The organism is Micromonospora sp. NPDC005710, assembly GCF_040630995.1.
In the GTDB taxonomy this organism is placed as follows: domain Bacteria; phylum Actinomycetota; class Actinomycetes; order Mycobacteriales; family Micromonosporaceae; genus Micromonospora.
This window is the reverse complement of sequence record NZ_JBEXYP010000004.1, coordinates 172,529-230,199: the sequence shown is the minus strand read 5'-3', so window position 1 is coordinate 230,199 and position 57,671 is coordinate 172,529. Positions and strand designations below refer to the sequence as shown.

The 57,671-nt window shown below is 70.4% G+C and carries 40 protein-coding genes and 1 pseudogene (2 of these 41 running past the window's edge); 20 read left to right on the top strand and 21 right to left on the bottom strand.

Annotated elements, in window-relative coordinates:
* Both ABZ406_RS07455 and ABZ406_RS07450 read right to left on the bottom strand, forming a co-directional pair.
* Window positions 1-689: the 5' portion of an NAD(P)-dependent oxidoreductase gene (locus tag ABZ406_RS07455; protein WP_357756799.1), read on the bottom strand. The gene continues 238 nt to the left of window position 1, outside the view; 689 of the gene's 927 nt are visible here — the first part of the coding sequence; the start codon lies at window positions 687-689; its stop codon lies beyond the left edge, outside the window.
* Window positions 686-1,375, bottom strand: coding sequence for a sugar transferase (locus ABZ406_RS07450; protein ID WP_357757268.1), 690 nt, complete (start codon window positions 1,373-1,375; stop codon window positions 686-688). Before ABZ406_RS07450 ends, ABZ406_RS07455 begins: the two co-directional genes overlap by 4 nt.
* A 316-nt stretch (window positions 1,376-1,691) precedes the next feature.
* Here ABZ406_RS07450 and ABZ406_RS07445 point away from each other — a divergent pair, with 316 nt between their 5' ends.
* Genes ABZ406_RS07445 through ABZ406_RS07435 form a run of 3 tightly spaced genes read left to right on the top strand, consistent with a single transcriptional unit; the run spans window position 1,692 to window position 5,252 of the window.
* Window positions 1,692-2,735, top strand: a complete 1,044-nt coding sequence (locus ABZ406_RS07445; RefSeq protein ID WP_357756796.1) for a polysaccharide biosynthesis protein — start codon at window positions 1,692-1,694, stop codon at window positions 2,733-2,735.
* On the top strand, window positions 2,732-3,724 hold the full coding sequence (locus ABZ406_RS07440) for an SDR family oxidoreductase (protein WP_357756793.1): 993 nt from the start codon (window positions 2,732-2,734) through the stop codon (window positions 3,722-3,724). Before ABZ406_RS07445 ends, ABZ406_RS07440 begins: the two co-directional genes overlap by 4 nt.
* A 58-nt stretch (window positions 3,725-3,782) precedes the next feature.
* Window positions 3,783-5,252: an O-antigen ligase family protein gene (locus tag ABZ406_RS07435; RefSeq protein WP_357756790.1), complete on the top strand. Its 1,470-nt coding sequence runs from the start codon at window positions 3,783-3,785 to the stop codon at window positions 5,250-5,252.
* Between the two features lie 61 nt (window positions 5,253-5,313).
* On the opposite strand, the gene ABZ406_RS07430 is transcribed toward ABZ406_RS07435, so the two are convergent.
* From ABZ406_RS07430 to ABZ406_RS07415, 4 genes are read right to left on the bottom strand one after another with little or no spacing between them, the layout of a single operon-like run.
* A complete protein-coding gene (locus tag ABZ406_RS07430; protein ID WP_357756787.1) occupies window positions 5,314-6,564 on the bottom strand; it encodes a glycosyltransferase in 1,251 nt (416 codons plus the stop codon).
* Entirely contained in the window at window positions 6,561-7,748 is a 1,188-nt protein-coding gene (locus ABZ406_RS07425; protein ID WP_357756784.1) for a glycosyltransferase family 4 protein, read from the bottom strand. Before ABZ406_RS07425 ends, ABZ406_RS07430 begins: the two co-directional genes overlap by 4 nt.
* Window positions 7,745-9,172, bottom strand: a complete 1,428-nt coding sequence (locus ABZ406_RS07420; protein ID WP_357756781.1) for an oligosaccharide flippase family protein — start codon at window positions 9,170-9,172, stop codon at window positions 7,745-7,747. The genes ABZ406_RS07425 and ABZ406_RS07420 overlap by 4 nt, the downstream gene beginning before the upstream one ends.
* Window positions 9,169-10,134: an NAD-dependent epimerase/dehydratase family protein gene (locus tag ABZ406_RS07415; protein WP_357756778.1), complete on the bottom strand. Its 966-nt coding sequence runs from the start codon at window positions 10,132-10,134 to the stop codon at window positions 9,169-9,171. The genes ABZ406_RS07420 and ABZ406_RS07415 overlap by 4 nt, the downstream gene beginning before the upstream one ends.
* A 128-nt stretch (window positions 10,135-10,262) precedes the next feature.
* Here ABZ406_RS07415 and ABZ406_RS07410 point away from each other — a divergent pair, with 128 nt between their 5' ends.
* Window positions 10,263-12,332, top strand: coding sequence for a hypothetical protein (locus tag ABZ406_RS07410; protein ID WP_357756775.1), 2,070 nt, complete (start codon window positions 10,263-10,265; stop codon window positions 12,330-12,332).
* A gap of 27 nt (window positions 12,333-12,359) precedes the next feature.
* On the opposite strand, the gene ABZ406_RS07405 is transcribed toward ABZ406_RS07410, so the two are convergent.
* Together ABZ406_RS07405 and ABZ406_RS07400 are read right to left on the bottom strand one after the other, a co-directional pair.
* Window positions 12,360-12,878, bottom strand: a complete 519-nt coding sequence (locus ABZ406_RS07405) for an acyltransferase (RefSeq protein ID WP_357756772.1) — start codon at window positions 12,876-12,878, stop codon at window positions 12,360-12,362.
* A 162-nt stretch (window positions 12,879-13,040) separates the two neighbouring features.
* Window positions 13,041-14,249, bottom strand: coding sequence for a glycosyltransferase (locus ABZ406_RS07400; protein ID WP_357756769.1), 1,209 nt, complete (start codon window positions 14,247-14,249; stop codon window positions 13,041-13,043).
* 185 nt (window positions 14,250-14,434) lie between these two features.
* Here ABZ406_RS07400 and ABZ406_RS07395 point away from each other — a divergent pair, with 185 nt between their 5' ends.
* The gene (locus ABZ406_RS07395) at window positions 14,435-15,151 is read left to right on the top strand and encodes an acetyltransferase (protein WP_357757266.1); all 717 of its coding nucleotides are present in this window, start codon (window positions 14,435-14,437) and stop codon (window positions 15,149-15,151) included.
* On the opposite strand, the gene wecB is transcribed toward ABZ406_RS07395, so the two are convergent.
* Together wecB and ABZ406_RS07385 are read right to left on the bottom strand one after the other, a co-directional pair.
* Complete coding sequence (gene wecB / locus ABZ406_RS07390) at window positions 15,080-16,204, bottom strand: UDP-N-acetylglucosamine 2-epimerase (non-hydrolyzing) (RefSeq protein ID WP_357756766.1); 1,125 nt, start codon at window positions 16,202-16,204, stop codon at window positions 15,080-15,082. The genes ABZ406_RS07395 and wecB overlap by 72 nt on opposite strands.
* Window positions 16,201-17,496 carry a glycosyltransferase family 4 protein gene (locus ABZ406_RS07385; protein WP_357756764.1) on the bottom strand — a complete coding sequence of 432 codons (1,296 nt, stop codon included), beginning with the start codon at window positions 17,494-17,496 and terminating at the stop codon, window positions 16,201-16,203. The genes wecB and ABZ406_RS07385 overlap by 4 nt, the downstream gene beginning before the upstream one ends.
* 214 nt (window positions 17,497-17,710) lie before the next feature.
* On the opposite strand from ABZ406_RS07385, the gene gmd reads away from it, so the two are divergent.
* The 3 genes from gmd to ABZ406_RS07370 are packed head-to-tail and all read left to right on the top strand — an operon-like array spanning window position 17,711 to window position 21,062.
* Entirely contained in the window at window positions 17,711-18,724 is a 1,014-nt protein-coding gene (gene gmd, locus ABZ406_RS07380) for a GDP-mannose 4,6-dehydratase (RefSeq protein ID WP_357756761.1), read from the top strand.
* Complete coding sequence (locus ABZ406_RS07375; RefSeq protein WP_357756758.1) at window positions 18,721-19,941, top strand: glycosyltransferase; 1,221 nt, start codon at window positions 18,721-18,723, stop codon at window positions 19,939-19,941. Before gmd ends, ABZ406_RS07375 begins: the two co-directional genes overlap by 4 nt.
* A complete protein-coding gene (locus tag ABZ406_RS07370; RefSeq protein WP_357756755.1) occupies window positions 19,938-21,062 on the top strand; it encodes a DegT/DnrJ/EryC1/StrS family aminotransferase in 1,125 nt (374 codons plus the stop codon). Before ABZ406_RS07375 ends, ABZ406_RS07370 begins: the two co-directional genes overlap by 4 nt.
* A 48-nt stretch (window positions 21,063-21,110) precedes the next feature.
* Here the strand turns inward: ABZ406_RS07370 and ABZ406_RS07365 are convergent, their stop codons facing one another.
* Entirely contained in the window at window positions 21,111-22,367 is a 1,257-nt protein-coding gene (locus tag ABZ406_RS07365; RefSeq protein ID WP_357756752.1) for a hypothetical protein, read from the bottom strand.
* A complete protein-coding gene (locus tag ABZ406_RS07360; protein WP_357756749.1) occupies window positions 22,364-23,686 on the bottom strand; it encodes a hypothetical protein in 1,323 nt (440 codons plus the stop codon). Before ABZ406_RS07360 ends, ABZ406_RS07365 begins: the two co-directional genes overlap by 4 nt.
* Window positions 23,687-23,821: 135 nt before the next feature.
* On the opposite strand from ABZ406_RS07360, the gene ABZ406_RS07355 reads away from it, so the two are divergent.
* Together ABZ406_RS07355 and ABZ406_RS07350 are read left to right on the top strand one after the other, a co-directional pair.
* The gene (locus tag ABZ406_RS07355) at window positions 23,822-24,748 is read left to right on the top strand and encodes an NAD(+)/NADH kinase (RefSeq protein ID WP_357756746.1); all 927 of its coding nucleotides are present in this window, start codon (window positions 23,822-23,824) and stop codon (window positions 24,746-24,748) included.
* A gap of 163 nt (window positions 24,749-24,911) precedes the next feature.
* Entirely contained in the window at window positions 24,912-26,789 is a 1,878-nt protein-coding gene (locus ABZ406_RS07350; protein WP_357756743.1) for a nucleoside-diphosphate sugar epimerase/dehydratase, read from the top strand.
* Window positions 26,790-26,851: 62 nt separating this feature from the next.
* Here the strand turns inward: ABZ406_RS07350 and pgm are convergent, their stop codons facing one another.
* Both pgm and glgC read right to left on the bottom strand, forming a co-directional pair.
* A complete protein-coding gene (pgm, locus tag ABZ406_RS07345; protein WP_357756740.1) occupies window positions 26,852-28,489 on the bottom strand; it encodes a phosphoglucomutase (alpha-D-glucose-1,6-bisphosphate-dependent) in 1,638 nt (545 codons plus the stop codon).
* 31 nt (window positions 28,490-28,520) lie between these two features.
* Window positions 28,521-29,753: a glucose-1-phosphate adenylyltransferase gene (glgC, locus tag ABZ406_RS07340; protein WP_357756738.1), complete on the bottom strand. Its 1,233-nt coding sequence runs from the start codon at window positions 29,751-29,753 to the stop codon at window positions 28,521-28,523.
* 72 nt (window positions 29,754-29,825) lie between these two features.
* Between glgC and glgA the strand changes: the two genes are divergently transcribed.
* Entirely contained in the window at window positions 29,826-31,031 is a 1,206-nt protein-coding gene (gene glgA, locus ABZ406_RS07335; RefSeq protein ID WP_357756735.1) for a glycogen synthase, read from the top strand.
* Between the two features lie 16 nt (window positions 31,032-31,047).
* Here the strand turns inward: glgA and ABZ406_RS07330 are convergent, their stop codons facing one another.
* The 3 genes from ABZ406_RS07330 to ABZ406_RS07320 are packed head-to-tail and all read right to left on the bottom strand — an operon-like array spanning window position 31,048 to window position 33,260.
* Entirely contained in the window at window positions 31,048-31,995 is a 948-nt protein-coding gene (locus ABZ406_RS07330; RefSeq protein WP_357756732.1) for an inositol-3-phosphate synthase, read from the bottom strand.
* Between the two features lie 9 nt (window positions 31,996-32,004).
* Window positions 32,005-32,847: an ergot alkaloid biosynthesis protein gene (locus tag ABZ406_RS07325; protein ID WP_357756730.1), complete on the bottom strand. Its 843-nt coding sequence runs from the start codon at window positions 32,845-32,847 to the stop codon at window positions 32,005-32,007.
* Window positions 32,844-33,260, bottom strand: coding sequence for a nuclear transport factor 2 family protein (locus tag ABZ406_RS07320; protein ID WP_357756728.1), 417 nt, complete (start codon window positions 33,258-33,260; stop codon window positions 32,844-32,846). Before ABZ406_RS07320 ends, ABZ406_RS07325 begins: the two co-directional genes overlap by 4 nt.
* 100 nt (window positions 33,261-33,360) lie before the next feature.
* Between ABZ406_RS07320 and ABZ406_RS07315 the strand changes: the two genes are divergently transcribed.
* From ABZ406_RS07315 to glgB, 3 genes and pseudogenes are all read left to right on the top strand, one after another.
* Complete coding sequence (locus ABZ406_RS07315) at window positions 33,361-33,939, top strand: TetR/AcrR family transcriptional regulator (RefSeq protein ID WP_357756726.1); 579 nt, start codon at window positions 33,361-33,363, stop codon at window positions 33,937-33,939.
* Between the two features lie 225 nt (window positions 33,940-34,164).
* Window positions 34,165-36,105: pseudogene (locus ABZ406_RS07310) on the top strand (maltotransferase domain-containing protein); the annotation flags it as partial.
* Window positions 36,106-36,506: 401 nt separating this feature from the next.
* A complete protein-coding gene (gene glgB, locus ABZ406_RS07305; protein ID WP_357756724.1) occupies window positions 36,507-38,609 on the top strand; it encodes a 1,4-alpha-glucan branching protein GlgB in 2,103 nt (700 codons plus the stop codon).
* Between the two features lie 6 nt (window positions 38,610-38,615).
* Here glgB and ABZ406_RS07300 read toward each other — a convergent pair whose 3' ends face one another.
* Window positions 38,616-39,083: a hypothetical protein gene (locus tag ABZ406_RS07300; RefSeq protein ID WP_357756722.1), complete on the bottom strand. Its 468-nt coding sequence runs from the start codon at window positions 39,081-39,083 to the stop codon at window positions 38,616-38,618.
* A 134-nt stretch (window positions 39,084-39,217) separates the two neighbouring features.
* On the bottom strand, window positions 39,218-45,571 hold the full coding sequence (locus ABZ406_RS07295) for an RHS repeat-associated core domain-containing protein (RefSeq protein WP_357756719.1): 6,354 nt from the start codon (window positions 45,569-45,571) through the stop codon (window positions 39,218-39,220).
* A 380-nt stretch (window positions 45,572-45,951) separates the two neighbouring features.
* On the opposite strand from ABZ406_RS07295, the gene ABZ406_RS07290 reads away from it, so the two are divergent.
* Entirely contained in the window at window positions 45,952-50,406 is a 4,455-nt protein-coding gene (locus tag ABZ406_RS07290; RefSeq protein WP_357756716.1) for a LamG-like jellyroll fold domain-containing protein, read from the top strand.
* Between the two features lie 101 nt (window positions 50,407-50,507).
* Here ABZ406_RS07290 and ABZ406_RS07285 read toward each other — a convergent pair whose 3' ends face one another.
* Entirely contained in the window at window positions 50,508-51,503 is a 996-nt protein-coding gene (locus tag ABZ406_RS07285) for an alpha/beta hydrolase (protein WP_357756713.1), read from the bottom strand.
* 83 nt (window positions 51,504-51,586) lie between these two features.
* Between ABZ406_RS07285 and ABZ406_RS07280 the strand changes: the two genes are divergently transcribed.
* Window positions 51,587-52,234 carry a TetR/AcrR family transcriptional regulator gene (locus ABZ406_RS07280; protein ID WP_357756711.1) on the top strand — a complete coding sequence of 216 codons (648 nt, stop codon included), beginning with the start codon at window positions 51,587-51,589 and terminating at the stop codon, window positions 52,232-52,234.
* Window positions 52,235-52,241: 7 nt separating this feature from the next.
* On the opposite strand, the gene ABZ406_RS07275 is transcribed toward ABZ406_RS07280, so the two are convergent.
* Window positions 52,242-53,282, bottom strand: a complete 1,041-nt coding sequence (locus ABZ406_RS07275; protein WP_357756709.1) for a phosphatase domain-containing protein — start codon at window positions 53,280-53,282, stop codon at window positions 52,242-52,244.
* 148 nt (window positions 53,283-53,430) lie between these two features.
* Between ABZ406_RS07275 and ABZ406_RS07270 the strand changes: the two genes are divergently transcribed.
* The 4 genes from ABZ406_RS07270 to ABZ406_RS07255 form a co-directional block, all read left to right on the top strand.
* Entirely contained in the window at window positions 53,431-55,086 is a 1,656-nt protein-coding gene (locus ABZ406_RS07270) for a hypothetical protein (protein WP_357756706.1), read from the top strand.
* A gap of 65 nt (window positions 55,087-55,151) precedes the next feature.
* The gene (gene yaaA, locus ABZ406_RS07265; RefSeq protein ID WP_357756703.1) at window positions 55,152-55,949 is read left to right on the top strand and encodes a peroxide stress protein YaaA; all 798 of its coding nucleotides are present in this window, start codon (window positions 55,152-55,154) and stop codon (window positions 55,947-55,949) included.
* 106 nt (window positions 55,950-56,055) lie between these two features.
* Window positions 56,056-56,808 (top strand): hypothetical protein, encoded by a 753-nt coding sequence (locus ABZ406_RS07260; RefSeq protein ID WP_357756700.1) that lies wholly within the window; start codon window positions 56,056-56,058, stop codon window positions 56,806-56,808.
* Between the two features lie 53 nt (window positions 56,809-56,861).
* Window positions 56,862-57,671, top strand: the 5' portion of a protein-coding gene (locus tag ABZ406_RS07255; protein ID WP_357756697.1) for a TAXI family TRAP transporter solute-binding subunit. 147 nt of this gene lie beyond the right edge of the window; 810 of the gene's 957 nt are visible here — the first part of the coding sequence; it begins with the start codon at window positions 56,862-56,864; its stop codon lies off the right edge, out of view.

The window sequence follows — 57,671 nt, the reverse complement described above, 5'->3', positions numbered from 1 at the left end:
CGCGTCGCCACCGCCTTGCCGCTGCCCACGTTGAAGACCCGCGCGGGTCCCGGCCGGCACGTCGCCGCGGCGAGGACCGCCGTGGCGACGTCCCGCACGTCGACGAAGTCCCGGTACGTGTCGTGCAGACCCACGGCGATCTCCCCCGTTCCGGTGGCGACCGCCGACCTCACCATCGCGGTCACCCGGGTGAGCACGTTTCCCGGCGGCATTCCCGGCCCGACCGGGTTGAAGATCCGCAACACGATCGTGTCGAGTCGTCCGGCCCCGCCCGCCAGCTCCGCCAACCGGGTGGCGGCCAGGTGGCTGAGCCCGTACTCGCTGACGGGTGTGCCCGGGTACTCCTCGTTGACGGCGAGGCCGTGCGGCACGGTGCCGTACTCGGCGGCCGAACCGATCCGGATCAGACGGGCACCGGGCGCCGCGGCGGCCACCGCCTCGATCAGTTTCGCGGTGGCGACGACGTGCGCCTGCACGAAGTCGTACCCGGTGCCGACGATCCGTCCGGCCGCCGTCACCACAGAGTCCGGTCGCTCCCGGGCGACGAGTGCGGTCAGGTCGCGCAACTCGACCCGGACCAGGTCACACTCCGCCCGGGTGATCGACCGGACGGTGCTGTGGGCGGCCAGCGCCGTCCGGATGTGTCGGCCGAGGAAGCCGTCCGCGCCCAGCAGCAGGACCCGGTTCATCGCCGGTGGGCGGAGTCGTGGTCGGCGGTCGCCTGCGCTGGCGGGTTACCGGTGAACTCGTGCCACGTGGCCGCCCCCGGCGCGGAGATTCCCTGGCGGCTCAGCACCACCCAGACGGTGGCCAGGACGATCCGCAGGTCCAGCAGGAAGGACCGACGGTCGACGTACTCGACGTCGTAGGTGAACTTCGCGTCCCAGTCCAGCGCGTTGCGGCCACGCACCTGGGCCAGGCCGGTGATGCCCGGCCGCACGTCGTGCCGGCGGGCCTGTTCCGGGTTGTAGAGGCTGAGGTACTGGACGAGGTGCGGGCGTGGTCCGACGACGCTCATCTCGCCCCGCAGCACGTTCCAGAACTCGGGCAACTCGTCGAGGCTGCTGGCCCGCAGCCAGCGGCCCACCCGGGTCAGGCGGTCCGCGTCGCTGACCAGCCCGCGCTCCGGGTCGGCGTGGCGCATCGTCCGGAACTTGACCACCTCGAACAGCCTGCCGTGCAGCCCGGGGCGGGTGTGCCGGAAGAGCACCGGTCGGCCGTGCGCCACGAGCACGACCACTGCCACCAGGGCCAGCACGGGAGCGCCGAGCAGCAGGACGAGGAGAGCGCCGAGCACGTCGAGAAGCCGCTTCCAGCGATCGTAGGGTCGCCGTGTCGTAGTGCCGTCCGGAGGTGTTTCCCGACCGGTCCCCAGGTCGGAAACACCGGCGCGCGGGTGCGCCGTGTGGAGAGCAACTTTTGGCATGGAGTACGCATACCACCTTTCCAGAGCACCAACTCCGTCTTTAGCGCTAACGACTTTCGGCGCGTCGACAATGGGGGGCCGAACGGCTACTTCGGCAACGCCGAGCGTTGTTCGCGTATGTGTCGACGGGCCCTCGTGAACAGCGAACGCGATTCGAATTCCGTTTAGCCGAAGAGGTCACGGCGCCTCTTACGCAAGCGTAGGGTCGCGATCGACGAGAATCCGATTCCCGAGGATGGCACCCGGGAAACAGGCAGGAGAAGATGTGGTTTCCTCGCTTTCGGACCGGCGATTTCTGATCACCGGTGGCACCGGATCCTTCGGCCAGACGATGGTGTCCCGACTGCTCGACGCCGGGGCCTCCGAAGTGCGCGTACTCAGCCGTGACGAGTCGAAGCAGGACGCGATGCGGCACCGCCTCGGTGACGACCGGGTCCGCTACTACGTCGGTGACGTGCGGGACTACGACAGTGTGCTCAAAGCCGCGCGGGGAATGGAGTTCGTCTTTCACGCCGCGGCGCTCAAGCAGGTTCCCTCCTGCGAGTTCTTCCCGCTGGAAGCCGTGCGGACCAATGTGCTCGGCAGTGCGAACGTGGTGGACGCCTGCGAGCGGGTCGGCGTCGAGGCGTTGGTTCTGCTGAGCACCGACAAGGCCGTCTATCCGGTCAACGCGATGGGCATGACGAAGGCCCTGATGGAGAAGGTCGCGCAGGCGCACTCCCGCAACAATCCGCAGGCCCGCACCCGGGTCTGCTGCGTGCGGTACGGCAACGTCATGTACTCGCGTGGATCGGTGATCCCGCTGTTCATCGACCAGATCCTGCGGGGCGGGCTGCCGACTGTCACCGAGCCGTCGATGACCCGCTTCCTGATGTCCCTGCCGCAGTCGGTGGACCTGGTGGAGCACGCCTTCCGGTACGGCCAGCCGGGTGACGTCTTCATCCGCAAGGCCGACGCCTGCACCATCGGCGATCTGGCCACCGCACTGTGCAACCTGTTCCGGGTTCCGGCGAAGTTCAACGTGCTCGGCATCCGGCACGGCGAGAAGCTGTACGAGACCCTGGCCAGTCGCGAGGAACTCGCCCACGTCGAGGACCTCGGCGAGTTCCTCCGGGTGCCGGTGGACAGCCGCGACCTCAACTACTCCCTCTACTTCGAGGAGGGCGACGTGGAGAGCGGCAACATGGCCGACTTCCACTCGCACAATGCCCGCCGGCTGTCCGTACCGGAGATCGAGGCGCTGCTGCTGACGCTGCCCGAGGTGCGGGCGCAGGTGGAGGCCGCGGCGGCGGCTGTCGTAACGGCATGAGCACCGCTACCGGTGGCCGGCGACCGGACCTGGTCCCCCGCCGACGCAGCGGGCCCGGCGAGGAGGAGCCCCGAACGGGGCGACGGGTCCTCGTCGTCGGCGTCACCGGCATGCTCGGCCACGCCGTCCTCCGCGAGCTCAGCGACGCTCCCGACCTCGACGTGCACGGCGTCGCCCGGAGCATCGAGGACCGCGCGGGGTGGTATCCCCGGCGTCTGCTGGACCGGATCACCCCGGCCGTCGACGCGACCCGGTTCGACCGGGTCCGGCAGCTCGTCGACGATCTGCGACCGGACGTCGTGGTCAACTGCGTGGGTGTGATCAAGCAACGCCCGGACGTCCAGGACGCGGTGCAGACGGTCACGCTCAACGCGCTCTTCCCGCACCTGCTCGCCGACGCCTGCGGGCAACTCGGCAGCCGCCTGATCCACGTCAGCACCGACTGCGTCTTCTCCGGCCGACGGGGCGGCTACGTCGAGGACGACCTGCCGGACCCGCCCGACCTGTACGGGCGGTCCAAGCTGCTGGGTGAGGCGCGGGGGGTCTCTGCGCTCACCCTCCGTACCTCGATCATCGGTCATGAGCTGGTCACGAACCGCTCGTTGGTGGACTGGTTCCTCTCCCAGCGGGGGCAGGTACGCGGCTTCACCAGGGCCATCTACAGCGGCGTGACGACTGTGGAGTTCGCCCGCCTGCTCCGCACCGTGATCCTGCCCCGCACCGAGCTGACCGGGCTCTACCACGTGGCCGCCGAGCCGATCGCCAAATACGACCTGCTCCGCCTGATCGCCGAGGTGTACGGCTGGCCCGGCGACATCGTGCCGGACGACGAGTTCACCTGCGACCGGTCGATGAACGCGGACGCTCTCGCCCAGGCCACCGGTTACCGGCCGCCGAGCTGGCCGGACATGATCCGGGCGATGCACGCCGCCAAGGCCCGTTGGGCTGTCGAACCGGCCCAACCGGGCCTCCAGGACGTGCCTCACTGAGGGCGGTCCAGCCGACGACCGCCGGCCTCGCCAGCGGCCGGACTTCAAAGGACATCACGTGGAAAACCGGATGGGCCAACTGGGCCTGCTCGTCGGCGCGACGTGTCTCGTGGTGGTCACCACCATCGCGGCCATCACCGTTCCGCTCGTCGCCACCGGGTTGGTGGCGCTGGTGCTGCTGCTCGCCTTCAGCCGGCGGGTGGACGGCTGGCGGTGGATGCTGGCCCTGACGATGGGGCTCCTGGTCTGCGCCTCGTCCAATGTGCCGGCGCTCGTCGGAGCGAGCTTCTATCCCCGGTACGCGGCGGTCGCCGGCCTGGTCCTCTGGGGGCTCTGCCTGCCGGCCCGGACGCCGGCCCGCACCGATGTCTGGACCCGTGTGTTCGTCGCCGCGCTCTGGACGATGGCAGGCCTCGCCACGGTGAGCTCCGCCTGGTCGGTGGTGCCGATGGAGACCCTGCAGCGGGGTGTCGCGCTGCTGCTGCTGGCCGCCCTGGTGCACGTCCTCATCCGGCGTCGGTGGCCCGATCGGGCGGTCATGATGGCCGACCTGCGCGTGGTCTACCTGGTTCTCACCGCGTCCATAGTGGTCAGCCTCGGCATCGGGTTCGCCGACGGCACGCTCGTCGCGGCGACGTCGAGTGTCACCCGCTTCCAGGGGCTCTACAACAACCCCAACATGCTCGGCATCGTCTGCGCCCTGACGATCCCGTTGGGCTGGGCGGTCTACCGGCAGTCCCGGCGGCACGTCGCACTGCTCGGCATGGTGCCGGCCGCCGCGAGCGTCCTGCTGTCCCAGTCACGGACGGCGCTGATCGCCGTGCTCGTCGGCGCGCTCTGGCTGGTGCTGCGCTACGGGCTCGGTCGGACGGTTCAGCTGGCCGCGGGGGTGACCGCCGTGCTCCTGGTGGCGCACCTGCTCAACCTGCTGCCCACCATCTTCGGCGCACGGTGGATGCGCCAGTTCGCGCTGCGCTTCACCGACCCGAGCGGGGGCGACCTGTCCAACGGGCGGACCCAGATGTGGCAGGCGACCATCGACCTGTGGTGGCAGAACCGCCCCACGCTCGGCTTCGGGTACGCGTCGCGCAACCACCTGTTCGAGCTGGCCAGCGCCGACGACTTCTTCGGCACCACCGGCGTCAGTGTGGTGCACAACAGTTACCTGCAGTTGCTGCTGGAGTTGGGGCTCGCCGCCGTGCTGCCGCTGGTGGTGCTGCTGGTGGCCGCCGGTCGGGTCGTCCTGCGGGCGCCGGTACGCCGGGCCGACGCGGGTCTCGTCTGGCTCGTCGTCACCGGCCTGCTGATCCAGCTCACCGAGTCGGCCATGTTCGGCACCGGCCAGACCTACCCGTACGTGTTCTGGACAGTGGTCGCCGCGGCTCTGTTGCACCTGCCGAAGAAGCGGAACCCCGTCGACCGGGGCGGCGTCGTCAGCGCCGGCGGGCCCCACGCGGAGGCACGACAGCAGCGGGCCGGCGTGTTCGACGACGGCGCGCCGCGCCGACCCACCGCCGTGCTGCGCTGAGAGCCCGCTGACGGCGACGTCGGCTGCGATCGGGACGCGCACCGGCCGGCGAGGTGTCGGCTCAGCCCCGGCCCGCCGTCACGAAGGCGCTCACCCGGTCCCGCCAGGCCCGGTGGTCGAACGACTCGCGGGCCCGTGACCGGGCTGCCACGCTCATCGCCGTCCACTCCTCGTCCCGTAGCCGCAGCGCCCGCTCGATCGCCGACCGGACATCGTCCGGACCGTTGCCGTCGAGCACCAGCCCCTCCACCCCGTCGTGCACGTAGGTGGCCAGGTCACTCGTGTGGTTGAGCAGCACCGGGCATCCGGCGGCGAGACTTTCCGGCACCTTGGACGGGAAACCGTTGGCGGCGTACCCGCCGGTGGGGCGGACCAGCATCGAGAAGTGCGACTCCGCCAGCAGGCTCAGCACTGTCTCGCGCGGGACGCGACCGAGGAACCGCACGTCGGCCGAGACCGCGTCGAGGACTCCGACGTCCAGGTCCGAGTGGGCGGCGGCGTCCGCGGCGTTGACCCCGGCGATGGTGAGGCTGACCCGACGCTGGTGCTCCGGGGCGAGACGACTGATCCCCCGCAGGATCACGTCGAGCATGTCCTTGCGCGCGGGCGTGCCGGCGTAGAGCAGGCGCAGGCCGTCGCTGATCGGTGGCGGTTGTGGCGCGTGGAACTCGTCGCAGTCCACCTGCGGCGGCACCACCAGCACGTCCAGTCCGTGACCCGTCAGGTAGTCGGCCAGCGTGGTGGAGACCGCGGTGGCCCGGCCGACGAGCCGGGTCGCCAGGAACGTCGACCAGCGGTGCCGGACGAAGTACGGGGTGAGCCAGCCGCGGCGGAACTGCCGTCGGTCGTGGCGCTCGCTGGCGTCCACCACCACCGGGCAGCGCAGCACGAGGCGCACTGTCGCCCAGTTGCCGAGGGTCAGCAGTGCCATCGGCAACAGCACGACGCTCACCTCACTGCGCCCGACGCCGGCGCGGCGGACCGCCCGCAGCACCCGCAGCGGTCGGGCCAGCCGGGCCGACGCGCGGGTGAGGTGGTGCCGACCCCGGATCCGCAGCGTGACCAGGTCGACGCCCGTGACACGGGGTGGCCCGGTCGGGACGGCCACCTCGCAGGGCCAGTCGTTGACGACGAGGGTCCGCGCGCCGTCGGGCGCGGCGGAGCGGGCGAGTTGCAACAGCCGGTTCGAGGTGGCGTCCCCGTGCGGGAAGGCGTACGCACCCACGAGCAGTGGACGCGGCCGGGTGATCAGCCCGGCCGGTCCCGCGTCGCGCCGTGCCTGCCGGCCGATCACCGTTGTCTGGTCGTTCATCTCTCTCCCCGGGTCGAGAAGGCTGGCGGTCGGGGTGGCACCGGTCGGTGCGGGCGGGCCGAGGCCCACCGTCGGTAGAGCGTCAGGTGGGTGGCGGCTGCGGTGTCGATGGCGAAGACGCTGCGCGCGAACCGTTGCGCCGCCGCCGAGGCCGAGGTCTGCTCGGTGTACGACGCCGCCGCGCACACCGCGTTCGCCCACCGCCGTGGGACGGCATCGGTGTCGACGACCGTCACGCCGGGCAGGTGCTCGTCGATGAAACGCACCCCCGGCAGGTCGGCGGCCACCGTGCCGACGCCCAACGCGACGGGTTCCAGCACGCCCCCGGGCAGCCCTTCCAGGCAGGACGGGTGAACCACGACGTCGGCCTGGCTCAGCAGCCCGCCCACGTCGTCCCGGGGGCCCAGCAGGTGCACCCGGTGGGCGAGGCCGACTGCCGCGGCGGCCACCCGGACGCGTTCGTCGTCGGCGTCGTCACCCGGCCCGACGAGGACGGCGTGCGCCTCCACTCCCCGGGTTCGCAGCTCGGCGAGGATCGGCGGCAGGAGCCAGCGCCGTTTCTCCGGCGAGGCCCGGCCGACGCTGACGCAGACCAGTTCCTCCGGGCGGGCACCGATCAACTGACGGAGGTCGTCCGGGCTGGGTCGGCGGAGCCGGTCCAGGTCGAGTCCGTTGAGGACCACCTGGCAGCGGGGGTCGTCGCGCCAGCGCGGGTCGTAGGCGCAGGTGAGCGAGCTGGGCGAGACGCCGAGGATGTCGGTGGCGGAGATCCGCAGCAGCCGTTTCCAGACCTGGCGGAGGACGCGTCGGCGCAGGTTGCGGTGCTGGTTGTCGTCCCCCCGGAAGTGGGCGACGCGGCCGGGCACCCCGCACAGGGCGGCGAGCGCGAGCAGCACCCCGGAGAAGTTGGCGCAGTCGACGTGCACCACGTCCGGTCGCAGCCGCCGCACCAGGCGCAGAAAGCGGGCGGCGAAGCGGAGGTCGAGTGGGATCGGGGTGACCGAGCCGCCGTGCCGCCGGACCACCTCGGCCAGCGGGCCGGGACCGATCCGGTCGCTGAGCGTCACCAGGTGCACCTGGACGCCGGCCGCGGCGAGCCGGGGCAGCAGTTCGGCGGTGCGCATCTCGGTGCCGCCGAAGTTCAGCTCACCCACGACCCGCAGCACCCGGCACTCCCCGGTCATGTCGGCTCTCCCCCGCCGAGCGCCCGCCGATAGCCCACGAACACGGCCGGCCACATGGTGAGCACGTACGCGAGGCAGGCCGCCACCGGCAGGCCGGCGAGCCCGAACGTCCGCAGCGCCCAGACCTTGAGCGCGGTGGCCAGCAGCAGGAACGTGGCCCAGCCGACGAACTGCGGCCGGAGCAGCCCGATGCTGTTCTGCACCAGGATCAGCGGGGAGGTGACCGCGATCAGGAGCGACCAGCTCGCCAGCCCGATCAGCACGGTGAGCGGGATCTCGGTGCGATCGATGCCGCCCACCCAGAGGTCGATCAACCGGTGGCCGTAGCCGACGAGCACGCCGCCGACCGCCCCCACGATCACCCCGTAGAGCAGCACCATGCGCCGCGTGTTGCGACGCACCCACGCCACCTCGCCCCGCGCCAGGGCGGCGCCGTTGACCGGCCAGACCGTCATGCCGACCAGCCCCACGAAGATCGAGAGGACGCCGAACAGCTTCCCCACCACCGCGTAGTGCGCGGCAGTGGTGGGCCCGAGGACGTTCGCGACGAGCGGACTGTCCACGTTCAGCGCTATCGCCGACATCGTGGTGAGCGCGAAGAACCGCAGACCCAGCCGGAGCAGGCCGACGGCGGTGGCCCGGTGCACGAGTTTCGGGCCCGGCCGTGGCCCGCGATCCTGGAACCAGAAGTAGGCCACGCAGTTGAGCAGGTTCGTCAGCGGCACGGCAAGCACCGCGCAGGCGATCACGGCGAGGGGTTTCCACCCGGCGGCGATGGTGCCGAGCACGGCAGCCATGGCCGCCAGCGCCCCTACCGACTGCCAGATGTTGCTCTGCACCACCTGGCCACGGGCGTACTGGATCCGCTGGATCAACGAGAGCGGAATGTTCACCGCGAAGGCGCCGAAGCAGAGCAGGACCAGGGCGGACGCCTCCGCGGCGACACCGGGGTCACTGACGTTGAACAGCGTGGCCCAGGGCACCACCGGGACCACCAGCACGAGACCCACCAGCAGCGCCACCGCGACCACGCCGAGGGTGGCGAACGCGCTCGACACCTCGCGGGCCTGTTGCCGGGGGTCGTCGGCCAGGTGACTGAGCCGGGTGAGCAGCCCGTTGCCCAGCCCCAGGTCGGCGAACCACGCCATACCGGTCAACGCGGTGACCGCCATCCACAGGCCGTACCGCTGGTCGCCGAGAAACCGGAAGCAGGCTGGGGTGATGACCAGGGGGGCGGCCAGGCCGACACCCTTCGCCACCATCGCGGCGGCGATGCCCGCCCGGACCGTACGATCCCGGTCCTTCACCGCCGCCAATGTCGGCGCGCCGGGCGCGACGGTGGTGCCGGCGGTCGGCGCGGCCGCCACCGCCACCGCCACCGAAGCCGCCGGCTCCGGTACGGCCCGACCCGCTGCCCGGGTCACCGAGGTGCGGCGGCTACGGCACGCTCGGCGTCCAACCGACCGGCCATCCACTCCACCGTCGCGCGCAGGCCCTCGGATCGGGCGACCGGCGCGACGTCCGGGAAGAGCTGCCGCAGCGCGGTGTTGTCGGCCAGGGAGTGGGCGACGTCGCCGACGCGCGGTGGCGCGTACTCGCGGGCGATCGGCCGGCCGCACAACCACTCCAGCTCGTCGAGGACCCGCAACAGGCTGGCCCGGGCACCGAAGGCGAGGTTGACCGGGTGCGGGTGGTGGACCCGGCGGCGGACCGCGTCGAGGATCACGTCGCAGACCGTGCCGACGTAGGTGAAGTCGCGCGACTGTGTCCCGTCGCCGTGCAGCACGGCGGGTTCGTCGCGCAGGGCGGCGTGCACGAAACGGGGGATCACCGCCGCGTAGGCGTGGTCGTGCCGCTGACCCGGGCCGAACACGTTGAAGAAGCGGAAGGCCAGCGTCGGCAGCCCGAACGACGCCTGGTGGGCCAGGGCGTACGCCTCGGTCGCGAGCTTGCTCGCCGCGTACGGGCTCATCGGGCGGGTCCAGGTCAGCTCGGTCTTGGGCAGCACCGGGTTCATGCCGTACACCGACGAGGACGAGGCGACGAGGACGTGCCCGACCCGGTGTCGCCGGGCCGCCTCCAACACCATCAGCGTGCCCGTCGCGTTCGCGTGGTGGGAGGCCAACGGGTCGCTCAGCGACCGGGGGACGCTCGGCAGCGCGGCCAGGTGAACCACCGCCTCGCAGCCCGCCATCGCGGCGTCCAGGGCGGCCGGGTCGAGGATCGAGCCCTCGATCAGCTCGACGTCCAGGCCATCGAGGTTGGTCCGTAACCCGACCGAGAGATCGTCGAGGACGGTCACCCCACCGACGGCGGGCTCGACCATCGCGGCACGGGCCAGGTTGGACCCGATGAAACCGGCTCCGCCGGTGATCAAAATGCGCATGAAACCCCCCGGTATACGCCTGAACACCTGTACATCGACTGAAGACGTGTCACGTGACGGCAACGGCGGCACATTCACCCTGTCCGGGTACTGACCGAGAGCGGCCGTCGGTGCCCCGAGGGGCCACAGTGAGGTTCATCGTCAGTGCGTACGCGGTGGAGGTGCCGACCATGCCCGAGCTGATCGTCTACCGGTCCAACGCCCTGATGTCCGTCCGCTCGCGCTTCGACGGCACCCGCGATCTGGTCATGCCCGCGAACCTCGCGTACGCCGAGGCGATGGTCGGCATGTGGCACTCCGGGCTCCCCCAGGTCACGCTGGTGCCCTCGACCGCCACCGACGCCCAGGTGTGGCCGGTGATGTCCGCCGTCGGGACGAAGATCCACGACACCTCCGACGACAACTGCCCGATCAACACCGGCTGGTCGTACGTCGGCGGCAACCACGGCTACAACGTCGGCAACCAGATCGTCGTCACCAACCACGGCAAGACGACTGTCGACGTGGGCTCGCAGTGGACCGACGGGACGCGCACCTTCACCCTGCTGGCCATCACCAACGCGGACAGCCTGCTCTTCGGCAACCCGTACACGATCGTCGACGGCATCGCGCAGGGTGCCCGGGTCAAGCCGGGCTCGCCGCTCACCCACCTCTCCGGGGCCACCCACACGGCCACCGTGCCGATCACGGGACTGACCCCCGACGTGCAGATCCGCCCGGCCACCCACTCCCACACGGTGACTGTCGAACTCGACGGACGACAGCTGCCGGACGGCCGCTCCACCGGCCAGGAGTTGAGCATCCGGGAGTCCTACCTGATCCCGTCCTACCAGGGGATGATCGACACCGCCCGGGCGAACATCGGCACGCCCATCGCGACGATCATGTCGCGGATCCCGTCCCTGTGCCGGATCTCGAACGTCTACCGCTGGTCGCAGGGGGGTCTGCTGGTCGAGCAGACGGTGGCAGCGCTGGAACGGTTCACGCTGAACGCCGGGGTGACCCAGTGCGGCGCGCTGACCGCGGTGGCCGGCGGCACCCGCCGGCAGTTCATGCCGAACGTGGGTACGGCCGGCGGTCTGAACTGGTCGGGGTGGGCGAACATCGACACGCTGCCCAGCCTCACCGACTTCACCCCGGCGACTCTCACGAACCGGCTGTGGCCGGCGAGCAGCATGACCCAGTGGGTGCTGAACAGCGGCCAGGTCCAGCAGTGGGGCATCGCCGTCGGGTTGCTGCCGGCCGCCGACGGCGTGCCCGAGATCCGGGCCCGGCACACCACCGCCAAAGGCTGGTTCATCACCTCCAGCCTGAAGAAGAACTACCCGCAGTTGGTGTGGGGCCGCACCCTCGAAGCAGGCGAGTCCGTCACCGGCACCGCCTACCGGCGTTACCTGGCACCGCCCTCGGCGGCCACCGAGATCGTCGTGTCGGACCCCACCACCGACTTCGTGATGATCGAGCGGGTCGACCCGGTCGCGCAGACCCAGATGGCGGCGCCGCAGTTGTTCCACCGGCTGCTGGTGCCGGCCGGCCCGACGAATCTCACAGTGCCGGACCGGGTAGCCGTCGGTGGGATCTCGTACGGCATGACAGTCCCCGCCGGGTACGGGATGTGGCGGGCCGAGCCCGGCCCGGCGCGGGTGGGGCAGCCACCCGGGGTGACCTGCACGCGGGGCAGCTACTTCCTCCCGGTGTCCGGCCCGACCCAGCAGGTCACCTACATCGGCACCTACCAGTCGCTCCTGCTGCACCCGGTCTACCTGGCGGAGCCCACCCCGGTCGACCGGGTGTGCGTGGAGGTCACCGCGGCGGGCACCGGTGTGGTGCGGCACGGCGCGTACGCCCACGATCCGGCGACCGGTCGTCCCGCTGTCCTCGGCCCGCTCGCGGACTTCGGCGGCCTCAACGTCACGTCGGCGGGTGTCCAGGAGTCGGTGCTCGCCGTTCCCGTGCTGCTGCCCGCCGGTTGGCACTGGTACGGGCACGCGTGGCAGACCGACAGCGGCATGGCGCCCACGTTGCGGGCCAGCAGCATCGGCGCGGCCACCACGCTCAACCTGGGCACCAGTTCGGCGGCGATGACCGGGGACCGGTTCGGGTACGAGGTGACCGGGGTGACCGGGGCGTTCGGGGCGATCATCATCGCCGGCGTGCACCAACTGCCGCCGCCACGGATCGCGTACCGGAGGGCCTGAGCGGGCGGGCGCGGCCGGCTTGCGGGGTCAGACGGTGGTGACCCCGTAGATCCTCTTCATCGCCTCGTGCTTCTCCGGGACGGGTAGGTGCCCGATGCCCAGCGACTTGGCCTGCAACCGTTCGAGGTACTCGTCGGTGGTCCGCAGCGGTCGCGCCGGCACACCTGCCGCCACCGTGTTGTCCGGGATGTCGCGCGTGACGATCGAGCCCGCCCCGATGACGCACCGGTTTCCGATGGTGACGCCGGCCAGGATCATCGACCGCATACCGATGTAGACGTCGTCGCCGATCGTGATCGGCGCGGTCCAGTCCAGGTCGGGATGGTCCTTGCGCAGGATCAGGGTGCCGCCGTCGTGGGTGACGAACTGCACCTCGGAGGTGATGTAGACGTTGTCTCCGATGGTGATCAGCCACGGCTCCGAGCCGAACATCGCCCGGCTGATCCCGTAGAACCTGACCCGTCCGGTCAGCTTCACCCCCAGGGACCGCGCGAACGCCTCCGGGTCCCGGGTGGCGGCCAGGTGGTCCCGGACTCGTCGGACCATCGTACGAACGCGTCTGGGCACGTGCTGTCCTCGCTCATCGGGCCTACCGGGGTGGCGGACGACGGGCCCCCCACGCGGGCCCTGCCCCTGCAACGACGCAGCTCCGGCCCGGGTGACGCGGCCCCGGCGAGCCGGGCCAGGCGCGGGTGGCGGCCCGGCGGGTCAGGCGCAGAACCGCCTGGCGTGGTCCAGCACGTTGAGTTCCCGCAGTTGCTGTCGCCAGAGCCGGTACCGCCGGCCGGCGGTCTCCTTCGCCTCGGCGCGCTCCCCGGCCGACCGGTCGGCCATCCGGTCGAGGGTCTCGCTCAACGCGGCTGCTGTCGCGGGCCGGACCACCGCTCCCCCGCCGGCGGCGATCAGCTCGCTGAACGGTGTCGCGTCGGAGCAGACCACCGGACAGCCGGACGCGAGGCTCTCCAGGATGACGTGCCCGTAGTTCTCGCCGAGTGTGGGAAAGAGGAAGGCGTCATATCGGCTGAAGGTCGCCATCACCTCGTCCGCCTCGAGTTCGCCGAGGTAGCGGACCCGGACGTGGTCGGGCATCGCGTCGATGAGGCGTCGGCAGCACGCCCAGTACTGCGCGTCCTCCCGCGGACCGTAGATGTCGAAATCCAGCGGGTGCGTGCTGCCGGCGACCGCTTCCAACGCCCTGGTGAGGTTCTTCATCGGCGAGATCCGGCCGACGAACACCAGTCGCAGTGGCCCGTCGTGGGCGACGGCCCGGGGGGCCGGCTGCTCCGGGATGGGGCACTCGTTGCCGTTCACCATGATCTGCGCCCAGGGCATCGTGGCGCGGATCTGGATTTCCTCCAGCCAACTGCACGCCTGCCAGCGGACGTCGAGCCGACGCAGCAGCGGGGCCCAGACCGCCAGGAAGAGCCGCTTCTTGCACGGCTTGATGGCGAGTGCGCCGGGCGAGAGCTCGCCGCGCGGGGCCAGCATGATCGCGCGGACGCGTACCAGTCGCAACGCCACCGCCAGGATCGGCAGCACCGAGAAGAGCGACCAGAGGCTGTTGACGTAGATCAGGTCGACCGGGCGGGACCGGATGTGCCGCGCCAGTCGGACCCAGTGCCGCACTGCGAACGGGCCGAGGTAGAAAACCGCGCAACGGTCGTCGCGGCGTACCAGTCGTCCGGACAGGCCCGGGTAGGGTGTCGACGAGGAAAGGTCCCGGTCTCCGGTGACCAGTGTGACGTCGAGGTCGTCCGGCAGCGTGTCGAGGATGAACCGCAGGGAACGGATCGGCCCCCCGCCGCGAAAGCCCGGCTCGAACACGCGAGCGGTGGCGAGTACGCGGTATCCCGACGTGGTGGTGGCTCGCGGTGTTCCGCTGCGGTCGGGCAGACGCGTCCTGGCCAGCTCGTTCACTTTCGACTCACCTTCCCGACTGCTGCTCACGCCTTCGCGCGGGCACGCCGACGCCTGAGACGCGCGAGGATCGACCAGGGCGCCGCGACTCGCCCGTCACCATCGGCACCGTGGACCGGTTGCGATGACGGAGAGCGGCCAGCGCTCTCCGTAGCCGAGGGGAGCCGCCGTTGACGACCGACGTAGTGATCGTAGGCACGGGCGGGATGGGTCGTGAGGTATATGGGGTTATTCGGCTTTTGAACTCCAATGCGCAGAATGCACCGCCGCCATGGCGGGTGCTGGGCTTCGTCGACGACTACCCCACCGAGTCCAACGTCGAGTCGGTACACCGCCTCGGCGTCGCCTTCCTCGGCCCGACCCGGTGGCTGGCCGCCCAACCCGCCAGCACCCACGTGGTGCTCGGCGTCGGGATTCCACGGCTGCGTCGCGAGACCGACCAGGCCATCGCCCGGTACGGCCTGCCGGCGGCCACAGTGGTGCATCCAGCCGCCGAGATCGGCACGGACTGCGTTCACCAGCAGGGGTTGTTCGCTGCCGGTGGCGCCCGGGTGACCACGAACGTGCTGCTGGGGCGGCACGTGCACCTCAACCAGAACTGCACGGTGGGGCACGACAGCATCCTCGGCGACTACGTCTCGGTCAATCCGCTCGCCGCGGTCTCCGGGTACTGCCGACTGGAGGAGGGCGTCCTGGTGGGCACGACGGCCGCGATCCTGCCGACGCTGACCGTCGGCCGGGACGCCACAGTGGGCGCCGGCGCCTGCGTGACCCGCGACGTCGCACCGGGTGTGGTGGTGACGGGTGTGCCGGCCCGGCCGGTGGTCGGGTCAGCGGCGGATGCCCGCCCAGTCGTGATGGCGGCGCACAGTGGACAGGATGAAGTCGACCACCCGGCGTGACGTGTCGGGGACCTGGTAGTCGAGGGGGCAGGTGACCGAGCCCTCGGCCACCTGCGCCACCACCACCCGGATGGCCTCGACGACACCGTCGGGCTCCAGGCCGGTCATCACTATCGCGCCGCTGTCCATCGCCTCCGGACGCTCGATGGACTCGCGCAGGGTCACCGCCGGGAACCCGAGGATCGCCGCCTCCTCGCTCACCGTCCCACTGTCGGACAGGGTGCATCGGGCATGCCGTTGCAGGGTCACATAGTCGAAGAAGCCGAACGGCTCGTGGAAGGCCACACCGTCGAGGTGCAGGCCGTCGCCGGCCAGCGCCTCCAACCGCTTGCGGGTACGCGGATGCGTGGAGACCAGCAGCGGCAGACGCCACTCGTCGCGGACCACCCGCAGGCACTCCAGCAGCCGGCGGAGCCGGTCCGGGTGGTCGACGTTCTCCTGCCGGTGGGCGCTGACGACGAAGTAGCCGCCCGGTTCGAGTTCGAGTTGGGCCAGCACCGTGGACCGCTCGATCTGCTGCCGATAGTGGTCGAGCACCTCGCGCATGGGTGAGCCGGTGTGCAGGATCCGACGCGGGTGCAGCCCTTCGGCGAGCAGGTTGCGCCGAGCGTGTTCCGAGTAGACCAGGTTGAAGTCGGCGATGTGGTCGACCATGCACCGGTTGGTCTCCTCCGGCACGTTCAGGTCGAAGCAGCGGTTGCCGGCCTCCATGTGGTACACCGGCACGTTCATCCGGCGGGCCATCAGCGCCGAGATCGCGCTGTTCGTGTCACCGAGCACCAGCAGCGCGTCCGGGCGCAGCTCGGCTATCGCCTTCTCCGTGCCGACCAGGACGGCGCCGAGGAGACTGCCGAGCGATCGGGTGTCGGCGCGCAGCAAGAGGTCCGGCGCCCGGACCCCCAGCTCGCTGAAGAAGACATCGGACAGGGACGGGTCCCAGTTCTGCCCGGTGTGCACCAACGTGTGGTCCACGGTCCGGTCGAGGGCGTCGATAACCCGGGCCAGTCGGATGATCTCCGGCCTGGTGCCGACGACTGTCATCACACGGGTCACTTGACGCCTCCTGGTGGCAGCTGTGCGGGTCGTGGAAGGCTGGGCTCGGGCTGACGGTCCGCCCCCTGCGGCGGCACCCGGTACGCCGGGTCACGAATCACCCGCCGCGCCTGGTCGAGGACGCTGATCGGCGTTCGGCTCGCCCGCCACCGGCGGTAGGCGGCCCCCGCCTCGACCCGGGCGGCGTGCCGCTGCTCGGGGGTGGCGGTAGCCACCTGGGTGACGAGGGCGCCCACCGCAGCAGCGGTCAGCTCGGGGAAAACCAGGCCGCCGCCGTCGCGCAGCACTGTCGTCCAGGGCGTCCGGTCGGAGCAGAGCACCGGGCAGCACGCGGACAGGCTCTCGGCGATGGCGTTGCCGAAGTTCTCCCCCCGGGTCGGCATGACGAACGCGTCGTAGCGGGAGAAGGTCGCGCGGACCTGCTCGGGTGGCAGCTCACCCCGGTACCTGACGGCGACCGACTCGGGCAGCTCGGCCAGGTGCTCCCGGCAGCGTCGCCAGTACGCCTGGTCCTCCACCGGACCGTAGATGTCCAGTCGTACCGGCACCGGTACGAAGGCGAGCGCGGCAAGCACCAGGTCGAGGTTCTTCATGGGCGAGATCCGGCCGATGAAGACCAGCCGCGCATGGTGGGCCGCCGGTGTCTCCGACGGTGTCGCTTCCGGCTCGGGGCCACGGCTGACCGCGACGACGCCGATCCGTGCCCGGGGCAGTACCCGCTGGATGTCGTCTGCCTCGACGGGGGTGGTGGCGTGCCAGAGCACCCGGCGGTCGAGCAGCATCCACCGCCAGGCGGCCAGGAAGATCCGCTTGCGGAGTCGGTGCACCCGGAGTGCCGCCGAGCCGAACTCACCCCGGGGGGCGACCAGGACGCGACCCACCCGCACCAGACCGAGACGGGACGCCACCATGGGCAGGATCGAGAAGATCGACCAGACGCTGTTGACGTACAGCAGGTCGAAACGGCAGGCGCGCAGCGAGCGCCACAGCGACAGCCAGTGCCCCGGCCGACGCACGCCGAGATAGAAGACGTTCGTCCGGCCGACCCGGGCCCAGCGACCGGAGAGCCCCGGATAGGGGTCGCGACAACCGAGGTCGCGGTCCCGGGTCACCAGGGACGTCTCAATGTCGTCACTGGCGAGGGCGAGCACTTCGGAAATGGACCGGACCGGCCCTCCGGCCCGCCAACCGGGAGCGAAATAGCCGGCGGTGACAAGGACGTGAAATGTGTTCTCGTCAGCAGTCGCCGGTCCTTCTCGGGTGTCCGCCGCGGGGGTGGGATCGCCGGCCATCCTCGCTCCTCGCTCATGCCACAGGATCGATTCACCCAACGATCGAATGCTCGTTCCGTGACTGAGCCCTTTTCTCAACTGAGCTGCCCTGCGTTGTCGCGCAGCCGGCGGCGAAGAATTAGTTCCGCCAATTACGTGAAACACCAGGAATGCCGACGTGGAGAGCGATATAAGGGTCCGGCGGGGAAAATTGACCCAGCAGGAGAGGGACTTCATGTCACGAACGGCACTCATATCCGGCATCACCGGTCAGGACGGCAGTTACCTGTCGGAGTTCCTGCTCGACAAGGGATACACGGTGCACGGCATCAAACGGCGGTCGTCCTCTTTCAACACGGAGCGGATCGACCACGTGGACGTCCACCCGCGCAGCGGTGACGCCCGCCTCTTCCTCCACTACAGCGACCTCTCCGACCCGGCCTCGCTGACCGCCCTCATCAGGGACATCCGGCCCCACGAGATCTACAACCTGGGCGCGCAGAGCCACGTCCGGGTCTCCTTCGATATCCCCGGCTACACGGCGGACGTCACCGGCCTCGGGGCGCTGCGCATGATGGAGGCGGCCCGCTCCGCCGACGTCGGCTGCCGGTTCTACCAGGCGTCCTCGTCGGAGATGTTCGGCTCGACCCCGCCCCCGCAACGCGAGGAGACTCCGTTTCACCCGCGCAGCCCGTACGCGTGCGCCAAGGTGTACGCCTACTGGTCGGCGGTCAACTACCGCGAGTCCTGGAACATGTTCTGCGCCAACGGGATTTTGTTCAACCACGAGAGCCCACGCCGGGGCGAGAACTTCGTGACCCGAAAGATCACCCGTGCGGTGGCCCGGATCGAGGCCGGCATCCAGGACAAGCTCTACCTGGGCAACCTGGACGCCGTCCGGGACTGGGGTTACGCACCGGAGTACGTCGAGGCGATGTGGCTCGCCCTCCAGCAGGACACCCCGGACGACTACGTGGTCGCCACCGGCGAGGGCCACACGGTGCGCGAGTTCGTCGAGGCCGCCTTCGACCGGGTCGGACTGGACTGGCAGCAATACGTCGAGTTGGACCCCGCCTACTTCCGCCCGGCCGAGGTCGACGCCCTCATCGGCGACTACTCGAAGGCCCGACGCACCCTGGGGTGGGCACCGAAGACGCTGTTCAGCGACCTGGTCCGGGTCATGGTCGACGCCGATCGGCAACTCCTCGAGGACGAGCGGATGGGGCGACTGATCCGGGTGGACCGGTGAGGGTCGCTGTCGACGCCGCACCCATCCGTCCCGGCCACGCCGCGGGGCTCGAAGCCTTCACCTACGGCCTGTTGACCGGCATGGCCGCCGACGACTCCTGTGAGCTGCTGGTGAACGTGCTGCGGGGCACGACGGCCCAGTGGCGTGGCCACGTGCCCGACCCGCGGATCGGCTGGACCGAGGTGGCGCAGCCGCTCCGCTCCGACAACCCGACCGGGCAGTTGCTGCGCCGCTGGACCCCGAGGGCGATGCGCAACTCCCGCACGGTCCGGACGGCGGTCAACGCGGTCCGGCAACGGTCGGTGGTGCGGCACGCCGACACCGACGTCACCCTGTACCCGGTGCACGGCGCCCCGATCGGGCCGGGCACCTCGGTCGTCGTCCTGCACGACACCCGCCACCTGGGTGCCGAGTTCTACGCCCCCGGTTTCGCGGCGGTGATCAGGGAGAACGTCGCCCGCGCGGCGGCGATAGTGGTCACCTGGCCGCATCCGTACCGGCAGACCCTGCGGCTCTTCCCGGAGGCCGCCGAGCGGACCGTGCTCATCCCCACCCCGGCGTTCCAACCCGCGCCGGAACGCGCGCACGCGCAACCCGAACCGGGACTGCTGGTGTACCCGTCGTCCACCGCCGAGCACAAGAACCACGCGACGCTGCTGGAGGCGATGGCGCTGCTGCCCCACTGCCGCCTGATCTGCCCGGGGCCGCTCGTCGAGCCCGAGGCGAGTCGGCTGCTGGCCCGCGCCGCGCAACCCGACCTGCGCGGGCGGGTGTCCTTCCCCGGCTTCGTCAGCCTGGACGAGCTGAACGCCATCTACGCCCGGGCGGATGCGGTGGTCGTACCCTCGCTCTGGGAGGCGGCCAGCGGCGCGATGCTGGAGGCGTTCACCTGGGGCCTCCCGGTCGCCTGCGCCGACGTCGAGCCGCTGCGCGACCAGTTGGAGTTCAACCGCGCCGAAGCGGCCGTCTTCCGGGCCCGGGATCCGCTGTCCCTCGCCGACGCGGTGCGGCACCTGCTCGACGAGCGGGACCGCTACGCCGCCGCCTCCCGGCGGGCGAACGACCGACTCGCCGGTCGCACCTGGGCGGCCACCGGCCGCGACTACCTGGACGTCCTGGGTTGGGCCGCGCGGGGCGGATCGGGTCCGGTGCCACGGTCCCCGTTCGTCGCCGAGGCCGCGCACGACACCGTCGCCAGCGGAGAGGACAGCCCATGAGCATCACCGACGACACCTTTCCGGTGGCCCGACCGAGCCTCTCCACGCTGGAGGAGCGGTACGTGGTCGACGCGCTGCGCAGCGGGTGGATCTCCTCCCAGGGTCCGTACCTGCGTGACTTCGAGGAGCGCTTCGCCAGTCGCTGTGCCGCCGACACCGCACTGACGACGAGCAACGGCACTGTCGCGTTGCACCTGGTCCTCGCGGCGGCCGGCATCGGGCCGGGGGACGAGGTGATCGTCCCCGCGCTCACCTACGTGGCCACGGCGAACGCCGTCGCGTACTGCGGCGCGCGCGCCGTCTGTGTGGACGTCCTGTCGGAAACCTGGTGCGTCGACCCCGTCGGGGTACGCGCCGCGATCGGCCCGCGCACCCGGGCGGTCATCGCCGTCGACCTGTACGGGCATCCGGCCGACTACACCGCCCTGCGCCAGCTCTGCGACCGGCACGGTCTGCTCCTGGTCGCCGACGCGGCCGAGTCGTTCGGCGCCACTCTCGACGGGCGGCCCACCGGGTCACTCGCCGACGTCACGACGTTCTCGTTCTTCGGCAACAAGGTGCTCACCTCGGGCGAGGGCGGCTGCGTGACCACCTCCGACGCGGCCCTGGCCGACCGGATGCGCCTGCTGCGCAACCAGGGCATGGACCCGCAACGGCGGTACTACTTCCCGGTGCTGGGCTACAACTACCGGATGACGAACCTGTGCGCGGCGGTGCTCTGCGCCCAACTGGAACGGGCCGACGAGATCATCGCCCTCCGGGACCGGGTGATCGCCGGCTACGAGGAGCAGTTGGCGGACGAGCCGGCGCTGTCGGCGCAGCCGGTGGCCGCCGGAGTTCGCCGGGCGCCGTGGATGGCGGCCTTCCTCGTCGGGGCCGAGGGGGACGCGACATCCCGGGACGCGCTGGCCCGAGGGCTCGCCCGGCTCGGCGTGGAGACCCGACCGTTCTTCGTGCCGATCCCGGACCTGCCCGCGCATCGTGATCCCGGCGCGGACTGTCCGGTGACCGAGGACCTGAGTCGGCGCGGCATCAACCTGCCCACGTACGCCGATCTGGCCGAACCGGCGGTCAAGGCCGTGGTGGAGCGCATCCGCGCGGCCCTGGCCACCATCGCCTGACCCGCCGCCCGACCCGCGCCGAGCCCGTCGGCGCGGGTCGAGCGGCGGTCAGGCCGGTTGGACCACCGGCGAGCGGTCCGCCGCCGGGTCGCGCAGCAGCAGAAGATAGCTGCCACCCCAGGCCACGGCGCTGACCAGGGCCAGCACGACAAGCGCTCCGGCCGCCCCGGGCGCACCGAACAGGACCGCCCCGGCGACGACCGCGGGCACACGCAGCCCGCCGAGCAGGATGCCGAGCACTATCGCCCGCCGGCTCGCCCGCTCGATCCGCAGCCCGGCGAAACCGATAGTGGCCGGCACGGCGAGCAGGCTCTCCAGCGCGAGCAGCACCAGCAGGCTCCGGGCGACCGTCCAGTTGGCGCCGAGCAGTTCCTTGCCGACCGCGTCCGGCAGCAGGGCCACCGCTCCGGTCAACGGCAGGACGGCGGCGGCCACCAGTAGCGCGAGCCGGCCAGCCGCCCGAGTCCGCACCGCGCGGGACTCGGCCCGGGTCCGGGCCAGTTGCGGCAGGATCAGCGTGGCCGCTGTCGACAGCACCAGGTTGACCGGCCCCAGCAACGTGCGTCCGGCGCTCAACGCGCCGACCACCGCCGTGCCGGCGACGAACGCCACGGCGGTCAGCGCGAGCTGCGCCGAGCCGGTGGTCAGTAGGAACTGCGCACCGAACCCCGCCGCGACGCGGGTCTCGGCCCGACCGACTCGCCAGCCGGGCAGCAGCGCGTACCGGCGACGGGCCGCTACGACCACGCCGATCAGCGCGCCGCCGAGGGCCCAGACGGCGAAGACGTACGGCGTGTCGATCATTCGGAGCAGGCCGGCGAGCGCGGCGCAGCCGGTGAGCGCCGCCCAGGCGATCTCCTGGGCCATCGCCGCCGAGGGCGCGCCGATGCCGACGGCGACCGCCTTGGTGTAGTCGTAGAGAACCAGCCCGGGCAGGGCGAGGCCCGCGAACAGCAGATAGGGCGAGCCGTACGCCGTGCCCGCCGCGCCGACCAGGACGCCGCCGACGAGGCCGAGCAGGATCGCCCTCCGGGCGGCCGACGCGACGCCTGCCCCGCTGGCCAGCACGGTGTCGGTTACCGTGCTGCGCACCAGCCCGGAGCCGACGATGTAGAACGAGAAGGCCAGTGCGAACTGGCCCAGCCCGCCGACCGACTCCAGCCGGGTCACGGTGATCGCCAGCAGGAGGTTGCCGCCGCTGGAGAGCCCGCCCACGACAAGCGCGAGCAACGCCCGGCGACCGGTGCGTGGGCCGGCCGGAGCGTCGGCCCGACCGCGCGCGTGCCGGCCCACCCGTACCGTCACCGGCTCGCGCCGCGGGCCCTGGGCAGCCGGGCGGGGTCCGCGTTCCTGCGCACTCCGTGCAAAGGGCGGCGGGTGAGCCTCAGCAGGACGAAGACCGGCGTCGCCGCCACCACGTGTTGCAGGAAGCTGATTGTGGAGTCCGGGTAGGTGTTGGACCACAGCAGCGGGTCGAAGAGCACCAGGCAGAAGAGGCTCAGCCGGATCGGGCCGGGCGGCCCTCGCCAGCGCAGCAGCACCGCCGCCACCGCGGCCCAGAAGGCGTGCACGGCGACCACTCCGACCGGGCCGTCGAAGAACCAGATGTTGCCCAGCAGCAGGAAGGTGTAGGCCGACGTCGGGCCGCCGCCGATGTACTGGTTGATCCGCTGCCCGGTGGAGAGCGCCGCCCGATCCGCATCGAGCACCCGGGGCACCAGCCCGTACCGCAGGTAGTCGGTGACCCCGGGCTGACCCAGGTCGACCGGGACGTCGAAGCCCGCCACCATGCTGAGCTGACTGTCCAGCCGCAGTCGGTCGGTGGCGGTGACACTGGTGTCCACCGCGACGCCTCGATCCGCCCGGATGGCGTTGCGGTGCTCGAACACCGCCGGCCAGGCGAGGAAGAGCACCACCGCGCAGAGCAGCAGGTGCCGCAACCGGAAGACACCGCAGAGCGCCCCGGTGGCGGCCATGAAGAACACCAGCGCTACCAATGGCGCCGTGACCGCCGTCAGCAGGCCGACGTAGAGCTCCGCGCCGACGAGGACGGCCAACCAGCCGTACAGCTTCGGCCGGGACAGCCGCCCGCTCAGGTGGCTGGCCACCAGCAACGCGAAGCCCAGGGCCGTCCAGCCCGAGAAGAGCGTGCTCACTGTCGCGAGCGGCCCGCCGGACAGGTCGCCGGCGACCTGGTTGACGATCGATCCACGCCCGAGGTGGGCCCCGAGCACGTTGGCGGCAATGCTGGTGAGCGTGACCGCTACCGCCACCGGGTAGAGCCACGGATAACGGGCGTGGGCGCGTCGGAAGCCCTCTCGCCAGCGCGGGTCGGCACGTCCGAACAGCCAGCCGACCGTCTCCACGGCGACGCTGCCCAGCACCGCGAGCCCGACCAGGGAGACGATGAAGCCGGTCTCCGGATTCCGGTAGAAGGCCGCCATCGGCAGGATGAGCAGCGCGTACGGGGCGAGCACGACGACGGTCACCGGGTAGCAGCGGAGCACCCGACCGACGAGATCCCGGTGGGCGCCGGACGCCCTGTCTCCGGTTGGCCGATCCGTGCGCGCCTCGATCGCACCGGTCGTCCCGCCGGGGTCGAGGGCAGCCCCGGGCCAGGTCATCGCGGGCGCCCCCTCTGGGATGTGGTTTGTCGCTCCTGACCCCAACGACCCAACCGACCGGGCGAAACGCCTTTGTGTACGAGGGTCGTCGCGGGTCGGCCCGTGCGGCCGCCCAAACTGTGGTGAGCTGGGAACATGGATCGGTTCCGGCTCGGGCTGGTGCTCCATCCCACCCGGGACGCGTCCGCGGTGGTGGGCACGATAGTGGCCTGGGCGGCTGAGCACCACGCCGCCCTGGCGGTTCGCGAACAGGACCGGCACCGGGTGCCCGAAGCGGTCCGCAAGGTGCCGGAGGACGAGCTGGCCGCCACCTCGGACATGCTTGTCGCCATCGGTGGGGACGGCACGATGCTCGGCGCACTGCGGATGGCCGTCCGCGACCCGAAGCCGGTGCTCGGCGTACACCTGGGCAAGCTGGGGTTCCTCGTGGAGGTCGAACCGCCGGACCTGCCGGCGGCGCTGGCCCGGCTGCTGACCGGGGAATACACCATCGAGGCGCACAGCTGCCTGGCCTGCACGGTGTGCGGCGACGACGTCGTCGCGTTCAACGACATCGCGCTGGTCCGCCATCCGGGGCAGGGGTTCGTCAGCGCCAACCTGAGCGTGGACGGGCAGCAGTACGGCTACTACCGCTGCGACGCGGTGGTGGTGTGCACCCCGACCGGGTCGACCGCCTACAGCTACGCCGCCGGTGGACCACTGATCTCGCCGGCGACGCGGGCCGTGGTGGTGACCCCGAGCGCACCGATGGCGGGCATCTCCCGGTCGGTGGTGCTGTCGCCGGAGGAGACGGTGCGGTTGGACCTGCGGCCCGGGTCCGGGCCGGTCTCGGTGGAGGTGGACGGGCGGGTGATCCGTAACGGGTCGACGACGGGCGAGGTGGAGGTCGTGTACCGCCCCAACGCCGGCCTGGTGGTCCGCCTCGACCCGCGCCGCCACCAGGAACGCAATCAGCTCAAGCTGAGGCTGCTGGACCTGCCGCTGCTGCCGGAGCAGCTCCGCGAGCTGCTCCCGGAGAGCCTGCGTCGCCAACTCGGCCGCCGCGAGGAGCCTCAGCGGTGACTGCCGCTCTCATCGGGTTTCCCGACACTAAATCAGACAACCGGCCATAGAAACGTGAAAACCGGATTCCGTGTCGCAAAGTCCGCTAAGCAGTTAGGGGACGTGCGTGGCCCCTGACCTGCCCTGGGTCTCCCCCGGCCACGGACAGGACAGGGAGTCGTAGATGCCGCCGGAGATACAACGGGTTGAGCCAACGACGTCAACAGCCACCGGCCGGGCCAGGGTGAGTCGTCGTCGGACCGCCGTTTTCCTCGCCGCCGACGCCCTCGGCTGGGTCGGCGGGTTCACCGTCGCGGGCTGGGCCCGGTACGAACTAGCTCTCACCATCGATCAGGCGGTCAACGCGGTACTGCTCGGCGGCGGGGCCGCCGTGCTGCATGTGGGCGTCAGCGCGCTGCGCCGCATCCGTTCCGGTCGTCAGCCCCTCGGCACCGTCGAGGAGGTCCGTGGCCTCGCCGGCACCACCGCCACCACGGCGGCGATCGTCCTCGTCGCCCTCCTCACGCTCGGCGAACGCCCGGTGCCTGCCAGCACCCCGGTGATCGGTGCCGCGCTGGCGCTGCTGCTGATGCTCAGCTGCCGGCTCCTGCACCGCCACCGGCGGGACCGTGCGATGCGACCGGACGCCCGCTCGGCGACACCGGTGCTGCTGTTCGGTCTCGGCGAGGCCGGGCAGGGGCTGGTACGCGCCATGCTCAGCGACCCCAAGGGTCGCTACCTGCCCATCGGCGCGCTCGACGACGACCCGGGCAAGCACGACCTGCGCATCGCCGGTGTGCCGGTGCTCGGCGGCCGGCAGCACCTCGTCGACGTGATCCGCCGCACCGGCGCCACCACAGTGATCTTCGCGGTGGCCAACGCCGACGCCACGCTGATCCGCGAGGTGCGGGAGGCGACGCTGCGCACCGGCGCGGCGTTCAAGGTCCTGCCACCGGTCCGGGAGTTGGTGGATCACCGGATCACCGTGAGCGACGTACGGGACGTCCAGATCAGTGACCTGCTCGGCCGACGCCAGGTGGTCGGCGACCTGACCCTCGACGACAACGGGCTCACCGGTCGACGTGTTCTGGTCACCGGGGCCGGGGGCTCGATCGGCTCCGAGTTGTGCCGGCAGATCATGCGCGCCAACCCCGCCGAGCTGATGATGCTGGACCGGGACGAGTCGGCCCTGCACAGCCTGCAGATGTCGCTCACCGGACGCGCGCTGTTGGACGGCCCCGAACTCATCCTCGCCGACCTGCGCGACGACGAGGGCATCCGACGCATCATGCGGGAACGCCGTCCCGAGATCGTCTTCCACGCCGCCGCACTGAAGCACCTGACCCTGTTGGAACGGCACCCGGGCGAGGCGGTCAAGACGAACGTCTGGGGAACGCTCACAGTGCTCGACGCGTGCCGGGACGTCGCCCGGTTCGTCAACATCTCCACCGACAAGGCCGCCGACCCGATCAGCGTGCTCGGCTACTCGAAGCGGATCACCGAGATGCTCACCGCGCACGCGGCGGCGACCTATCCGGGCACCTTCCTGAGCGTCCGGTTCGGAAACGTCCTGAGCAGCAGGGGTTCGGTGGTGACCGCGTTCCAACGGCAGATCGAGGCGAGGCAGCCGCTCACCGTCACCGACCCCAACGTGACCCGGTACCTGATGACGGTGCAGGAGGCGGTGCACCTGGTCCTTCAGGCGGCCGCCATCGGTCGGGACGGGGAGGCCCTGGTGCTCGACATGGGCGAGCCGGTCCGGATCGACGACCTCGCCCGCCGGATGGTCGAGCAGGCGGCCAGCCCGGTCCCGATCGTCTACACCGGGCTCCGCCCCGGGGAGAAGCTGCACGAGGACCTGCTCGGTCAGGGCGAGGCCGACCACCGGCCGCTGCACCCGCTGATCTCGCACGTGACGGTTCCGGCCCTGGACCCCCTCGAAGTGAGTGGACTGGATCCGTTCGACGAGCCCGCCAAGGTCATCGATCAGCTCGCCCGGCTCTGCGGCGTTCCGCACGGTTCGCTCCCGCAACGGCGTAAGGGCATACCGCTGGCCCGCTGACCTCGCGGAAACGGGGCCGACGCCTTCCGGCGTCGGCCCCGCTGCGTTCGCGAACCGACCGCTCAGCCGAGAACCTCGGTCACCAGGTCCTGGGCTTCCTGCTGGAGTCGGCGGAGGTGCTCCGGGCCCTGGAACGACTCGGCGTAGATCTTGTAGACGTCCTCGGTGCCGGACGGGCGGGCGGCGAACCAGCCGGACTCGGTGGTGACCTTCAGGCCGCCGATCGGTGCGCCGTTGCCGGGGGCTGTGGTGAGCGTCGCGGTGATCGGCTCACCGGCCAACTCGGTGGCGGTCACCTGCTCCGGGGAGAGCTTGCCCAGCACTGCCTTCTGCTCCCGGGTGGCCGGCGCGTCGATCCGGGCGTACGCGGGCGCGCCGAAACGCTCGGCCAGCTCCGCCCAGTGTTCGCTCGGGCTGCGGCCGGTGGTGGCCTGGATCTCGGCGGCGAGCAGGCAGAGCAGCAGGCCGTCCTTGTCGGTGGTCCAGGTCGAGCCGTCGCGGCGCAGGAACGACGCCCCGGCGCTCTCCTCGCCACCGAAGCCGACAGCGCCGTCCAGCAGGCCGGGCACGAACCACTTGAAGCCGACCGGCACCTCCAGCAGCGGCCGACCCAGGTCGGCGGCAACCCGGTCGATCATCGACGAGGACACCAGGGTCTTGCCCACCGCTGCGGCCGGACCCCACTCGGTGCGGGTGCGGAACAGGTGACGAATCGCCACCGCCAGGTAGTGGTTGGGGTTCATCAGCCCGGCGTCCGGCGTGACGATGCCGTGCCGGTCGGCGTCCGCGTCGTTGCCGGTGGAGATCTGGTAGTCGGCCCGCGCGGCGATCAGCGACGCCATCGCGTTCGGCGAGGAGCAGTCCATCCGGATCTTGCCGTCGCCGTCCAGGGTCATGAACCGCCAGGTCGGGTCGACAGTCGGGTTGACCACTGTCAGGTCCAGCCGGTGCCGTTCGGCGATCTCACCCCAGTACGCCACGCTCGCCCCGCCCAGCGGGTCCGCGCCGATCCGGATCCCCGCGTCGCGGATGGCGTCGATGTCGATCGCCGCCGGCAGGTCGTCGACGTAGTTCGCGAGGAAGTCGTACTCCCCGGTGGTGTCGGCGGCCCGCGCCCGCGCGTGGGTGATCCGGCGGACCTCCTTGAGCCCGGCGGCGAGGATGGTGTTGGCCCGGTCCTGGATCCACCGCGTCACGTCGGTGTCGGCCGGCCCGCCGTTCGTGGGGTTGTACTTGAAACCGCCGTCGTCGGGCGGGTTGTGCGACGGGGTGATCACGATGCCGTCGGCGAGCCCGCTGGTCCGCCCCCGGTTGTGGGTGAGGATCGCGTGCGACAGCGCCGGGGTCGGGGTGTAGCCGTCGCGGCTGTCCACCAGGACTGTGACCCCGTTGGCGGCCAGCACCTCGAGGGCGTCCACGGCCGCCGGCGCGGAGAGCGCGTGGGTGTCCCGGGCCAGGAAGAGCGGCCCGTCCAGCCCCTGCTCGCGCCGGTAGTCGCAGAGCGCCTGGGTGACCGCCAGGATGTGATCGGAGTTGAAGGCGTTGCGCAGGCTGGAGCCGCGGTGGCCGGAGGTGCCGAACGAGACCTGCTGCGCCGGGTCCGAGGGATCCGGATGTTCGGCGTAGTAGGCGGTCACCAGGCGCGGCACGTCGACCAGGTCGGCGGGCTCGGCGGGCTGGCCGGCACGGGGGTGGGTCACTGCGGGAACCTCCTCGGGGAGTACCTGTCGGTCACGGCACGACCTTCTGGCCCTTGCCGATCACCACGATGCCGTTGTCGGAGACGGTGTAGCGCTGCCGGTCCTTCTCCAGGTCGACGCCGATCTCGACGCCCTCCGGGACGAACACGTTCTTGTCCAGGATGGCCCGCCGGACCACCGCGTGCCGGCCGATCTCCACACCCTCCATCAGCACCGAACCCTCGACGTGCGCCCAGGAGTGCACCCGCACCTTCGGCGAGACGATCGAGTTCTCCACCAGCGAGCCGGAGATCACCACACCCGGGGAGACCATCGAGCCGACCGCCCGGCCGACCCGCTCACCCCACTGGTGGACGAACTTCGCCGGCGGCCACGGCGGCTGCTCGGTGTAGATCGGCCAGTCGAAGTTGTACATGTTGAAGACGGGGTGCACGTTGATCAGATCCATGTGCGCGTCGTAGAACGAGTCGAGCGTTCCCACGTCCCGCCAGTAGCCGCGGTCGCGGTCGTTGCTGCCCGGCACATCGTTGTCGCGGAAGTCGTAGACGTTCGCCTCGCCCCGCTCCACGAGCATCGGGATGATGCTGCCGCCCATGTCGTGCTTGCTGCTCTTGTCGGCGGCGTCGCGTTCGACGGCCTCGCACAGCGCCCGGGTGGTGAAGACGTAGTTGCCCATCGAGGCGTAGATCTCGTCCGGCGCGTCGGGCAGGCCGACCGCGTCGGTGGGCTTCTCGCGGAACGCCCGGATCCGCTTGCCGTCCTCGCCGACCTCGATGACGCCGAACTGGTCGGCCATCGACAGCGGCTGGCGGATGCCGGCGACGGTCACCGCGGCGCCGGAGGCGATGTGGTCCTCCACCATCTGCCGCGGGTCCATCCGGTAGATGTGGTCGGCACCGAAGACGATCACGTAGTCGGGTTGCTCGTCGTTGATGAGGTTGAAGCTCTGGTAGATGGCGTCGGCCGAGCCGGCGAACCACCACGGGCCACGACGCTGCTGCGCCGGCACCGGGGTGACGTAGTTGCCGAGCAGCGTGGACATCCGCCAGGTCTTGGTGATGTGCCGGTCGAGGGAGTGGGACTTGTACTGGGTCAACACGACGATCTTGAGATAGCCGGCGTTGGCCAGGTTGGAGAGGACGAAGTCGACCATGCGGTACATCCCGCCGAACGGGACGGCCGGCTTGGCCCGATCCGTGGTGAGTGGCATCAGGCGCTTGCCCTCCCCACCCGCCAGGACGATCGCGAGCACCTTGGCAGCCATGCCCCGACGCTATCCACCCGCGTCCCACTTCACCACTCGTACGGGGAGTCTTCTGCACTAGGGTGCGGGGTCATGACGGAACCCACCCCGCTGCGCGTCGACCTGCTCACCCGCGAGTACCCCCCGGAGGTCTACGGCGGCGCGGGCGTGCACGTCGAGTACCTGGCTCGGGAGCTGCGCAGCCTCGCCGACGTCCGCGTGCACTGCTTCGGCCTGCCGCGTAGCGAGCCGGGCGTCACCGCGTACGCCGAGCCGCCCGGCCTGACCGGCGCGAACGCCGCGCTGCGCACGATGGGCGTCGATCTGGAGATGGCCGCCGGCACGGCCGGCGCCGACGTGGTGCACAGCCACACCTGGTACGCGAACCTGGCCGGACACACCGCGAAGCTGCTGCACGGGGTGCCGCACGTGGTGACCGCGCACAGCCTGGAGCCGCTGCGGCCGTGGAAGGCCGAGCAGCTCGGCGGCGGTTACGCGCTCTCCTCCTGGATCGAACGCACCGCGATGGAGGCCGCCGACGCGGTGATCGCGGTCAGCGGCGGGATGCGCAACGACGTGCTCACCGCGTACCCGCGGATCGACCCGTCGAAGGTCCGGGTGGTCTACAACGGCATCGACACCATTCAGTACGCCCCGGATCAGGGCACCGACGTGCTCGACCGGCTCGGCGTCGATCCGTCCCGGCCGAGCGTGGTGTACGTGGGAAGGATCACTCGGCAGAAAGGTCTGCCGTACCTTCTGCGGGCCGCCCGGGAGTTGCCCGCGGACACCCAGCTCGTCCTGCTCGCCGGCGCACCGGACACCGCCGAGATCGCCGCCGAGGTGGAGGAACTGGTCGCCGAGCTGCGGGCCAACCGCTCCGGCGTGGTCTGGGTGGCCGAGATGCTGCCCAAACCCGAGGTGATCCAGGTGCTCACGCACGCCACCGTGTTCGCCTGCCCGTCGGTCTACGAGCCGATGGGCATCGTCAACCTGGAGGCGATGGCCTGCGAGACGGCTGTGGTGGCGACCGCTACCGGCGGCATCCCCGAGGTCGTGGCCGATGGCGAGACGGGCCTGCTGGTGCCCATCGAGCAGGCCACCGACGGGTCCGGAACGCCGTTGCAACCGGAGAAGTTCGTCGCCAACCTGGCGGCGGCGATCAACACGCTGCTGGCCGACCCGGCGCGTACCGAACGGTTCGGCCTGGCCGGTCGCCAGCGCGCTGTGGACCACTTCTCCTGGGACGCCATCGCCCGGCAGACAGTGGAGGTCTACCGCTCCGTCGGCGCGCTGTGAGGGAGACGGGCGGGCCTCAGACCGCCGTTCCCGGCGGCGACTTGAGCAACGACGTCGCCTCGGAGCTGTAACCACCACGCCCGTTGCGCAGCGCGCTCGACGCGATGCGGACGAGGTCGATGTTGACGCCGGCGGCGCCACTCGGATCGTGCACCGTCAGCTTCACGTCGAGGCTCACCGACGTCTCACCCCAGCCCCGCGCCTCGAGGTTGAGGTGTGCCACCTTCCGCGAGCGCAGGTGCGGCAGATAGCCGAGCGGAGCGACCTCAACGCTGTGGGCGCCTTCCGGCAGGGCGTTGAGCTTGGACCGCATCTTGGTGTCGGGGTTCTGGACCAGGTTGCGGAAGTCCTCGGTGCCGCCCAGGTTGACCTGGTAGGAGCTGACCAGGGTGAGGCCGCGCTCTCGCAGGAGCCGCAGCAGCGCGTTGTGCAGCACCGAGGTGCCGAACTGGCTGGCCAGGTCGTCGCCGAGCAACGGCAGGCCGGCCGCCTCGAACCTGGCCAGCAGGTGCGGATCACGGGCGACCGGGTCGGCAGTGGTGTTGATGAAGGCGACACCCGCGGTGAGGGCCGCCTCGGCGTACGCCCGGGCGGTCTCCGGGCGGCCACTCGGCGCCGAGTAGAGCAGCACCTCCGCCTCGGCCAGCGCCGCCGCCACCCGTGGCACCTCGGTCGCGTCGACGAGGCCCTTCGTGACCGGCACGCCCACCGCGGGCAGGTCGCAGTCCAGCCGAGGGAAGTTGTTGGGCGGCAGGAAGATCGCCTCGGTGAGGTCCCGACCGATCTTCTCCGCGGAGGTGGCGAACGCCGCCACGACGGCGACGTCGCCCACCCCGAGCCCGTCGACCACCGGCCGCCGGATCCCGACCATGCTGCCGCTCTGGCGGTGGAGAGCAAGCCCCTGCACCAACGCCGACGTGTTGTTGCCGACCCCGACAACCGCTACCTTCACCCGTTCGGTCATCGACGAAGGCTAGATCACCGTGATCGAAGGGCTGCGGTCGCGCAGGCGGTCCCGGCAGAAGTCCCGGAAGGATCGGGGCGGACGACCTGTCACCTCGGCGACTGTCGATGTCGTCCGGTCCTCCGCGCCTGCCGCGATCGCCGTGTCCAGGCTCGCGAGGAAGTGGGCGAAGTCCGGCGGTATGCCGTTCGCGCGGTGACGGTCGGCCAGTTCCGCCGCGTCGACCCCACGGTGCCGGACCGGCCGGCCACCGACCTCGCCGAGGACGGCGGCGACCTCGTCGTAGCTCAACGCCTCCGGGCCGGTGATGATGTGGTCGGTGTTGTGTGGCGTCGGGTCCGTGAGGGCCCGCACCGCCACCTCGGCGATGTCGGCGGGGTCGACGAAGCCGACCCTTGCGGTGCCGGTGGCGCTGACGATCTCGCCATGCTCGCGGGCGCTCACCGCGTGCGGCTGCCCACCCACGAAGTTCTCCATGAACCAGGATGGCCGCAGTACCGCCCATTCCGGGAACAGCTCACCCAGTTGTGCGTGCACCAGGCCCAGTCCCTGCGTGGCGGGGGCGATGGCCGAGGAGCTGAGCAGCACCACCCGGCGGACACCGACGCTGCGGGCCCGTTTGAGGAAGGGCAGCATGATCGGTGCCGGGTCGACCTCGCCGACCGGGGGGATGGCGTAGATCGCGCGTACGCCATCCAGGGCGTCCGGGTGGGTGGTCGGGTCGTACCAGTCGAAGCGGAATCCTCCGGTGGAGGGGCGCCGGCTGGCGATCCGGGTGGGCTGACCGCGCTCGGCGAGCGTGGCGGCGACGATGCGGCCGGTGGTTCCGGTGCCACCGATGACCAGGATCATGAGCGGACCAGGCCGCCACCGAGCAGTTCCTGCGCGGCGATCGGATCCCAGTAGTCGCGATAGTGCGCGAGCTGCCCGTCACGGATGGTCAGCACGGCGATGTAGCGCACCTCGTAGGGCCGACCCGTGGCGACGACGAAGCCGGAGGCGGCGAACTCGACGACGATGACCTCCGGATCCGTGGTCTCGTGCACGGTCCGATCGTGGATCTCGCGGATGTCGAGCAGGGCCGGGTAGTTGATCAGGTAGTCGTGCAGCTCGGCGCGGCCGGCTACTCGGCGCGGCTGGCCGGGCGGCGCGAACGGAAGCTCCAGCACCGCATCCTCGGCGAACAGCGCGATGAAGCCGGCCATGTCCTTGGCCAGCAGCAACTCCATGCCGCGATGGAACACCGCGGCGGGGTGGTTCGACATGATCGATCCTTTCGTCGTCCGAGGCGGTCGGGATAAGATTCGGACCGCCGGTCCGTTTCAACTATACGGACCACTAGTCCGTTTGGCGAGAGGGGTACCCGTGCGGGCTGACGCGCTACGCAACAGGGAGTCGGTGCTGGCCGCCGCCGGGCGTCTCTTCGACGCCGCGACCGACCCCGACCAGGTGTCGATGGACGACATCGCCGCCGCGGCCGGTGTCGGCAAGGGCACCCTCTTCCGCCGCTTCGGCGACCGCATCGGGCTCATCCGCGCCCTCTACGAGCAACGGGGACTGCGGCTGCGGGACGCGCTCGCGGTGTCACCGACCCGGCCGGCGGCGGAACAGGCAGTCGACCTGCTGCGGGCCATGCTGCGCTTCAAGCTCGACAACCGGGTGCTCACGCTGGCGCTCGAGAGCGCCGGGGGCGGCAGCCCGTACCGCAATGAGGCGTACGACCACTGGCACGCAGTGCTCACCGGCCTCGTCGCGGAGGCACGCGGCCCGCAGACGGCGGACTACCTGGCCCACGCCCTGCTCGCCGCCGTTCGCAGCGACCTCGTCGAGCACCTGCGCGACTGGCCCGAAGACCGGTGGCACGAGGGGCTGAACGCACTTGTCGGCTCCGTACTCGGCGACGGCGGGCTCTCCACTTGTACGAGCAGGTCACCAGTGATGTGAGCCACGCGGCGCTGCTCAAGTGCCACCGATCGTCGGCCGCTCGACGAGGACCGCCGGCAGCGGACGGGCGAAGATCCGCACAACTTCGAGGAAGTTGCTGCGTCGAGGACGCCATGAGGCAGCAACTTCACCGAAAGTGTGCGGATTTTGACGCGCGACCCCGGGGAGGTGCGGGCTGGCAGGCTTGCCCGCGCGCGAACGGATCTCGCGCAGTAGGTTGGCGGGGTGACTGGACGGTTCCCGATCGAAGACGTCTCCCCCGTCGTCTCGTGCGGGCGATACCCGGCCAAGGCGGTGGTCGACGAGCCGATTCCGGTGTCGGCGCGCGCCTACCGGGAGGGGCACGACGCGCTGGGCTGCAACGTGGTGTGGGCTGGCCCGGACGGCGCGAGCCGCCCGTTCACCCGGATGCGCCCGGGCGAGCCCGGCCAGGACCGTTGGCATGCCACCATCGCACCTGACGCCGTCGGCTCGTGGACCTTCTCCGTCGAGGCGTTCCAGGACCCGTACCTGACCTGGCAGAACGCGGTGACCAAGAAGATCGCCGCCGGGCAGGGGCCGGAGGACCTGGCCAACGACCTGGCCGAGGGCGCGCGGGTGCTCACCGCCGCCCGGGAACTCGTCCCGACCGCCGACCGGCCCCGGGTCGCCGACGCGCTCAGCGCGCTCGTCGACACCGACCTGCCGCTGGCGCAGCGGGTCGATCCGGCGCTGGCCCTGGCCGACCTGCTCTGGGAGCACCCGGTGCGGGAGATGGTCACCGCCGGTGACACGTACTCGATCTGGGTTGACCGCAAGCGGGCCCTCTACTCGGCCTGGTACGAGTTCTTCCCCCGCTCCGAAGGAGCGGCGGGCGGCCGGTCCGGCACCTTCGCGACAGCCACCGAGCGGCTGCCGGGGGTCGCCGCGATGGGCTTCGACGTGCTCTACCTGCCGCCGATCCACCCGATCGGCCGGGTCAACCGCAAGGGCCCGAACAACGCGCTCACCGCCGGGCCGACCGACGTGGGCTCGCCGTGGGCGATCGGCGCCGCCGAGGGCGGCCACGACACGATCCACAGCGATCTGGGTACGCCGGCAGACTTCCGGGCCTTCGTCCAGGCTGCTGCGGCGCAGGGCCTGGAAGTGGCGATGGACCTGGCGTTGCAGTGCGCGCCGGACCACCCGTGGGTCACCGAGCACCCGGAGTGGTTCACCACCCGGGCCGACGGCAGCATCGCGTACGCGGAGAACCCGCCGAAGAAGTACCAGGACATCTACCCGGTCAACTTCGACAACGATCCGGAGGGCATCCGGGCCGAGGTGCTGCGGGTGGTGCTCCACTGGGTCGGCGAGGGCATCCGGATCTTCCGGGTGGACAACCCGCACACCAAGCCGTTCGACTTCTGGCACTGGCTGATCGCCGAGGTGAAGGCGGTCGATGAGGACGTGTTGTTCCTGGCCGAGGCGTTCACCCGGCCGGCCATCATGCACGGCCTCGGCAAGATCGGCTTCACCCAGTCGTACACCTATTTCACCTGGCGCACGACGGCCGCCGAGATGCGGGAGTACTGCGAGGAGCTGGTCGAGTCGGCCGACTACATGCGGCCGAACTTCTGGCCGAACACCCCGGACATCCTGCACGAGTCGTTGCAGCACGGCGGCCCGCCGATGTTCAAGATCCGGGCGGTGCTGGCCGCGCTGCTCTCCCCCTCCTGGGGCCTGTACGCCGGTTTCGAGCTGTTCGAGCACGTGGCCCGACCGGGCGCCGAGGAGTACCTGGACAACGAGAAGTACGAGCTGCGCCCCCGGGACTGGGCCGCCGCCGAGGCGCAGGGCCGCTCCCTCGCACCGTTCCTCACCACCCTCAACCGGGTACGCCGCGACAACCCGGCCCTGCACCAGCTCCGCAACCTGCGCTTCCACGAGATCGACAACCCGGCGTTGCTCTGCTGGTCGAAGCACGACCCGGAGACCGGCAACACCGTCATCGTGATCTGCTCGTTCGACTCGCACACCGTGCAGTGGGGCAACACCACCTTCGACATGCCGGAGCTCGGCTTCGACTGGCACGAGCGGTTCACCGTGTACGACGAGCTGACCGGCACCAGCTACGACTGGGGTCAGCGCAACGCGGTACGGCTCGACCCGTACCTGCAACCCGCGCACGTGTTGACGGTGCGTCGCCCGACGCCGCCGGTCGCGCCGCAGCTCGCGGGTGCCGAACCGGCGGACCTCACCGTCGCCGACGTGCCGGACGAGCTGTCCGGCGGCACCGCCCCGGTGGCCCCGGTCACCGAGCCGTCGCGCCCGCCGAGCGTCGCGGAGCCCTCGGCGACCAAGCCGTCGCCCCCGGCCAGCACGCCGGAGACCCCGGCCAGCACGCCGCCGCCCCCAGCCACCGCGCCGTCGGCTCCACCCACCGCGCCGGTGACCCCGGCCAGCGTGGCGGTGACCCGGGCCAGCGTGGCGGTGACCCCGGCTACCGTGGCGGCCCGTGCGGCTGCCGCCCGCCCGTCGACACAACGCCCGGCTGCCACCCGCCCGTCCCGTTCCGCGCCGACCGCTCCCGCTCCGAAGGACGACCGATGGACCAGCTGATCTCCGGCGCGACGCACGACCCGCACGCGCTGCTCGGCGCGCACCCCGCCGACTCGTCGACGACGATCCGCACCATGCGCCGGGGAGCCGGCGACGTGGCGCTGCTCGTCGGCGACGAACGACACCCGATGAAGCGGGTACACGACGTGGGCGTCTTCGAGGCGCAGGTCGACGGCACAGTGCTCGACTACCGGGTGGAGGTCGACGGCACCACGCACGACGACCCGTACCGCTACCCGCCGACCCTCGGTGAGCTGGACCTGCACCTCATCCGCGAGGGCCGGCACGAGCGACTGTGGGAGGCGCTCGGCGCCCGGGTCTTCGACGAGGGCGTCGCGTTCAGCGTCTGGGCGCCCAACGCCCAGGGCGTCCGGGTGGTCGGCGACTTCACCGGCTGGGGCGCCGACGACGGCTGGCCGATGCGGTCGCTCGGCTCCAGCGGCGTGTGGGAACTGTTCGTCCCCAACGCCCGCGTCGGGGCCCGCTACAAGTACCGGGTGCTCGGCGCCGACGGGCAGTGGCGGGACAAGGCCGACCCCCTGGCCGCGTACGCCGAGGTGCCGCCGGCCACCGCGTCGGTGGTGCACCACTCGACGTACCGGTGGAACGACGCGGACTGGCTGGCCCGGCGGGCCGCACGGCAGCCGCACCAGGAGCCGATGAGCGTCTACGAGGTGCACCTCGGTTCGTGGCGGCCCGGGCTCAGCTACCGCGAGATGGCCGAGCAACTCACCGCGTACGTCACCGAGTTGGGCTTCACGCACGTGGAGTTCCTGCCGGTGATGGAACACCCGTTCGGCGGTTCCTGGGGCTACCAGGTCACCGGCTACTACGCGCCGACCTCCCGGTTCGGCGACCCGGACGAGTTCCGGTACCTGGTGGACCGGCTGCACGAGGCCGGCATCGGCGTACTCCTGGACTGGGTGCCCGCGCACTTCCCCAAGGACGAGTGGGCCCTCGCGCGGTTCGACGGCACCCCGCTCTACGAGCACCCCGACCCGCGGCGCGGCGAGCACCCCGACTGGGGCACGTACGTCTTCGACTTCGGCCGCAACGAGGTCCGCAACTTCCTGGTCGCCAACGCGCTCTACTGGTGCGACCAGTTCCACATCGACGGGCTGCGGGTCGACGCGGTCGCCTCGATGCTCTACCTGGACTACTCCCGCAACCACGGCGAGTGGGCCCCGAACAAGTACGGCGGCCGGGAGAACCTGGAGGCCATCGCGTTCCTGCAGGAAGTCAACGCGACCGTCTACAAGCACCACGCCGGCGTCGTCATGATCGCCGAGGAGTCCACGGCCTGGCCGGGCGTCACCCGCCCCACCGCCGACGGCGGGCTCGGCTTCGGCTTCAAATGGAACATGGGCTGGATGCACGACACCCTGCTCTACACCTCGAAGGACCCGATCTACCGCCAGCACCACCACCACCAGCTCACCTTCTCCCTGGCGTACGCCTGGAGCGAGAACTACGTGCTGCCGATCAGCCACGACGAGGTCGTGCACGGCAAGGGCTCACTGGCCGGCAAGATGCCCGGCGACACCTGGCAACGGCTGGCCAACGTGCGGGCGCTGCTGGCGTACATGTGGGCGCACCCCGGCAAGCAACTGCTCTTCATGGGCTCCGAGATGGCCGACGACCGGGAGTGGAGCGAGGAACGCGGCCTCGACTGGTACCTGCTGCACGACCCGGCCCGCGCCGGCGTGCAACGGCTCGTCGGCGACCTCAACCGGGTCTACCGGGACACCCCGGCGCTCTGGACGCAGGACACCGAACCCGCCGGCTTCCGCTGGATCGCCGGCGACGACGTCGCCAACAACACAGTGTCGTTCGTCCGGATCGCTCCGGACGGCTCGACGCTCGTCTGCGTGGCGAACTTCTCCGCGTCGCCCCTGCGTGACTACCGGATCGGGTTGCCGGCCGGCGGGACCTGGCAGGAGGTGCTCAACACCGACGCGCAGCACTACGGCGGGTCGGGGGTGGGCAACCTCGGTGAGGTACGCGCCGAGGACGTGCCGTGGCACGGGATGGTGGCGTCAGCGGCCCTCCAGGTGCCGCCGCTGGGCGCCGTTTGGCTCCGGCAGAGCTGATGATCGTTAGCCCGTCTCGCGACCGTGGCGGTTCCGCCAGGCGTTGAGGTGCCCGTTCAACCCCTCAACTGCCACCTGCGCCGGTGTCGCATCGTGTCGAAAGAGTCCGTAGCCGCCAAGGGCGTTCAACTCAACGGTCGTCTCCTTTCCGCCCTTGCCCCGTCGTCGAATCACAGGCGCCGTCGGGGTTGGACCACCGCCGCCGCGGGCAATGTCGATTTCGACGACCTCTGCCCAACCGACTGTCGTGGTGCGGGTGAACTCGCGCACCACGACACCGTGGGGCTTGGCGTAGACGCCAAGGGTTGGTGCCCGGAGAGTCCCTACCCAGCACAGCAGAGCAACGACTCCGAAGCCGACTGCCGAAACGGAGTTCTTCTGCGAGACCGCGACACCGGTGATGATTGCAGCCATCACCGTCATGACAATGGTCAGAACGATATTCCAGAACCACGACCGCCAGGCTGTCCTCATCTCGCCCTCCCGAATCTTGATCTTCGCCCCCGAACAGCCGGTGGGAGCGCACTGGTTGAGATCCTAGTGCGCTCCCACCGGCTCGTGATCATGCCCGTATCGACATTACGAAGCGCTTCGTCACGGTGACGATGTCAGCATGCCTGTTGCACGAAACACTTGTTGACGCCGAAGGCGGGACCGGACCAGGCCATCGTCTTAGCGATGGTAGGTCCGAAGCCCCAGGGCATCTTCATCGTGGTAGCGGCGTTCCAGCCAGCGGTTGATGCCTTCTGGTACGCGGCGTTGTTGGACGGCGAGATGAACTTGGGCAGTGGCACCAGTGGCACATCCTTGACGCGCCCCAGCTTGCCGTACTGCGCCATCCGGAAGGCGCTCCCGACACCAAGAGTTCCGGCAGTCAGCACGCCATCAACCATGATCCGCTCTTTGTTGTCTTCCCATCCACCCTGTTCGCTGATCGTTTGCTCAGTACGTACCGCATAAGCCGCGGCCTGAAGCCCGGCACATGCCACCATTCCAACGGCCGGAACAAAACATCCGGCGGTAGCAGCTAGTGTCGCAAGCATTCCCCGGTTGTCCTTAGCCCACTCGTAGGTGGCGTCCCACGCTTGGACCGTGGCTCTGCCAACGGTGTCGACGACTTGACGTGCGTCGTCTACCGCCGCCTTGGCCCGATCGCACAAGGAGGAGAGGACCCCGCACTTCTTCGGTTTCGGCGTCTGACGCGGCGGGGGAACGTACTTCCCGCGCTTGAGCTTCGTGCTGGTCAGCTTGTTCTTCTTGCCATAGGTCACGTTGTCGGTGGAGCCGCATCCGCCCGGGCAACCCTTCTTGACGTCGTACCCGTAGCAGTCGAAGTACTTGCAGTCATCCGGGATCATGCCGGTGGGGTCGCTGGACGTCACCGGTGTGTTGTTGGCGTAGGAGTAGCCGTTCCACTGTTGCGGTTGCGCCGCGTCCTGTAGCGGGTCGACCGAGATGAATCGGCCCACAAGCGGGTCGTAGGAGCGGGCACCGATGGTCGTGAGTCCGGTCGGGCTCATCGGCTTGTCGAGAAAGCCGTGGTTGTCCGGTGCCGTGACGGCGGCGCCTCGCGGGCCTCCGTACGGCGTGTACTGCCGCCAGGTGGGGTTCTGGGCGGTGCTGTCGAGGTAGAGGGTTGGGGTGCCCTGGTGGTCGTCGATAGCAAAGGAGTACGCCGTCCCGCTGCCGGTACGGATGCAACTACCGCCCCCGGGGAGGGCGTAGTAGCGGCTGCCGGTGACAACGCTGGTGCTGGTGTCGAGGGTGAGCTGCTGTCCGGGGAGGTAGAGGGTGTTCTTGCCGGGTTCCTTTTGAAGGAGCAGGTTGCCGTCGGCGTCGTAGATGAAGTTGTTGGTACCGCTGGTGCCGCCGGTGACTCCGGTGAGTTTGCCGGCGTCGTCCCAAGTGAGGGTTTGGTTGCCTTGGGCGGCGTTGCGGCCGGTGGTGCTACCGGCGTTGTCGTAGGTGTACGACGTGGTGCCGGTGGACCCGCCGGTCTTGGTGGTGGAGGTCAGGGTGTGGGGCTTGTTCTGACCGTTGCCGTTGTACGCGTAGGTGGTGGTCGTGTCGGTGCCGCCCGCGAGGTTGTGCTCGACCTGCTTGGTGCGGTTGCCGATGAGGTCGACCTGCCAGCTGGTCCAGTAGGCGCTGCCCGCGCCGATGGTGTTACCGACCATGGACTTGTTCGCGTCCGTGGGCGTGGTGGCGCAGGCGTCGGTGCCGGTCCACGCCTCGGTGAGGCGGGCCAGGCCGTCGTAGCCGTAGCACTGCGTCTCCGCCGGCGTGGTGGCGCCCAGCCGCTTACTGATCTTGCGGGTGATGTTGCCGACCAGGTCGTACTTGTACTCCTGCTCATCGACAGTTGACGGGGTGGTCGTGGAGCGGGTGACGAGTTGGTTGGTCAGTCGGCTGGTGTGGGTGTCGTAGGTGTTGGTGACGAAGGCATGGCTGCTCGCCGAGCCGATCTTCTGCTGGTCGACTCGGCCGTACGCGTCGTAGCTGACGCTCTGGCTGTAGCCGGCGAGACCGCCGAGGGTGGTGGGCAGGTCAAGCACACCGGTGTAACCATGCAGCACGGTTTCCGAGGGAAGGCTGCCCTTGGCCGGATAGGTGTCGGTAAGGGGCAGACCCAGCACTGAGGAGTAGGTGTGCCCGAACACGTACGACCCGCCGAGGCCACCCTCGGTGTCGGGGATCGTGACCGTCGCGCCGAGGGAACTGCCGAAGACGTTGAACGCCTTCTGCTGCGTGACGTACGGCTGTCCACCCCGGTAGGCGGTAGTGGTGGTCAGCTTCCCAAGCGCGTTGGTGACACCCGTGACGCTGTTGCTGTTGTCGTACACCCACGACGCTCGCCGGTTCGCCGTCGACTGGTTCGCCACCGTCGACGCGTACTCGCCGGTCTTGCGGTCGAGGGCGTCGTAGGTGAACGACAGGGTTTTACCGCGGCCGTCGGTGGACTGCTCAAGATTGCCGTTCGCGTCGTAGCTCATGCTGCTGGTGCCGGCGTCCGGGTCGACCCTACCGACGACCTGGCCGAGCAGGTTGTAGGTGGAGGTCCACACGTTGTTGCTGGCGTCGGTGAGTGTCGACTGGTTGCCGTGCTCGTCGTAGCCGTACCTGCTCACCGTTGCGGTGCCACCGGTGACAGTGAACATCCCGGTGAACGTGTCCGCCGGCGTGGTCACCGTGGGGCGGGCGCTGTACTCGTGCAGCTCCTTCTTCCGGCCGAGCGGGTCGGTGAGGGTGGCCGAAACCACCCCACCCAATGGCGGGACAACAGTGGTGCGGTCACCGGCATACACGGTGGTGGTCGTCGAGACGGTCACGCCGTTCTTGGCGTTCGTGACCACGACCCCCCGGCCCAGGCCGTCGTAGGTGGTCAGGGTCTGGTTCGGGACCTGCTTGCCCAGGTCCACCGCTGACACCGGCGCGCTCACCGCCGGAAGGTTGGCGTCGTCCCACCAACCGTTGTACGACGCGCGAGTGCCACCACGGGTGTTGTAGAACGTATCGGTGATCATCCGGCCGCCTGCCGGGGTGATCGACTGGGTCTGCCGTGTGCGCAGCAGCGCGTCGTAGATGGTGACCGAGGTCTGATAACCGCTGGAGTTGTTCAGCGTCTGCGTGGTAGTCGCTGACACTCCGGTCTTCGAGACGCTGTAGGCGAACTTGTGGTTCGCTGCGGCGCTGGTGGCGCGGGAGTTCAACCACACGGATGTGGCGCGGCCGAGCGCGTCGTACTGCTGAGTGGTGACGATGCTGTTGGCGTCGGTGCTGACCAGCGGGATGCCGCGTTTCGTGTCGAGCGTGACCGTGCCAGCGTGTCCGGCGGGGTTGGTGGTGGAGGTGGCGGTGACCAGTTTGGCGGCGTTCATGGTGTAGCCGCTGGTGGTCTTGTTGCCCTTGGCGTCGTAGGAGTCGGTGACCCGGCCGTAGCTGTCGTAGGTCGACCGCTCGGTGGTCTGCCAGACGTACGCGCCGCCGGTGTAGTCCTTGGCGACCTGGCTGACCGTGACGTCGCCCTTGGACGGTGCTGCCGCCTGCGGGAACGTGGTGGAGAACGTCTGGTCGTCGTAGAAGGTCCGTTCAGCCTTGACGACCTGGGCGGGTCGGTTGACGCTGCCGGGGGCGGTCAACGTGTTGACGCTTCCGGGGACTGACGCGGGGCTGCCCTGGGTGAACCCGCCGCACGCCACGGCCACGGTTTCGGTCTGGCTGACCAGCCCGGCGAGGTTCTTGGTGGTGTTCGCCGGGGCGTAGGTGTAGGTGGTGCACTGGTTGTAGGCGGTGTCGGTCGGCACGGTGTAGGTGTAGGTGTTCTTCAGCTCACCGAACGTGGCGCTGGTGGTGGTCGCGTCGTAGCTGTTGTCCGTGCCGGTGTACCGCCAGGTGACCGATCCGCTGCTGGTGACTGCCTGACGGGTGTAGGTCTTGATGGGTGCGACCCACTGCGCGGTCAACGCCGGCAGCCCGGTCCTGCTGCGGGTGGCGGTGGCCGCGGACACCCAGTAGGAGGTGATGGTGGAGGAGTCGACCCGGCCGCCTTCGCCGAGGTACTGGGTGCTCTCCAACTCCTTGCCGGCGAGTTCGTCGATGTCCTCGTGGGTGCCGCCGGCGGAGTCGGTCACGTTGACCACGGTGCTGTTGTTGTTCTTCGACATGCCGCGGTAGTAGGCGGTTTCGGCTTGGGTGCGGCGGTCGTTGACGCCGTCGCCGGTGAAGGTCTGCACCTTGGCGTAGCCGCGGAACTGGCCGTAGCTGCGGTACTTGGTCTTGACGAGTTCGTTTTCGTCGTAGTGCCAGGCCGCGCCGTTGAGGTACTTGTAGCTGGTCGACAGGGCCGCGGCGCCGCCGGTCGGGTCGGTGGAGGTGACCCGGGTGACGGCGTACTTGTGGAACCAGTCCTTGAACGGGTCGGTGTAGCCGTCCGGGGTCCAGTACACCGGGTAGCAGGACTTCGTGTTCGCCGCCGGGTCGGTGCTCACCGGCGCCGTGCACGGCACCGGCAACTCGTACGACGGGCTGATCACGGACCCGGTTTCGGTGGTGATCGTGGCGATGCGCTGCCGGTAGAACGACGGCAGACCACCGGCGGTGTCGACCCGGTTGGGCAACTTCACACCGGTGAACGACACCGACGGCAAACTGATCGCCGCCGTCGACCCGCCCGCGCTGGTGTCATGACCCGTCCGCACGATCCCGGTCAGCCACAACGTCGGCGACGTGCCGTCACCGGTGGCCGGCATGCTCTGCGACAACGCGTACGAATCGACGTTCTCGTACTGGGACGTCGCCGTGTTGTACTGCCGCGCCTCGATCGACGTCAACCGGACCGTCGAGAAGAACGACGGGCTCCAGTCGTCACAATCGGCCCCCGACGCGCAGATCAGGTCGAACGGCACATCCGGCCAGTTCGCCTTGTTCGTCGAGTTCAACGGCTGACACGTCCCCGACACACACCGGTCACCGGTGTTGAACACCACCTGGTTCGCCACAGTCCCGTACGCGCCACCGTCGGTGAACCCGTAATCGATGCGCGCCAGGTTGCTGTCCCGGACGTACGACACATCCGAGGCGCCCTTGTTGCGGCCGTAGAAGTTGGTGGCCTGGTTGTAGTAGTAGGCCATCGCGTTCCCGTGGGTGTCGGTGACGTAGTCCAGGTTCCACCGGTACGCCATCGTGCACACCGACGACGAGAACCCCGCCGAGTTGTAACACGGGTCGCCCGAGTGCGGCGAATACACCGGCGAGTGGTCCACCGACTTCGTCTCCGCCTTACCCGACGCCCACCCCGGCAACCGGTTCCGGCCGAACTCATAGCTCGTGCCGTCGCGCAACGTCACCCGCCAGTAGTCGGTGTTGTACGTCCCCGAACCGTTGTTCGCGTTCTCGACGTGGGTGACGACCTCACCGTTGTCCGACTCCGGCTTCCACACACTCTTGGACGCGTCCCACACCAACGCCGTCGACGAACCGTTCAACGACAACGTCAACACCGGGCCGTCGTAACAGCGGTCCGGCGTCTTCACCGGAGACGCGCTGCCACCCGGCTCATCCATGCACGACGCGAACGACTGCTCCACGTACGACCGCGGGGTCGACCAACCATCACCCACCCACGACGACTGCGCGTTCGTCGACGCCGTCTGCCCATCCACACTGCCCGAGTCGTACGACAACGCCACCGTCGGCACCAACTCCGACGCCGCCGGCGGCACCGTGATCGGGTACGAGTACGTGAACGAACCCGTACTCCCACCACCGGTCCACGAACCCGACGGCTTCAGATCGGTCGCCGCGTACGTGCCGCCCTTGCCGCCCTCCTCACCCGCCGCCGCGACCGCCGCCAACACCGTCACACCACCGGCCGCCTGCACCCGCACGTCCGAAGCCGCCATCGACACCTCAGCCGACACCGACCGCGCCCCAGCGTCATTCGACGACCGCAACGGCGTCGCCACCCGACACTCGCTACGCGCAGGCGTCGTCAACGCACACGCTGGCAGCCGCACCAGGCGCAATCGTGACCCGTAGTTACCACCGAACGCCTCCGCGAACCCCGCGTAATCCACGCCGACCCGCACCGCACCGACGCCGACGTCCGGAGACACCGACAGCAACACACCGTCGACCCCGGCCGCCTCGGCGGCCCTACGGTCGGCCACCTTCACGTCCAGACTGCGCGGGCCGGCCTTCGCCGCCACCGACTCAGCCCACACCGGCGTACCCGCAGCACGCACCCGCGACGACGACGCTCCCCGCGCACCCGCCGCAGCACCCGCCAACTCCAGGCGCGCCGAAGCAGCCTCCGGCCACACCGTCCGCGTCGGCTTGAACGTCGACTTCGCGTCGTCCGGCGGCGTCACGAACTTCGTCGGCAACGGCTTCACACCCTTGACCGACTGCCCCGGCGACGTCGCCGGCGCCTTCGCCAACTCCGGCCCCTTCGGCTTCGCCACCGCCGGCGCACCCGACAACAGGCTGGCGGCGAGCGACGCGGCCGCGACAACAGCGACCAGACGTCTAGGACGTGTGAGCAGGCGTAATCCCCCGTGGACGGCCATGCGTACCTCAGCTCTGCGAGATGGACTTGAGACCACGCAGAGTGATCAATGGCACACCCCCGTGGCGCGAACAATGTTTCACGTCCAGCCCCATCGAAGGTCACGGAGTCATAACGATGGCCAGCGTCCGATGCCATCAAATCCGTCTCACTGAGTGCCAAAAGGACAGCATCAAGTGACCAGAGACGTTTCCCGTAGACAGGCGTGACTGGTTCACTGTGGCCGCTCGATCGGACGCGGCTACGCGTCCACGTCATTAACGGGGAGAACTTAATATGATCAAGAGACGACTGCGCCTACGCGCCGTCGCATCGGGTGCGGTGGCCGCTGTCGCCATCGCCGCGACCGCAGTGCCCCTGGCCCTGCCAACCGCCGCCGCTGCCGCTCCGGCACAGCCGAAACCCGCCGCTGAGTCGGCCGGGCCGCTCGGAGTGGACGCGGCGCTGGCCAAGGCCAAGCGGACCGGCAAGCAGGTCGAGGCGACCGCAGCCGGCACCTCGACGGAGACCCTGACCGCCCGGCCGGACGGCCAGCTCCTGCTCAGCCAGAGCGCCGTACCGAACCGTAAGCGCGTCGGCAACAGCTGGAAGCAGTTGGACCCCACCCTGGTCCGACGGGCCGACGGCACCATCACCACTACCACCACCACGCACGAGGTCACGCTCTCCGGCGGTGGCACCGGACCGATGGCCCACCTGGTCAGCGGGGATCGCTCGCTCACCCTGACCGCGCCCGTCGCCCTGCCCAAGCCCACGCTCGCCGGTCCGACGGCGACGTACGCCGAGGTGCTGCCCGGTGTGGACCTGACGGCGACCGTCAACGCCCAGGGTGGCTTCTCGCACGTCTTCGTGGTCAAGGACGCGAAGGCCGCGGCGAACCCGAAGCTGGCGACGCTCGAACTGGCCACCGCCGCCAAGGGCTTCAGCCTCGGCGCCGACGCGGCGGGGAACATCAGCGGGCAGGACCGCTCCGGCGACGCGGTCATCACCGCACCCGCGCCGCTCATGTGGGACTCGTCGGCCTCCGGCACCAGCGGACCGACAGCGCGCAGCGGCGCCGCGTCGACGAGCGCGACTCCCGGCCGCGCGGCACGTACCGCTGCCATCGGGGTGGCCATCGCCCCCGGCAAGCTCGGCCTCAAGCCGGACCGCAAGCTGCTCACCGATGCCGCGACCGTCTTCCCGGTCTACATCGACCCCAGCTTCAACTGGAGCGTCACCGGACCGAGGATGTCCGGCTGGTCCAGCATTTCGTACCAGCACCAGTCCACCAACTACTGGAACAACACTCCGGACCCGATCGGGCGGATGCAGGTGGGGAACTCCGGTGAGCAGCGCTCGAACACGCTGATCAACTTCCCGGTGCCCTACAGCGCCCTGAGGGGTGCCGAGATCAGCTCGGCCACCTTCAAGATCACCAACACCCGTTCGTGGTCCTGCAACGCGAAGCGGGTGAACGTCTACGCCCCGAACACCGTGCTCGCCAAGTCCAACGCCACCTGGAACTTCTGGGAGACGCAGAGCACCACCCGGCTCGCGGCGTCGGCGAGCTTCGCCCACGGCTACAGCGGCTGCGCCGCTGCCGGGGTCGCCTTCGACATCACCAGTCAGATCACGACCGACATCGCGAACAACCGAACGGCCGCCCGCACTCTGTGGATGGTCGGCGAGAACGAGGGCAGCGACGCCCAGAGTTCGAAAGAGTTTCTCCAGACCAGCCCCACCCTGGAGATCCTCTACAACCACAAGCCGAACACGCCGACCGGTATGACCACCTCGCCCCGGACCGCCTGTGCCGGCGGCTCGGCCATCGGGGACAACCCGGTCTACCTCTACGCCCCGGTGTCCGACCCCAACGGCGGCACCCTCGGGGTGAGCTTCAAGCTCTGGAAGAGCGCCGACGCCTCGCAGACCGCCCTGGCGTCGTCCAACCCGAACCTCCTGACCTACTCCTCCGGCAGCACCGGCGTGCTGGTCGTGCCGTCCGCCACACTGCGCGCCGCAGCCAGTGGTTCGGTCACCAACTTCTCCTGGAAGGTCCAGGCCACCGACTTCCGCAGCGCCAGCGACTGGTCCGCGACCTGCACCTTCACCTTCGACCCGACCCGGACCGGCGCGCCGGACATCAGCCAGCCGCAGGGCCAGCCGAAGATCGGTAACGAGGTCAGCTTCGCCATCACCCCGCCCAGCACCGGCACCCAGCCGACCAGCTACAGCTACCAGCTCAACGGCCTGCCCCCGGTGACCGTCGCCGCCTCGGCCGGCGCTGCCACCGTTTTGACGACGCCGACCCGGTTCACCAACACTCTTGCGGTGACCAGCCTCTCGGCAGGTGGCAACTTCGGTGAGACCGCCACCGTCACGTTCAACGCGGACCCGGCCGACATCGCTGCCGACGCGGACCTCACCGGTGACGGTGTCGCCGACCTGCTGACCATCGGTGCCCGCAACGGGCTGCCCTCCGGCCTCTGGCTCGGCACGGGCATGAACAGCGGCGCGGTGCGCACCACTGTGAACGACATCGGAGCACGGGGCAACGGGGTCACCGGTAACGAGGACCCGTCCGACTTCAACGGCGGCCAGGTCATCTCCGGTCACTTCTTCGGGTCCGGGTTGCAGGACGTTCTCGTCTACTACACGTCGGGCAACAACGCCGGCAACGGCACCATCCTGCGGGGCAGTGGCGACGGCTCGGTCATCCAGCCGTACAACAACCAGGTGAGCGTCTCGGGTGAGCTGCTGGTCGACGGCAACGGCAACGCGCCGCTGCAGTTGGTGAACGCCGGCGACGGCCGTGGCACCGGGTCCACCCTGCCGGACCTGATCGGCACCAGCGGCGACGCCACCAACGGTTACTACCTGAACTACTACCCGATGGCATTCGCGCCGGGCCTCTACTACTACAACGCCAGCACCCAGACGCCGACGCCGACGGGCGGCGCGGACTGGAACAACTGGACGATCGCCACCGCCCAGGTCAACGGCAGCACCTCGATGTTCCTGTGGAACAGCGGCACCGGGGCCCTGCACCTCTGGACGAACCTGGCCTACAACCCGGACACCAACCAGCTCACCTACACGCCGTACACGCTCTCGACCAACTGGAACCGAGGTGCGGCGCTCAGCCTGCGGGCAGCCGATGTCAACTCCGACAACACGGCCGACCTGTGGACCATCGGTGGCAACGGCCTGACGACGGCGTACCTGGTGAGCGGCCTCGGCGGTACCCCCGCCATCGCCACCCAGCAGGCGCAGGGTCTGGTCACCGCCAAGAACACCTGGCCGCTCGACGACGGCACGGCCGGAGCGTCCGCGGCCACCGCCGGGGACATCACCGGTGGCAGCACCCTCACCGGCACCGGCAACGCGTACTGGCACGAGGGTGACCTCTTCAGCCCCGATCTGCGGTTGAACACCGATGGCACCGCCACGGGCGTGGACGCCAACGGCACCGGCAGCCTGGTCAGCGCCGCCAGTCCGGTGCTGGTCGACACCACCAGGTCGTTCAGCGTCGCCGTCTGGGTGAAGCCCACCACCGCTGGCAAGATCATCCTTTCCGAGGAGGGATCGCGTTCGGCGCGGTTCATCCTCTGGCAGGAGCAGAGCGACAACACCTGGCGCTTCGGGATGGCCCGATCCGACAGCGACGCCTGGTCGTACGACCAGGCCATCAGCGCACCCACCGCGCAGCTCGGGGTGTGGACGCACCTGGTGGCGACGTACAACGCCACCACGAGCACGATGGCCCTGTACGTCAACAACAACCTCGCTGGCACGGCACAGCACGCCGCCGCCGTGTCCTGGCCCAGCACCGGTCGTTTCGTGATCGGTCACTACCGCTACAAGGGCGCGCCGAGTTCGTACTACTCGGGTCAGGTCAGCAACGTGCAGCACTGGGACCGGGCCCTGAACCCGGCCGAGGCCACCGCGCCGGGCAACTACGCCCAGATGCTCCTCGCACCGAACGTCCGCGACATCACCGGCGACGGCCGGGGCGACATGCTGGTCAGGCAGGGCAACGGCGACGTGCTGCTGCGCCGCGGAACGAACCTGGACGGCACGCTCACGTTCGATGCCGGCGTGGTGGTGTGCGGCAAGTGCGGAGGCTACGACTCGTTCAACCTGGCCGATGCCAACAACGACGGCAAGCTGGACCTCTTCATGCGCCAGATCAGCACCGGCGACATGTACGTCTACCCGAACACCGTCGCCAGCGGCGACCCGGTCTGGACCACCCGCCAGTTGGTCTGTGGCAAGTGCGTCAACTTCGCCACGTCGGACCTGGGCGATGTGAACCGGGACGGCAAGACCGACCTGTTCATCCGGGAGACCAGCACCGGGGACATGTACGCGTACCTGGGCAACGGCCCGACCGGTGGCGCAATCACCTGGAGTAATCGGATTCTGCTCTGCGGCTCCTGCGGTGGTTACGACAACGTGCACATCGAGGACGCCAACAACGACGGCAAGCAGGATCTGGTCATGCGCAACGCCAGCACCGGCGACATGTGGGTCTACCCCAACGCGGCCGCCAGCGGAGCCCCGGTCTGGGGCACCCGTGTCCTGGTCTGCGGCAAGTGCAAGGACTTCGACATGAGCAGCCTCGGCGACGTCACCAACGACGGGAAGATGGATCTCATGGTCCGTCGCAGGAGCAACGGCACCCTGACCCTCTACCCGGGCAACGGCGCCCCCGGCACCGTCAGCTGGGCCTCACCCACACTGATGTAACCCGAACCCGAACTGAAACCCCCGGGCACCGCGAACTGCGGTGTCCGGGGGTTTCGCCTGTGCGGGCCGAGCTTCCGGCCCTGGGGCTGCTGTGCAGCCCCTCAGTTGACGAACATGGAGATGTCGGCGGCTATCTCGTTCGGGTATTCGCCGTTGAGGGCGTGCGACGCGTCCGGATAGGTCTTCACGGTGCCGTGGGTCAGGGACCGCTCCGCCAACGTCGCGGCCTCGCCGGCGTCGTGCAGGCGGGACTTTCCCGCCATCAGGACGAGCACCGGGACGTCGACGGCCGCGAGCTGGTCCTCGGACGGTCGGGCTGGCGGAGACAGCTTCACCACGTACGCCTGCATGCCGGCCTCGATCATCCGGGCGACCGGTACGTCCTCCACCGGGGCGCCGTTCGCCGTCCAACTGGTGAAGCTGTCCCGCCACGATCGGGGCGCCCAGCGGACGCTCACCGGGATGGACCGCAGCACCACCTCCGCCGACAGACCAGCGAAGACGAGCACCGGATCGAGCAGTACGACGCTGCCGACCTTCTGTGGCCGGTGCACGGCGAGGTTCATCGCCGTCCAGCCGCCGAACGACACGCCGACCAGATGGATGGTCGGCTCGGGCAACGCCAGCAGGACCTCGTGCAGCCACTGCGCGTGCGCGGTGGTGTCCTTGATGGGTCGCTGCTGGATGCTCATGCCCGGCTCACCGAGCAGGTCGATGGTGTAGACGTCGCGCGACCGCAGCAGCGACGGCAGGTTGTCCGCCCAGACCGGTGACGCCGACGCCCGGCCGGGCAGAAGCAGCAGGGGCGCGGCGGCCGGGTCGGTGCCGCCGCTGAAGTGGTAGAGCCGTACGACGCCGTATCCGGTCCGGACGTCGAGGGTGCGGTCGGGCTCCGGCAGGTCCGCCATCGCCTCCTGGTACGCACCGACGAAACGATCATGGGACTCGGTGGACGTGAAGTAGCCGACGGGTGCGGGGTCGCGCAGCGCGTACGCGATCGCCACCGTGACCACTGCGAGCACTGCGGCGACCCGGAGGAGGCCGCGCCGACGCGCTCGCAGAGAGTCGCCAACCTTGCCCACAAGCCTCATCACCATGAGGTCAGATTACTGACCGGGCGGTAGAAAAAACAACCGCCCGGTCAGGAAGTGCAAGGCGAAGGGGCCGGTACGGTAAGCGGGTGCAGCCCAAGGACGCCACGTCAGCGCAGGTCCGCGCCGCCAAGCCGCTCACGATCACCGAGCGGGCGCGACGCGCGCAACTCGTCGGCGTGACCATCGATCTGGTCGCCCGGCACGGTTACCCGGGCACCTCACTCGCCCGGATCGCGGAGGCGGCAGGCATCTCCAAGGCCGCCGTCCTCTACCACTTCCCGTCCAAGGACGCGGTCGTGCGGACCGCCTACGCCGAGGTGCTCGAGTCCCTCACCGGGTACGTCGGCGCCGAAGTCGGGGCACGATCCGGTGCGTCCGCCGTGGAGGCCTACGTCCGGTCCCTGGTGGCGTACCTGCGGAACCACCCGGATCACACCCGGATGATCGTGGAGGCGTTGAGCGAGGAGACCGGCATCGACGACACGCCGAACGCGCGCAGTCGGCGGGAGGCGGTCGCCGGTCTGATCGACGCGGCGCGGGCGGCCGGCGACTACCGGCCCAGCATCGACCCGCAGGCCACCGCCGTCATCGTGAACGGAGCCATCGACGCGATCGTCTCGGAGCGCCTGGCCGACCCCGACTTCGACAGCCGCCACGCCGCCGAGGAACTGGTCACCATGCTTCGCCGGGCCCTCGGCACCGCACCGCAGGACGCCGACGATCCGTCGTCCTGATCGGCGGTCACACCAGGCCGGCGTCGCGGAGCAGCTGCCACAGGCCGGCGCCGTCCGGGGCGGACAGCCACTTCTGCCCCACCGGCCCCGACGACGGCCGGCCGGCCGGGGCGGGCAGTGAGCCCGCCAGCACCGACTGGGTCGGGGAGAGCCGGCGGATCGCCACCCCGGCGACGTTTTCCGGGTGGGCGGCGGCGAACTCCCGGTAGATCTCCTGGTCGTGCTGGCCGTCGTCGCCGACGAGCAGCCAGCGCACGTCGGGGAACTCCGTGGCCAGCCGGGCCAGGGTGGACCGCTTGTGTTCCATGCCGCTGCGGAACCAGCGGTCGGCGGTCGGGCCCCAGTCGGTGAGCAGCAGCGGCCCGGCCGGGTAGAGGTGCCGGGACAGGAAGCGGGTCAACGTCGGCGCCACGTTCCACGCCCCGGTGGACAGGTAGAAGACCGGAGCGCCGGGATGCGAGGTGACCAGCCGCTCGTAGAGCACTGCCATCCCGGGAACGGCGTTGCGGGCGTGCTCGTCGAGCACGAACGTGTTCCAGGCGGCGAGCAGCGGCCGGGGCAGCGCGGTCACCATCACCGTGTCGTCGATGTCGGAGATGATGCCGAACTTGACCTCCGGATCGAGGATGCGCACCGGCGCGTCGACCGGCTCGGCGTCCGGGACACTCAGCCGGACCGTGCCCCACCCGGGAGGCAGGTCCGCCTCGACCAGGGTGTCGACGAAGCCACTGCGGTCGGCCCGCGTCTCGTGGCGTACCCCGCCGGCCTCGATGGTCACCGTGACGTGCTTGTTGGGCAGCGTCGTGAAGCTGCGCCAACCGCGGACCTTGTCCAGCCGGCCCCGCTGGCGGGTGTCCGGACGGCTCAGCAGCACCCGACACATCACCCGCACCCAACCCGGCGCGCCATAGCCGGTGTACGCGACGATGTTGACCCGCCAGCCGGTGCGCCGCAGCCGGCGCTCGACGAGCTGGTGCACGGCGTCCTCGATGCGCGCAGCCCGGTGCAGGTTCGAAACGGCCAGCTGGCCGGCGGAAGTGGGTGGCACCCGCCAACCCTGCCACACGTCGTCGGCCACGGCCACGCGAGACGACCCGCGCTGCGCCGATCCGGTCCGGCCCGGCTGCGGCGATCCGCCCCGGTGGCAGGGCCGAACGTGAAACACTCCGGTCGGGACGACGACGGGGGCGTTGGTCGTGTCGCATCCAGAGCAGCACCGCGGGCGATGGCGTCCGCGACTCGACCGGCCGGCGCTCGTGGCGCTGCTGTTCGGGCTCGCCGGTGTCGTCTACCGGCTGATCCTGACGCTCTTCACGGTGCCGGTGTCGAACAGCGACGAGGCGACGTTCGGCCTGGCCGCCCTGCACATCGGGCAGGGCCGGGAACATCCGGTCTTCCTCTACGGCCAGCACTACATGGGGATGTTGGAGTCGTACCTGGCCGCCCCCCTGGTGGCGGTGTTCGGGCCGAGCTGGCCGGTGCTGCGGCTGCCGATGCTCGTCCTCTATGCGCTCTTCCTCTACCTGATGCACCGGCTGACCCGCCGGCTCGGCACCCCGTGGTTCGCCGCCTTCGTGGTGGGTCTGCTCGCGCTCGGGCCGGAGCGGGTGGTGCGCGACCAGCTCACCGTCGTCGGTGGGCGGCCCGAGGTGAAGGCAGCGGTGCTGCTGATGCTGCTGATCACGGTGGGGTTGGCGGTCGGCACGGTCCGCCGCCGACGGCTCGCGATCGGCCTGTTCGGGCTGCTCGTCGGGCTGTCCGTCTGGTCGGACTGGCTGATCCTGCCGTACCTCGCGGTGGCCGGGCTGGCCCTGGTCTGGGCGGTGCGGCGGGAGCTTCTCGGTTGGGCCGGCCTGCTGCTGGCGGCGGGGGTGGTGGTCGGTGTGGCCCCGATGATCGTCGACAACCTGCGGGCCGGGCCCGGTGACGACTCGCTGTCGGTGTTCCGGGAGGTCAGCACCAAGGCCGGGCCGCAGCCGCAGTGGTCCGACCGGATCCGGGGCGGCCTGCTGGAGGGGGTGCCGCTGGCGCACGGGCTCTGTCCGGTGGACGGCTGCGGGCGCTGGCAACAGTGGTTCGGCGTGTTGTACCCGGTGCTGCTGCTGGCCGGCGCCGCGCTCGCGGTGCTCGCCTACCGGCGCGCGGCCGGGGCACCGCGTGGGGCGGGGGTCGGGCGCAGGGCCGGAGGGCTGCGCGGGGAGCGGGTCGGGCCGGTCGTGCAACTCGCGCTGCTCGCCGGCGCGGCGTTGACACTGCTGTCGTACGTGCGCAGCCCCCTCGCCGCGACCAGCCCGCTGGACAACGCCCGCTACCTGTCGGTGCTGCAACTGTCGCTGCCGGCGGTGCTCTGGCCGCTCTGGGTGGCGGCGCTCACCGCCTGGCGGGGCACCAGCAGCGTGCTGGGGCGCTTCGCCGGCGCGCTGTCCGCCGCCGTGCTGGCCGCGCTGACCGTGCTCACGCTCGTGGCCACCGTGCTCTTCGCCGTCACCGGCACCGCGGCGTCGCGGACCAAGGAGCGCCAGGCCCGGGAGTTGGCCGCCGCGCTCCGCGCCGACGGACCCCACCAGGTGTACGGGGACTACTGGACCTGCAACCGGTTGATCTTCAACACGGACGAGACGGTGGTCTGCGGGGTGCTCGACAGTGATCTGTCCCCCGGCCAGAACCGCTACCGGCCGTACTGGCGGCAGGTGGGGCGGGCCGAGCGGCCGGGCTACGTGGTGGCTGTCGACTCGCCGATGGACCGGCGGTTGCGCCGGTTGCTCGCCGAGCGGGCAGACGCCACGCCGGTACGGGAGGTCGGCGGTTATCGCGTGTACCACCCCGATACCCCGGTGCGGCCCTGGCGGTAGGGGCTGGTCGTACGCTGGCCGGGCCGGCGCGTGGGGCGCCGCCGTTTCGCCCGTCGAGGAGACCCATGCTCATTCTGCTGCCGCCCTCGGAGGGGAAGGCCGACGCCGGCACCGGACGGCGCTGGGCCCCGGACCGGCTCTCGCTGCCCGAGCTGAACCCGGCCCGTGAGCGGGTGCTGGACGCCCTGGTGGCGCTGAGCGCCGGGCCGGACGAGGAGGCCGCGCGGGCGGCGCTCGGCCTCAGTGCCGGCCAGCGGGGCGAGCTGCGCCGCAACGCCCGCCTGCGGGAGGCGGCCACCGCGCCGGCCGAGCGGCTCTACACGGGGGTGCTCTACGAGGCGTTGGACCTGGCCTCGTTGCCGGCCACCGCGCAACGGGCGGCCCGCCGGTCGATCCTGATCAGCTCCGGGTTGTGGGGCGCGGTCCGGCTGTCCGACCGGATCCCCCCGTACCGCTGCCCGATCGGCGCTCGCCTGCCGGTCGTCGGGGCGCTGTCGACGTACTGGCGTGGGGAGCTGACCCCGACGGTGGACGGGGCCGCCGGTCGAGGCCCGGTGCTGGACCTGCGCTCCGGTGCGTACGCGGCCACCTGGACGCCGCGCGGGGAGCTGGCCGAGCGGACGGTCACCGTGCGGGTTCTGCACGAGCGGGAGGTCGACGGCATGTCGACCCGCTCGGTGGTTAGCCACTTCAACAAGGCGACAAAGGGCCGGCTGGTCCGGGAGCTGCTCGTCGCCGGCGCCCGGCCGCGCACCGCCGCGGAGCTGGTCGGCACCCTGCGGGAGTTGAAGCACACGGTGCTGGAGCAGGCCACCGCCGCGGGCCGGGTGCGGCAGGTGGATCTGGTGGTCACCGACCTGTAGTCGGGTGGCAGCCGCAAGATTTCCTCAAGGCTGGGCCGGAGCGGTTCCCTAACCGCGTGGCAGGGGCCACGGTATGGCAACCAAGACTCCGACGAGGGAGCCTCCGTTGACCCGCGAACCGGCCCTGCTCGACCGGCCCCACTCCCCGACGCCTCCGGCCCCGCTGGGCTGGCTGACACTGGGCGACGCGTTCGAGGCTGCCTGCCTGCAGCGTTGCACGCCGCCACCGACCACCGCCCGGCCGAGCGCGGTGCGTGCCGAGCACACTCCCGGTGTGGAGTTCAACCGGGAGGACGCCGCGCAGCGGATGCGGCAACTGCTCGCCCGGTTGGACATCCCGGTCACCCACGAGGTGGCCGTCGGCGGCCTGCGCCGCCGCTACGAGCTGCACCGGCTGTGGGTGCCCCGGGAACACCGGGGCGCGTACGCCCGGATCCTGGACGCGGGCTGGCGCCAGGGGCGGCGTGAGCTGCTCGGCGGGCCGCTGCCCGGTGCCTCGCCGGCCCGCCGACGGTTGGTGACCCGGCTGGCGGAGGCGGCGTGGCGTTCGGCGCTGCTGGCCGCCGGGCGGCACGTCCGACGGCACATCCTCGGTGTCCGGCTCACCGACCGGGAGTTGGCCGCGGTGCTGGTCCGGGGCGCGGCAGTGCTCGACGTGCCGGCCCTGCTCCGCCCCGGCACCGGCTGTTTCCTGGTCAGTGTGGCCGACGGCCCGGACCGGCAGCGGATCCTGCGAAGCGCGGCGTTGGAGCCGGCGCGCGGCCCGATGGCGGTGCCCGCAACGGCGACGGCGCGGGGCGCGATGGCGTCGTCGGCGCGGAGTGCGATGGTGGCAGCGGCACGTCGCACCGCCTGCTGAATGGGTGGCGACCCTCCGGGACGGGCTTGCGCGCACCCGCCCGAGCGCGCACAGTGCACCGCGTGAGTCGTACCTCGTCGCGCCGCGCCGGCCTGGCCGCCCTGTCGACGGTGTTGCTGATCGCGAACCTGGCCGTCGTCAGTTGCCGGGACGCCCCGACCAAGCCCACGTCGATCCGGATCGCCACCGGCAGCCCCACCGCCGTCTACTACGCGTTCGGGCAGTCCCTGGCGGCGATCCTCAACCGGGAACTCCCCGACGTGCGCGCCAGCGTGGTGATCACCGCCGCGTCGGCGGAGAACGTCCAGCTCGTCGGGTCCGGTGGGGCCGAGCTGGGCTTCACCCAGGCCGACGTGCTGCCCACCAGCCCGACGGGAAGCCCCACCGTGAACGCCGTCGCCCGGGTGTACGACGACCAACTGCACCTGGTCACCACCAGTGGCGGTCCGGTCCGCTCGGTCGCCGACCTGCGCGGCCGGCGGGTCTCCGTCGGTGCCTCCGGCTCGGGCACCGAGATCACCGTGACCCGACTGTTGGAGGTGGCCGGCCTCGGCGGCGACGAGGTGCGCCGCGAACGGCTCGGTCTGGACGACTCGGTGACGGCGCTGCGCTCCGGGCGCGTCGACGCGTTCTTCTTCTCCGGCGGGTTGCCGGTGCGGGGCATCGAGGCGTTGGCCGGGGCCAGCGCCATCCGGATCGTGGACCTCAGCGAGTGGACCGAGCCGTTGCGCTCGCGGTACGGCCAGGTCTACGTCTCCCGGGACATTCCCCGCTCGGTGTACGGGGTGGACGCGGTGACCACTGTGGCCGACCCGAACTACCTGATCGTCCGGGCCAGCCTGCCGGAGACGTTGGTCCGTGAC

Bases quoted from the DNA above. Each gene is read 5' to 3' on its own strand.
- glgB (WP_357756724.1), top strand. From the start codon at position 36,507: ATGGACCAGCTGATCTCCGGCGCGACGCACGACCCGCACGCGCTGCTC.
- ABZ406_RS07430 (WP_357756787.1), bottom strand. From the start codon at position 6,564: ATGAACGACCAGACAACGGTGATCGGCCGGCAGGCACGGCGCGACGCG.
- ABZ406_RS07330 (WP_357756732.1), bottom strand. From the start codon at position 31,995: ATGACCGAACGGGTGAAGGTAGCGGTTGTCGGGGTCGGCAACAACACG.
- yaaA (WP_357756703.1), top strand. From the start codon at position 55,152: ATGCTCATTCTGCTGCCGCCCTCGGAGGGGAAGGCCGACGCCGGCACC.
- ABZ406_RS07300 (WP_357756722.1), bottom strand. From the start codon at position 39,083: ATGAGGACAGCCTGGCGGTCGTGGTTCTGGAATATCGTTCTGACCATT.
- ABZ406_RS07325 (WP_357756730.1), bottom strand. From the start codon at position 32,847: ATGATCCTGGTCATCGGTGGCACCGGAACCACCGGCCGCATCGTCGCC.
- ABZ406_RS07385 (WP_357756764.1), bottom strand. From the start codon at position 17,496: ATGGCCGGCGATCCCACCCCCGCGGCGGACACCCGAGAAGGACCGGCG.
- ABZ406_RS07355 (WP_357756746.1), top strand. From the start codon at position 23,822: ATGGATCGGTTCCGGCTCGGGCTGGTGCTCCATCCCACCCGGGACGCG.
- ABZ406_RS07290 (WP_357756716.1), top strand. From the start codon at position 45,952: ATGATCAAGAGACGACTGCGCCTACGCGCCGTCGCATCGGGTGCGGTG.
- glgA (WP_357756735.1), top strand. From the start codon at position 29,826: ATGACGGAACCCACCCCGCTGCGCGTCGACCTGCTCACCCGCGAGTAC.
- glgC (WP_357756738.1), bottom strand. From the start codon at position 29,753: ATGGCTGCCAAGGTGCTCGCGATCGTCCTGGCGGGTGGGGAGGGCAAG.
- ABZ406_RS07285 (WP_357756713.1), bottom strand. From the start codon at position 51,503: ATGGTGATGAGGCTTGTGGGCAAGGTTGGCGACTCTCTGCGAGCGCGT.
- ABZ406_RS07360 (WP_357756749.1), bottom strand. From the start codon at position 23,686: ATGACCTGGCCCGGGGCTGCCCTCGACCCCGGCGGGACGACCGGTGCG.
- ABZ406_RS07415 (WP_357756778.1), bottom strand. From the start codon at position 10,134: ATGCGCATTTTGATCACCGGCGGAGCCGGTTTCATCGGGTCCAACCTG.
- ABZ406_RS07425 (WP_357756784.1), bottom strand. From the start codon at position 7,748: ATGACCGGGGAGTGCCGGGTGCTGCGGGTCGTGGGTGAGCTGAACTTC.
- ABZ406_RS07370 (WP_357756755.1), top strand. From the start codon at position 19,938: ATGAGCATCACCGACGACACCTTTCCGGTGGCCCGACCGAGCCTCTCC.
- ABZ406_RS07320 (WP_357756728.1), bottom strand. From the start codon at position 33,260: ATGTCGAACCACCCCGCCGCGGTGTTCCATCGCGGCATGGAGTTGCTG.
- ABZ406_RS07440 (WP_357756793.1), top strand. From the start codon at position 2,732: ATGAGCACCGCTACCGGTGGCCGGCGACCGGACCTGGTCCCCCGCCGA.
- ABZ406_RS07350 (WP_357756743.1), top strand. From the start codon at position 24,912: ATGCCGCCGGAGATACAACGGGTTGAGCCAACGACGTCAACAGCCACC.
- gmd (WP_357756761.1), top strand. From the start codon at position 17,711: ATGTCACGAACGGCACTCATATCCGGCATCACCGGTCAGGACGGCAGT.
- ABZ406_RS07405 (WP_357756772.1), bottom strand. From the start codon at position 12,878: ATGGTCCGACGAGTCCGGGACCACCTGGCCGCCACCCGGGACCCGGAG.